This window comes from Microlunatus endophyticus (assembly GCF_014646195.1).
GTDB lineage: Bacteria > Actinomycetota > Actinomycetes > Propionibacteriales > Propionibacteriaceae > Microlunatus > Microlunatus endophyticus.
Genome location: NZ_BMMZ01000002.1, coordinates 57,672 through 115,083, shown reverse-complemented (window position 1 = coordinate 115,083; position 57,412 = coordinate 57,672). Strand labels below are relative to the sequence as shown.

General features: G+C 68.2%; 52 protein-coding genes, 5 tRNA genes and 1 pseudogene (2 of these 58 only partly in view). 23 read left to right on the top strand and 35 right to left on the bottom strand.

Features of this window, described 5'->3' with window-relative positions:
- A protein-coding gene (gene glf / locus IEY07_RS04235; RefSeq protein ID WP_188893940.1) for a UDP-galactopyranose mutase crosses the window boundary here: on the bottom strand, nt 1–188 show its beginning. Its footprint begins 967 nt before the window's first position; the window shows 188 of its 1,155 coding nt (coding positions 1–188); its start codon is at nt 186–188; its stop codon lies off the left edge, out of view.
- Nucleotides 149–1,240 (bottom strand): hypothetical protein, encoded by a 1,092-nt coding sequence (locus tag IEY07_RS04230; RefSeq protein WP_229669706.1) that lies wholly within the window; start codon nt 1,238–1,240, stop codon nt 149–151. The genes glf and IEY07_RS04230 overlap by 40 nt, the downstream gene beginning before the upstream one ends.
- A gap of 93 nt (nt 1,241–1,333) precedes the next feature.
- Between IEY07_RS04230 and IEY07_RS04225 the strand changes: the two genes are divergently transcribed.
- Complete coding sequence (locus IEY07_RS04225; protein WP_188893938.1) at nt 1,334–2,383, top strand: hypothetical protein; 1,050 nt, start codon at nt 1,334–1,336, stop codon at nt 2,381–2,383.
- 18 nt (nt 2,384–2,401) lie between these two features.
- On the opposite strand, the gene IEY07_RS04220 is transcribed toward IEY07_RS04225, so the two are convergent.
- Nucleotides 2,402–4,843, bottom strand: a complete 2,442-nt coding sequence (locus tag IEY07_RS04220) for a glycosyltransferase (protein WP_188893937.1) — start codon at nt 4,841–4,843, stop codon at nt 2,402–2,404.
- A 217-nt stretch (nt 4,844–5,060) separates the two neighbouring features.
- On the opposite strand from IEY07_RS04220, the gene IEY07_RS04215 reads away from it, so the two are divergent.
- Nucleotides 5,061–6,035, top strand: a complete 975-nt coding sequence (locus tag IEY07_RS04215) for an NAD(P)-dependent oxidoreductase (protein WP_188893936.1) — start codon at nt 5,061–5,063, stop codon at nt 6,033–6,035.
- On the opposite strand, the gene IEY07_RS04210 is transcribed toward IEY07_RS04215, so the two are convergent.
- Genes IEY07_RS04210 through IEY07_RS04200 form a run of 3 tightly spaced genes read right to left on the bottom strand, consistent with a single transcriptional unit; the run spans nt 5,995 to nt 9,123 of the window.
- Nucleotides 5,995–6,630 carry an arsenate reductase/protein-tyrosine-phosphatase family protein gene (locus IEY07_RS04210; RefSeq protein ID WP_188893935.1) on the bottom strand — a complete coding sequence of 212 codons (636 nt, stop codon included), beginning with the start codon at nt 6,628–6,630 and terminating at the stop codon, nt 5,995–5,997. The two genes, IEY07_RS04215 and IEY07_RS04210, sit on opposite strands and share 41 nt — an antisense overlap.
- Nucleotides 6,631–6,667: 37 nt before the next feature.
- Entirely contained in the window at nt 6,668–7,891 is a 1,224-nt protein-coding gene (locus IEY07_RS04205) for a Dyp-type peroxidase (RefSeq protein WP_188893934.1), read from the bottom strand.
- Between the two features lie 2 nt (nt 7,892–7,893).
- The gene (locus IEY07_RS04200; protein WP_188893933.1) at nt 7,894–9,123 is read right to left on the bottom strand and encodes an EfeM/EfeO family lipoprotein; all 1,230 of its coding nucleotides are present in this window, start codon (nt 9,121–9,123) and stop codon (nt 7,894–7,896) included.
- Between the two features lie 158 nt (nt 9,124–9,281).
- Here IEY07_RS04200 and IEY07_RS04195 point away from each other — a divergent pair, with 158 nt between their 5' ends.
- Nucleotides 9,282–11,219, top strand: a complete 1,938-nt coding sequence (locus IEY07_RS04195; protein WP_229669705.1) for a phospholipase C — start codon at nt 9,282–9,284, stop codon at nt 11,217–11,219.
- Between the two features lie 99 nt (nt 11,220–11,318).
- On the opposite strand, the gene IEY07_RS04190 is transcribed toward IEY07_RS04195, so the two are convergent.
- Genes IEY07_RS04190 through IEY07_RS04180 form a run of 3 tightly spaced genes read right to left on the bottom strand, consistent with a single transcriptional unit; the run spans nt 11,319 to nt 16,145 of the window.
- Nucleotides 11,319–12,377: a trypsin-like serine peptidase gene (locus tag IEY07_RS04190; RefSeq protein WP_229669704.1), complete on the bottom strand. Its 1,059-nt coding sequence runs from the start codon at nt 12,375–12,377 to the stop codon at nt 11,319–11,321.
- Nucleotides 12,374–15,172, bottom strand: coding sequence for a UxaA family hydrolase (locus tag IEY07_RS04185; RefSeq protein ID WP_188893932.1), 2,799 nt, complete (start codon nt 15,170–15,172; stop codon nt 12,374–12,376). Before IEY07_RS04185 ends, IEY07_RS04190 begins: the two co-directional genes overlap by 4 nt.
- A 52-nt stretch (nt 15,173–15,224) precedes the next feature.
- Nucleotides 15,225–16,145, bottom strand: a complete 921-nt coding sequence (locus IEY07_RS04180; protein WP_229669703.1) for a dihydrodipicolinate synthase family protein — start codon at nt 16,143–16,145, stop codon at nt 15,225–15,227.
- Nucleotides 16,146–16,217: 72 nt separating this feature from the next.
- Between IEY07_RS04180 and IEY07_RS04175 the strand changes: the two genes are divergently transcribed.
- On the top strand, nt 16,218–16,637 hold the full coding sequence (locus IEY07_RS04175) for a pyridoxamine 5'-phosphate oxidase family protein (RefSeq protein ID WP_229669702.1): 420 nt from the start codon (nt 16,218–16,220) through the stop codon (nt 16,635–16,637).
- Between the two features lie 133 nt (nt 16,638–16,770).
- Here IEY07_RS04175 and IEY07_RS04170 read toward each other — a convergent pair whose 3' ends face one another.
- Nucleotides 16,771–17,595, bottom strand: a complete 825-nt coding sequence (locus IEY07_RS04170) for a helix-turn-helix domain-containing protein (protein WP_229669701.1) — start codon at nt 17,593–17,595, stop codon at nt 16,771–16,773.
- Between the two features lie 49 nt (nt 17,596–17,644).
- On the opposite strand from IEY07_RS04170, the gene IEY07_RS04165 reads away from it, so the two are divergent.
- Nucleotides 17,645–18,490, top strand: coding sequence for a phytanoyl-CoA dioxygenase family protein (locus IEY07_RS04165; RefSeq protein WP_188893931.1), 846 nt, complete (start codon nt 17,645–17,647; stop codon nt 18,488–18,490).
- A gap of 15 nt (nt 18,491–18,505) precedes the next feature.
- On the opposite strand, the gene IEY07_RS04160 is transcribed toward IEY07_RS04165, so the two are convergent.
- On the bottom strand, nt 18,506–19,135 hold the full coding sequence (locus IEY07_RS04160; protein WP_229669700.1) for a DUF1345 domain-containing protein: 630 nt from the start codon (nt 19,133–19,135) through the stop codon (nt 18,506–18,508).
- Nucleotides 19,136–19,254: 119 nt separating this feature from the next.
- Between IEY07_RS04160 and IEY07_RS04155 the strand changes: the two genes are divergently transcribed.
- The 5 genes from IEY07_RS04155 (at nt 19,255) to IEY07_RS04135 (ending at nt 22,980) form a co-directional block, all read left to right on the top strand.
- The gene (locus tag IEY07_RS04155; RefSeq protein ID WP_229669699.1) at nt 19,255–19,695 is read left to right on the top strand and encodes a phage holin family protein; all 441 of its coding nucleotides are present in this window, start codon (nt 19,255–19,257) and stop codon (nt 19,693–19,695) included.
- Nucleotides 19,692–20,000, top strand: a complete 309-nt coding sequence (locus tag IEY07_RS04150; RefSeq protein WP_188893930.1) for a DUF3618 domain-containing protein — start codon at nt 19,692–19,694, stop codon at nt 19,998–20,000. Before IEY07_RS04155 ends, IEY07_RS04150 begins: the two co-directional genes overlap by 4 nt.
- A gap of 189 nt (nt 20,001–20,189) precedes the next feature.
- Nucleotides 20,190–21,476 carry a glycosyltransferase family 2 protein gene (locus IEY07_RS04145; protein ID WP_229669698.1) on the top strand — a complete coding sequence of 429 codons (1,287 nt, stop codon included), beginning with the start codon at nt 20,190–20,192 and terminating at the stop codon, nt 21,474–21,476.
- Nucleotides 21,477–21,490: 14 nt separating this feature from the next.
- Nucleotides 21,491–22,012, top strand: a complete 522-nt coding sequence (locus tag IEY07_RS04140) for a hypothetical protein (protein ID WP_188893929.1) — start codon at nt 21,491–21,493, stop codon at nt 22,010–22,012.
- Nucleotides 22,012–22,980, top strand: a complete 969-nt coding sequence (locus IEY07_RS04135) for a pyridoxamine 5'-phosphate oxidase family protein (RefSeq protein WP_188893928.1) — start codon at nt 22,012–22,014, stop codon at nt 22,978–22,980. The genes IEY07_RS04140 and IEY07_RS04135 overlap by 1 nt, the downstream gene beginning before the upstream one ends.
- 93 nt (nt 22,981–23,073) lie before the next feature.
- Here IEY07_RS04135 and IEY07_RS04130 read toward each other — a convergent pair.
- From IEY07_RS04130 to IEY07_RS04120, 3 genes are all read right to left on the bottom strand, one after another.
- Nucleotides 23,074–23,149 (bottom strand) — tRNA-Val (locus IEY07_RS04130).
- 1 nt (nt 23,150) lies between these two features.
- Nucleotides 23,151–23,221 (bottom strand) — tRNA-Cys (locus IEY07_RS04125).
- A gap of 46 nt (nt 23,222–23,267) precedes the next feature.
- Nucleotides 23,268–23,340, bottom strand: a tRNA-Gly gene (locus tag IEY07_RS04120).
- Nucleotides 23,341–23,592: 252 nt separating this feature from the next.
- On the opposite strand from IEY07_RS04120, the gene IEY07_RS04115 reads away from it, so the two are divergent.
- From IEY07_RS04115 to IEY07_RS04100, 4 genes are all read left to right on the top strand, one after another.
- A tRNA-Val gene (locus IEY07_RS04115) sits at nt 23,593–23,665 on the top strand.
- Between the two features lie 189 nt (nt 23,666–23,854).
- Complete coding sequence (locus IEY07_RS04110) at nt 23,855–24,247, top strand: ArsR/SmtB family transcription factor (protein ID WP_188893927.1); 393 nt, start codon at nt 23,855–23,857, stop codon at nt 24,245–24,247.
- Entirely contained in the window at nt 24,244–26,169 is a 1,926-nt protein-coding gene (locus IEY07_RS04105; protein ID WP_229669697.1) for a heavy metal translocating P-type ATPase, read from the top strand. Before IEY07_RS04110 ends, IEY07_RS04105 begins: the two co-directional genes overlap by 4 nt.
- Nucleotides 26,170–26,182: 13 nt before the next feature.
- Nucleotides 26,183–27,070, top strand: a complete 888-nt coding sequence (locus IEY07_RS04100) for a cation diffusion facilitator family transporter (protein ID WP_229669696.1) — start codon at nt 26,183–26,185, stop codon at nt 27,068–27,070.
- A gap of 5 nt (nt 27,071–27,075) precedes the next feature.
- On the opposite strand, the gene IEY07_RS04095 is transcribed toward IEY07_RS04100, so the two are convergent.
- The 3 genes from IEY07_RS04095 to IEY07_RS04085 all read right to left on the bottom strand — a co-directional run bounded on the left by IEY07_RS04095 (nt 27,076) and on the right by IEY07_RS04085 (nt 31,956).
- Nucleotides 27,076–28,965, bottom strand: coding sequence for a DUF2207 domain-containing protein (locus tag IEY07_RS04095; protein ID WP_188893925.1), 1,890 nt, complete (start codon nt 28,963–28,965; stop codon nt 27,076–27,078).
- Nucleotides 28,966–29,007: 42 nt separating this feature from the next.
- Nucleotides 29,008–30,051, bottom strand: a complete 1,044-nt coding sequence (locus tag IEY07_RS04090; protein ID WP_188893924.1) for a calcium:cation antiporter family protein — start codon at nt 30,049–30,051, stop codon at nt 29,008–29,010.
- A gap of 129 nt (nt 30,052–30,180) precedes the next feature.
- A complete protein-coding gene (locus IEY07_RS04085; RefSeq protein WP_188893923.1) occupies nt 30,181–31,956 on the bottom strand; it encodes an ABC transporter ATP-binding protein in 1,776 nt (591 codons plus the stop codon).
- A 203-nt stretch (nt 31,957–32,159) separates the two neighbouring features.
- Here IEY07_RS04085 and IEY07_RS04080 point away from each other — a divergent pair, with 203 nt between their 5' ends.
- Nucleotides 32,160–32,813: a DoxX family protein gene (locus tag IEY07_RS04080; RefSeq protein WP_229669695.1), complete on the top strand. Its 654-nt coding sequence runs from the start codon at nt 32,160–32,162 to the stop codon at nt 32,811–32,813.
- 51 nt (nt 32,814–32,864) lie between these two features.
- On the opposite strand, the gene IEY07_RS04075 is transcribed toward IEY07_RS04080, so the two are convergent.
- From IEY07_RS04075 to IEY07_RS04065, 3 genes are read right to left on the bottom strand one after another with little or no spacing between them, the layout of a single operon-like run.
- Entirely contained in the window at nt 32,865–33,536 is a 672-nt protein-coding gene (locus IEY07_RS04075; RefSeq protein WP_188893921.1) for a response regulator, read from the bottom strand.
- Nucleotides 33,533–35,239: a sensor histidine kinase gene (locus tag IEY07_RS04070; RefSeq protein WP_188893920.1), complete on the bottom strand. Its 1,707-nt coding sequence runs from the start codon at nt 35,237–35,239 to the stop codon at nt 33,533–33,535. Before IEY07_RS04070 ends, IEY07_RS04075 begins: the two co-directional genes overlap by 4 nt.
- A 32-nt stretch (nt 35,240–35,271) precedes the next feature.
- Nucleotides 35,272–36,180: a nitroreductase family protein gene (locus tag IEY07_RS04065; RefSeq protein ID WP_188893919.1), complete on the bottom strand. Its 909-nt coding sequence runs from the start codon at nt 36,178–36,180 to the stop codon at nt 35,272–35,274.
- A 196-nt stretch (nt 36,181–36,376) separates the two neighbouring features.
- Here IEY07_RS04065 and IEY07_RS04060 point away from each other — a divergent pair, with 196 nt between their 5' ends.
- Entirely contained in the window at nt 36,377–37,501 is a 1,125-nt protein-coding gene (locus IEY07_RS04060) for a baeRF2 domain-containing protein (RefSeq protein WP_188893918.1), read from the top strand.
- Between the two features lie 28 nt (nt 37,502–37,529).
- On the opposite strand, the gene IEY07_RS04055 is transcribed toward IEY07_RS04060, so the two are convergent.
- The 3 genes from IEY07_RS04055 to IEY07_RS04045 all read right to left on the bottom strand — a co-directional run bounded on the left by IEY07_RS04055 (nt 37,530) and on the right by IEY07_RS04045 (nt 40,784).
- On the bottom strand, nt 37,530–39,341 hold the full coding sequence (locus IEY07_RS04055; RefSeq protein ID WP_188893917.1) for a selenocysteine-specific translation elongation factor: 1,812 nt from the start codon (nt 39,339–39,341) through the stop codon (nt 37,530–37,532).
- Nucleotides 39,342–39,343: 2 nt separating this feature from the next.
- Nucleotides 39,344–40,654 carry an L-seryl-tRNA(Sec) selenium transferase gene (gene selA, locus IEY07_RS04050; protein ID WP_229669694.1) on the bottom strand — a complete coding sequence of 437 codons (1,311 nt, stop codon included), beginning with the start codon at nt 40,652–40,654 and terminating at the stop codon, nt 39,344–39,346.
- A 34-nt stretch (nt 40,655–40,688) separates the two neighbouring features.
- Nucleotides 40,689–40,784 (bottom strand) — tRNA-Sec (locus IEY07_RS04045).
- 39 nt (nt 40,785–40,823) lie between these two features.
- On the opposite strand from IEY07_RS04045, the gene selD reads away from it, so the two are divergent.
- The 5 genes from selD to IEY07_RS04020 all read left to right on the top strand — a co-directional run bounded on the left by selD (nt 40,824) and on the right by IEY07_RS04020 (nt 45,373).
- Nucleotides 40,824–41,831, top strand: a complete 1,008-nt coding sequence (selD, locus tag IEY07_RS04040) for a selenide, water dikinase SelD (protein ID WP_188893915.1) — start codon at nt 40,824–40,826, stop codon at nt 41,829–41,831.
- Between the two features lie 57 nt (nt 41,832–41,888).
- Nucleotides 41,889–42,059, top strand: coding sequence for a hypothetical protein (locus tag IEY07_RS04035; RefSeq protein ID WP_188893914.1), 171 nt, complete (start codon nt 41,889–41,891; stop codon nt 42,057–42,059).
- A gap of 141 nt (nt 42,060–42,200) precedes the next feature.
- Entirely contained in the window at nt 42,201–43,202 is a 1,002-nt protein-coding gene (locus IEY07_RS04030; protein WP_188893913.1) for an SDR family oxidoreductase, read from the top strand.
- The gene (locus IEY07_RS04025; protein ID WP_188893912.1) at nt 43,199–43,555 is read left to right on the top strand and encodes a hypothetical protein; all 357 of its coding nucleotides are present in this window, start codon (nt 43,199–43,201) and stop codon (nt 43,553–43,555) included. Before IEY07_RS04030 ends, IEY07_RS04025 begins: the two co-directional genes overlap by 4 nt.
- Before the next feature lie 57 nt (nt 43,556–43,612).
- Entirely contained in the window at nt 43,613–45,373 is a 1,761-nt protein-coding gene (locus IEY07_RS04020) for a glycoside hydrolase family 15 protein (protein ID WP_229669693.1), read from the top strand.
- A 12-nt stretch (nt 45,374–45,385) separates the two neighbouring features.
- Here the strand turns inward: IEY07_RS04020 and nrfD are convergent, their stop codons facing one another.
- The 5 genes and pseudogenes from nrfD to IEY07_RS03995 form a co-directional block, all read right to left on the bottom strand.
- Entirely contained in the window at nt 45,386–46,477 is a 1,092-nt protein-coding gene (gene nrfD / locus IEY07_RS04015; protein ID WP_188893911.1) for an NrfD/PsrC family molybdoenzyme membrane anchor subunit, read from the bottom strand.
- Nucleotides 46,474–47,415, bottom strand: coding sequence for a 4Fe-4S dicluster domain-containing protein (locus tag IEY07_RS04010; protein ID WP_229669692.1), 942 nt, complete (start codon nt 47,413–47,415; stop codon nt 46,474–46,476). The genes nrfD and IEY07_RS04010 overlap by 4 nt, the downstream gene beginning before the upstream one ends.
- Nucleotides 47,415–50,219 (bottom strand): annotated as a pseudogene (gene fdh / locus IEY07_RS04005) (formate dehydrogenase); the annotation flags it as partial. The pseudogene fdh and the gene IEY07_RS04010, both read right to left, overlap by 1 nt.
- Nucleotides 50,220–50,231: 12 nt before the next feature.
- Nucleotides 50,232–50,801 carry a molybdopterin-binding domain-containing protein gene (locus IEY07_RS24920; protein WP_188893910.1) on the bottom strand — a complete coding sequence of 190 codons (570 nt, stop codon included), beginning with the start codon at nt 50,799–50,801 and terminating at the stop codon, nt 50,232–50,234.
- Between the two features lie 116 nt (nt 50,802–50,917).
- Nucleotides 50,918–51,136 (bottom strand): hypothetical protein, encoded by a 219-nt coding sequence (locus tag IEY07_RS03995; protein WP_188893909.1) that lies wholly within the window; start codon nt 51,134–51,136, stop codon nt 50,918–50,920.
- Nucleotides 51,137–51,306: 170 nt separating this feature from the next.
- Between IEY07_RS03995 and IEY07_RS03990 the strand changes: the two genes are divergently transcribed.
- Nucleotides 51,307–52,449: a type III polyketide synthase gene (locus tag IEY07_RS03990; RefSeq protein ID WP_188893908.1), complete on the top strand. Its 1,143-nt coding sequence runs from the start codon at nt 51,307–51,309 to the stop codon at nt 52,447–52,449.
- A 3-nt stretch (nt 52,450–52,452) separates the two neighbouring features.
- Nucleotides 52,453–52,977: an isoprenylcysteine carboxyl methyltransferase family protein gene (locus IEY07_RS03985; protein WP_229669690.1), complete on the top strand. Its 525-nt coding sequence runs from the start codon at nt 52,453–52,455 to the stop codon at nt 52,975–52,977.
- 277 nt (nt 52,978–53,254) lie between these two features.
- Here the strand turns inward: IEY07_RS03985 and IEY07_RS03980 are convergent, their stop codons facing one another.
- The 7 genes from IEY07_RS03980 to IEY07_RS03950 all read right to left on the bottom strand — a co-directional run.
- On the bottom strand, nt 53,255–53,470 hold the full coding sequence (locus tag IEY07_RS03980; RefSeq protein ID WP_188893907.1) for a hypothetical protein: 216 nt from the start codon (nt 53,468–53,470) through the stop codon (nt 53,255–53,257).
- Between the two features lie 87 nt (nt 53,471–53,557).
- Nucleotides 53,558–55,417: a complex I subunit 5 family protein gene (locus IEY07_RS03975; protein WP_188893906.1), complete on the bottom strand. Its 1,860-nt coding sequence runs from the start codon at nt 55,415–55,417 to the stop codon at nt 53,558–53,560.
- A gap of 4 nt (nt 55,418–55,421) precedes the next feature.
- Nucleotides 55,422–55,787 carry a sodium:proton antiporter gene (locus tag IEY07_RS03970; RefSeq protein WP_188893905.1) on the bottom strand — a complete coding sequence of 122 codons (366 nt, stop codon included), beginning with the start codon at nt 55,785–55,787 and terminating at the stop codon, nt 55,422–55,424.
- Nucleotides 55,784–56,551 (bottom strand): MnhB domain-containing protein, encoded by a 768-nt coding sequence (locus tag IEY07_RS03965; RefSeq protein ID WP_188893904.1) that lies wholly within the window; start codon nt 56,549–56,551, stop codon nt 55,784–55,786. Before IEY07_RS03965 ends, IEY07_RS03970 begins: the two co-directional genes overlap by 4 nt.
- The gene (locus IEY07_RS03960) at nt 56,548–56,805 is read right to left on the bottom strand and encodes a Na(+)/H(+) antiporter subunit B (protein WP_188893903.1); all 258 of its coding nucleotides are present in this window, start codon (nt 56,803–56,805) and stop codon (nt 56,548–56,550) included. The genes IEY07_RS03965 and IEY07_RS03960 overlap by 4 nt, the downstream gene beginning before the upstream one ends.
- Nucleotides 56,802–57,143: a monovalent cation/H(+) antiporter subunit G gene (locus IEY07_RS03955; protein WP_188893902.1), complete on the bottom strand. Its 342-nt coding sequence runs from the start codon at nt 57,141–57,143 to the stop codon at nt 56,802–56,804. The genes IEY07_RS03960 and IEY07_RS03955 overlap by 4 nt, the downstream gene beginning before the upstream one ends.
- On the bottom strand, nt 57,140–57,412 hold the 3' portion of the coding sequence (locus tag IEY07_RS03950; protein ID WP_188893901.1) for a monovalent cation/H+ antiporter complex subunit F. 33 nt of this gene lie beyond the right edge of the window; 273 of the gene's 306 nt are visible here — the last part of the coding sequence; its start codon lies beyond the right edge, outside the window; it ends in the stop codon at nt 57,140–57,142. Before IEY07_RS03950 ends, IEY07_RS03955 begins: the two co-directional genes overlap by 4 nt.

Here is a 57,412-nt window from a genome sequence, read left to right as displayed (position 1 = left end):
TTCGACGTGTGGAACAGATGCGCGCCGTAGCGGTGCACCTCGATCCCGGTCTCGGGTTCCGGCTCGCTGTAGGCGTTCCCGCCGAGGTGGTCGCGGCGTTCGATCACCGTGACCGTACGCCCGGACTGGGCAGCCCGCTCCGCGATCGTCAAGCCGAAGAATCCCGATCCGACGACAAGAAGGTCCACGCTCCAGAAGGTAGGGAGCCCGGGTGACGGGAAGGTGTCTCCTGGTGTCCGAGAAGGTGTCCGAGCAGGGTGTCCGGGAGGGTGTCCTCACCGGCGAGCACAGCCTGGCCATCCGTCCGTACGCGCTCGGCCGCCCGGTGGAACACGGTCGCGTACTGCTCGGCGACCGTCTCCGGATCCCGCCCGTCGAGGTCGGGACGCGGGGTGCGCACCTGCTCACGGACCGTCCGGATCGTGGCGTCGAGCAGCTCGGCGGTGACCGGGCCGGGAAGGCAGGTGACCCATCCGGGCCCGACCTGGTCGGCGAGCAGACTCGCCGTCGTGCTCCGGGGGACGACGACCGGGCGATCCAGAGACAGTGCCATGAAGAGTGCGGTCAGGTCTGCGAACGTGTTGATGCCGGGCAGCATCACCAGCTCGGCCGCCGACAGCTCGCGTACCAACTCCGCATCGGAAAGATGCTCGACCGCCGCCGACACGGAGTCGGGATTCCTGCGGACCGCACGAGGGATCAGCTCGTCCAGGTCGGGGTCGGCATCGCCGACGACGCGCAGTGAGACTCCCGGGGTGTCCATCACGGAGAAGACCTTGAGCGGTCCCGCCGCTGCTCGCGACAGACCGGTCCGGGACAGGCACAACAGCCGGCCGGGCACCTGGGTGGTCACCGGGAAGCCGAGGAAACGGTCGCGGTAGTGCACGTGCGGGATCACCGTCGTACGACCCGGGTCGGGAGTCACGGTGGTCTCGTCGAGGGTGATGAACACCGTCGTGGCCCGGTCCAGGATCCGATGGCTCTCGTCCCTGCGGTCCAGGGCGTAACCGGCCACGGGAAGGACCGTCTGGACCAGGGCGATCCGATGCTCGGCCAGCGTGGCGACCAGCGCGTGGGCGGCGGCCCGCCGCTGTGCGCCGGTGCGACCCTTGCGCAACACCTGGGCCGCATCCAGCAGGTGCACCACGTCGACGTCGAAGCGCTTGAACAATCCGCCGAAGAACTGGAAATCGATATCGCCGTGATTCTCGCCGATGACCTGGTCGACATAACGGGTCACCGGGGCTGGTGGACGGTGGCCGATAATGACACGGAGCCGGTCCGGGTCATGCGAAGAGACGCGCACGCGAAGACTATATAGACTTATCCGACGATGAATGAGGACGGCATCCAGGATGTGTTTGCTCATTTGAGCGGACAGGACGACAATCTCGGCGATTCCGCGCTGCGGGCTGGTTATTTTCTGGCCGCTCAAGGGGATGGGCGACGCTTCCATCTGCATTTCGGGGTGCAGTCCGACGACTATCTCTCCGGCCTGCCGCTGACGCCGGCTCACCGGGTCTATGCCGATCCCGTCGACTGGCTCGAGGCCGGCGCGACGGCCTTCCGCCCGGTTCTGCTGCTCAACACCGGCGAGATCAATCCGCTGCCTGGTGCGTACCCGCGCAAGGAGCCGGCGCTGCAGCTGCAGCGGGTCCTTGGCCGGGGAGGGATCGTGATCCTGGCCGGTGCCGGTCTGCGGCAACCGTCGGTCGCCGATCAGGTCTGCTTCCATCCGGCGCTGCGCGAGGCCGCCCTGGTGTCCTGGCGCGACACCGTCTCGCGGGACGCCGCGGGTTTCGGCGACGTCGCCCCGGACTGGGGCTACGCGCTCGGCTCCCCGACCGCCCAGTGGCCCTCAGCCGACTCGCGCCCACTCCTTGCCGTCACTCTGCGCTACGACCGGCCGTGGCCCGGCGACGGCTGGATCGCGGCCGTCCGCAGCCTCGCCGCCCGCACCGGGACCAGGATCGTCACGCTGGCGCAGGTGGCCCGGGACGCGCCGCGCGCCGTTCGGCTCGCCGCGGCGCTGGGCGGCGAGTATCGCACCCCACCGAGCATGCGGCACCCGGATCTCGACGCCCACGTCCGGGCGATCTACCGGCAGTCCCTCGCCGTGGTCAGCGACCGCGCCCACGGACTGATCATCGGGGCGACCGAGGGCGCCTTTCCCGTCGGGTCGGCGGACGACCCGCAGAAGATCGCCCGGCTGCTCGCCGTGGCCGGGCTCGCCGATCTGGTCGGTCGGCACGATCAGCTTGCCGAGGTCGCGCCGCTGCTGGAGTCCAAGCTGGCCGGGCTCGTGCCCGCGATCGACTCCGCCCGGGAGTCGATCGCGACACTCACGCTGCGGATGCACCAAGCGATGAGGTCTGTCGCCTGACTCGTCGAACTCTGCTGGTCAACGCCCCGGTCGGGCGGTACGGCTGTTGCCGAGCACGGTGCCCGGCAACAGCAGCTTCAAACGCCGGCCGGCCGGCCGCAGTCCGGGCGCCACCCGGTAGAGCCGACGGGCGATCGGCAGCGCCGCCCGGACGACCCGGGAGTCGGTTCCGGACAATTGGCTGGACAGCTGGTCGGCCGGGCTCGACCGCTTCGCTGCCACCGGCGCTCCGGTTCGCTCGGCCTGCTTGACGGCTTCGGCGTTGCGTTCGACGAAGAACACCATCAGATCCAGCAGCCGCCGCGCACCGGCCAGAGTGGGCTGGGGCGAGAACTCTTCCGGCAACATTCCCGAGACAAGCTGTTGATACAGCTTGGAGAAGTCGTGGGACAGCGCCTGCCGGGCGGCACCGATCGATGCCCGGGAAAGCCGCTGGTAGAGGTCGGGATCGTCGGCGATCCCGGCGATCCGCCGGGCCAGCTCGGCCGCGTCGCCCTGCGGCGTGGCGACGAGTCCGGCATTGTCCTCGGCGATGGCCAGCCAGGGCAGGTCGTACATGACGACCGGCAGTCCCCTGGCCTGAGCCTCCGTCAGCGTCAGCGGGTAGCCCTCGATGATGCTGGTGCCGACGAACAGGTCCGCCGTGTCGATCGCCTCGACCAGGTCCTGCCCGTGCAGCGGGCCCACTACCTCCACCTGATCGGCGACCCCTCGTCGCCGCGCCTCGGCCCGCAACTGGGTCGCGGTCAGATCGGTCCAGTCCGGGCCGACGATCCGCAGCCGGAAGTCGACGCCGAGCCGGCGGAGTTCCGCGGCCACCGCGACCAGCTGACGCGGTTGCTTGGTGTGTTGCTCCAGCCGGCCCCACCAGATGAGCTCGAGCCGGCGGCCGTACGGGGCGGGTTTGGAGGCTCCGTCATCGGCGGACTCGGCCAGCAGCGGCGACGGCGGGTTGGGCAGGTAGACCGCGTGCTCGACACCGCGCAGCTTCCAGAACTCGACATCGAGCGGCGACAGTGTGACCAGGGTGGACAGCGTGGTGGCGTGATCACAGATGTAGGACAGCAGGTCCTTGAGATCGTAGACCGGGCGCATCGCGAAGTTGTGGATCCAGCCGATCGTGGCGGCGCCCTCGGCGCGCGACATCAGGGCGAAGGCCGGCCACTCCCGGCTGTAGAGGATCCGATGGTCGATGACCACGTCGACGGCGTTGCTGCGGCAGATCTGGGCCCACTCGGCCAGCCGGTCCGACAGCCCGCTCCCGGTCAGCCGTACGAAGGTCACGCCAGCGGGCAGGCCGTCCAGGATGTTGTCGTCACGATGCGCCACCACCGTGACCCGGTAGCCCGCCTCGACCAGATGCCGCGCCTGGGCCAGCAGCACGCCGGACACGCCGCCGGTAGTGATCGCGCGGGTGGTGAGAAGGACACTGTGCACTCTACGGTCGCCCGGGCCGGCGCTCGATCCGATCGCCGCGTCGTGACGGGCCAGGAAGCCGAGCGCCTCGGGTGCGTACAAGGTGGCGGCCAGGACGATGTCGGGTGCGGAGGCCTTCTGGTGCAGCAGGACCAGGCAGGATTCATACAGGTCGCTGCGTACGCTCTTGACCAGATAGCTGAGCACATTGCCGATGATCGACAACCGGGCCGTCCGGTAGCCGTCGATGAGCGGCTGCGGATCGGTGCTCCTCCGGGCCAGGGTGCGGACCGCCTGCTCGATGCTGGTGACGGAGTCGATCCCGCCTGCGTAGAAGGCGAACTGCGCCAACTCCTCCACCAGTTGCCCGCTGCCGCCGCGGCGGAAGCGGTATTCGTACAGCCGGTCCGGGATCGACACGTACCGCCGTGCTCCGGCCGCCGCGAGGAAGGTGACCGGCAGGTCGTTGATGCGGTTCAGGACCAGTTGCTCGGGAAGCAGCGCGTACGTGGTGCGCAGCAACTCGGTACGGAAGAGGTAGCGCCAGATCTGTCCCTGCGCCGGCTTGTCGGCGGGGAACAGGCCGGGCAGGACGTCCTGGTCCTCGAGCACCTTGTGCACCGGACTCAGCCGGGTCTGGTAGCCGCCGACCACGCCGCCGGTCGGGCCGAGGACTGCGACACCGAAACCGACCAGATCGGCGTCGGTTGCCTGAGCCTTCGCCAGTGCCTTCGCCGCCGCTCGCGGATCGAGCTCGTCGTCACCGTCGAGGAAGAGGACGTGGTCGGCAGCGGCCGCCAGGATCCCGTCCCGGCGGCACTGGAACGCCGAACGGTTCTGCTCGTGCCGGATGACCCGGATGCGCTCGTCGCGCTTGCGCTGCTCCTCGATGATCTCCGGGCTGCGATCGGTCGAGGCGTCATCGACGCAGATGATCTCGACCCGCTCCAGCGTCTGGCGGCACGCGCTCCGCAGCGCCGCCTCGAGCCATTCCTCGTCGTTGAAGACCGGGATCACGATCGAGACGAGCGGGGGCTCTTGCATCAACTCTCCATGCCGTGCGGGAATCAGGAAGCGGGATTCGGCAGCTGTCGACGGGATCCTAGATCCGGTGCTGACGGGTTTCCGGCCGTCCAGGGCCATCGGTCGGCTGAGGTTCGGCAACTGTTCAGGCGGCCGTAACCGACGGGCTCCTCAACGGCGCGTCCGGTCGGCCGACCACTAGTCTCCTGGTTCTGAACGCCATTGCTGAAGGAGTCGCATGCGCATCTTGGTCGCACACCCCTGGTCGGACCCGAACGCCTCGTGGGACATCGCGGTCGAACACCTGCCGGGCTGGGACGTGCGGGTCTGCCGGGGCGACGACATCCTGGCCAACCTCAACGGTGTCGACGTGCTGGTCCCGATGCCCAATGCCGTCACCGCGGAGATCATCGAGGCAGGCAGCTTCGGCCTGATCCAGCAGTACGGTGTCGGACTGGAAAGGGTGGACGTCGAAGCGGCGACAGCGAACGGGGTGTGGGTCGCCCGGCTCCCGGCCGGATTGACGGGCAACGCCGACAGCGTCGCGGAGATGGCGGTCGCGCAGATCCTGATGGCGATCCGCAGGATGGACGAATCCCGCGCCGCGGTCGCGACCGGCTGGTGGCAGCCGATCAGCGCCTCGTTGCTGGGCAGCACGGTCGCCATCGTCGGACTCGGGGCGATCGGCACGGCCGTCGCCCAGCGGCTCGCGGGATTCGGCTGCCGGATGATCGCTGTCCGCGCCCACCCGGAGGCCGGCGCACCGCCGAGCGTCGACCGGGTCGCCGGTCCCGACGAGCTGTACGACGTGCTCGGCCAGGCCGACGTGGTCATCTGCTCCGCGATGGCCAGCGCCGCCACCCGACACCTGTTCGACGCGGCCGCCTTCGCCGCCTGCAAGCCGGGGGCGATCTTCGTCAACGTCGCCCGAGGTGTGATGGTCGACGATCCCGCGCTGCTGGCGGCGCTGGATTCCGGCCGGATCTCCTTGGCCGGTCTCGACGTCTTCCAGCAGGAACCCGTCGGCCCGGACCACCCGTTCGCCCGTCACCCGCGGGTCATCGCGACCCCGCACATCGGCGGCCTGACCCATTCGATGCTGGCCAAGAGTTCGGAGCTTTTCGGCGCCAACGTGGCGCGCTGGTCCCGGGGCCAGGAGCCGTTGTGGGCCGTCAACTCACCGCAGCATCCCCGGCAGATTCCTCCGCGCTGACCGCGCCCCGCAGCGCCGCCTCGACCGGGCCGAGCAGCTCCTCGATCTGTCGCACCATCCGCGCGACCGTGCGGTCCGACCGCCGGTAGGGATCGATGATCCCCGCCGCGCCGGCAGCCAGCGGGCTGACCGTGGCCCGGACCAGGGGCACCAGGCCGACCAGCCGGGCCACGGCCGACGTCGGCCCACCCGCCGGAGCAACCGCAGCCTGCGCGGGCAGCCTCTGGATCGCGGTGGCGAGCTGGGCAAAATCGGCCAGCGCGAAGGTGCGCTGCAGGACCGCCGGCTCCATCCGTACCACGGCCGCACGATGCTCCCGGCTCGCGCACAGGATCAGATCGGCTTGCCCCACCAGCTGGGGTGTCAGCTGCCGCGCGACGAAACCGTCGGCCTGTCCGCCCGCCTCGACGACCCGGCGGGCGACCCGTGGTTCCATCGCCGACCCGACCAGGGCGCCGATGCCGGCACTGGTCACCCGGATGCGGGTCCCGGCCAGTCGAGCGGCCAGCACCCTCTCGATATACGGCGAACGGCACACGTTGCCGGTGCACACCGCGAGAACGCTCCCGGGGGTGCGGTCGGCGGCAGGGTCCATGATCCGAGCTTAGTGTCGGACCGGCACCCGCTTCAGGTCAGGACAACAGCGCCTTGGCGTAGGTGTCGTTCCTGTCGGCCAGCCCGGGCAGCACGGAGAAGTAGCCGCCGCCGACGGGTGAGATGTAGTCGGTCAGCGGCTCGTCGATCAACCGGGTCTGGACCGCCTCGAACTGCCGCTCGATGTCTTGTTGGTAGCAGGTGAACAACGTGCCCTGGTTGAGCTGGCCGTTGCTGTCCAGGCCCAGATCGTAGTTCCAGCTCCGGCGCAGGATCCGGGTCGCCTCGGTCCGCGGCGTCCGCGGGTTGGCGAGCCGGATGTGGGCATCGGTCGGGATGATCAGGCCCTGCGGGTCGCGGGCGTAATCCGGTGCTGTCAGTTCGCCATCGGCATCCAGCGGGCTGCCGTCGTCGCGCCGCCGGCCGATCATCAGCTCCTGCTCCTGCAACGAGACCCGATCCCAGAATTCGACCAGGTTGCGGATGATCCTGACCACCTGGAAGCTGCCGCCGTCCTTGGTCCAGATCAGCCGGTCGAGGGTTCCGGTGTCGGTGGTCGAGGGATTGGAGGTGCCGTCCTTGAAGCCGAGCAGGTTGCGCGGCGCACCGTCCGGTCGGGGCGGTGATGTGAAGCCGTCGACGCGCCAGCGAGGCTGCATCGCACCACGGGTGTGCTTGGTCAGATCGCGCAGCGCGTGGGTGACGACGTCCGGAGTGGCCGCAGTGAACTGCACGCTCAGGTCGCCGTGGCAGATCGCCGGGTCGAGATTGTCGTTGGGAAAGGTGCGCATCGGCTTCAGTCCGACCGGCTTCCTGGCCGCCAGTCCGAAGCGGTGATCGAACAGCGACGCGCCGACACCGATCAGCACGCCGACCTGGTTGCCGGCGAACGACGGCCCCAGCACACCGTTGTCGGCCGGCGGCCTGGACGGATCGGAGACAGCGACCGACTCCCCCGCCGCCAGCACCTTGACCCGGTCACTGATCACCGCGAACAGGTCGGACAGCTGCTTGCGGCCGGTTGCGATCACGTCGAAGCTGATCATCGCGGTCGCCCTCGACGGCTCGTTCAGCAGCACCCGCTGGTTGGGCCCGTACGGGGACAGCTCGGCGGCCAGCACCCCGCCCATCTCCTGGCTGGTGTCGTCAGCGACGGCCATCCGGCGACCGGCTGCGATCACCGCCGCCGCGCCGGCTGTCGCACCGCCGAGCAGGAAACCACGACGCGATGATCCCTGCGGCGTCAGTGGCGTCTCGTCCATGATCAACTGTTGTCCTGGGTGAGGAGGACCTCGAGTTCGGTGGGGATCGGATCGAGTGATTCCAGGGTGCCGGAAAGTGTCCCGTCCAAGCGCTCCTGTTGGGTCCTCGACAACGCCCGCAACGCCGGGTAGCCGCCCCTGCGGTGCAGCGAGGTCACCACGGCGTCGAGTTGATCAAGGGAATGCTCGGCCGATGCCAGCAATGCCGGATCGTTCTGCTGCAGCAGCGGCGTCAGCGCCTTCAGCGTCATCCGGGTGCCGTCGATGTTGGCGGCGGTGGTCGCCAGGCCGCTGTGACTTCCCAGATCATCCTGGCCGGTCAGCGTGAGCTGCATGGTGTTCTCCAGAATCTCGTGGGTCCGCAGCGGGACGTCGTTGGGTGCGGTCTCCTGGTGCGGGAAGGCCTTCACCAGCCCGTGTACGTCCCGGTCGAGCAGGCGGGTCGCCGCCCGGATTTGATCATCGGAACCGTTGTGCCACAGCAGATATTCGATCTTGTGGAAACCGGTGAAGGCAGGATCCTGCACTCCGCGCGGTAGGCCGGACGGCAGCCCGTTGATCTTGTCCGCATAGTCACCGAAGGTGTCGTAGACCCCGCCGAGTTGTTCGTAGTCGAGATAGGCGGTCAGCCAGCGCTTCTTGATCATCGCCCGGTCCTGTCCGTCGGTTGCGGCCTGCAGCGCGTCGGTATCGGAAGCCAGCTGCTTCAGCCCGGCGGTGACCGAGGTCCGGTAGTTCGTCACCGCATTGCCGAGGTCGGTCAGCGTTGCCGGGATCCAGCGGTGCACGCCACCGACGGCCGGCCCGGTGACCTGGAACGGGTCGGAGTAGCCGATCGTGCCGTCGTCGGCCTCGCAGGAGGCGCCGAAGCGACCGGGCGGCAGGACGACGATCAACTCACGGGTCGTGCCGGGTGCGACCAGCTCCAGGTCGGCGTAGTCGTAGGTGTGCGTGTCGTCCAGGATCTGCACCTCTTCGGGGCTGTTCCCGGTGTTGCGGATCCGCAGCGTGCTGCGGCCGGATCGCAGATCCGTGATGCCCGGCAGGCAGCCGCGGCTGCTGACCGCCAGCGGTCCCGGGTCCGGCGACCGGGCCACCGCCGAGCTCGCAGCTGTCGGACTGCGGCCCGGGGCGGCGTACAGACCTGCCAGCACTGCCAGCCCGATCAGGCAGATGATCACGATCATCGCCGGAATCGCGGCCCGGCGCCGTCCAGTCCCCGGCTCCCCCACGACTGATATGTCAGCAGCGCGCCATGTCGGCCAGGCAACCGTCAGGTGAACGAACAGTGCTTTGCCGGGCCTGAGATTTGGAAGTTGTTCACCAATGGACATCAGTCATTCACGCGGCGGTCAACCCGTTGGCACGCGTGAGCGGAAGGTTCTGCACTGTGACTGATCATCAGAATTCGTCGCGCCCCCACGGACGCCACCGCACCAGGATCATCACAGCGGCCGCAGTCGGGTTGCTGGCCTCAACGACTCTCGCCCTGCAGGCATGCGGGACCCAGGTCGTGCCGGAGCATGCTCCCGCTCCTCAGCCGGATCACCACACCTCACCGGTGGTCCGGACCAGCACACCGATCAAGCACGTCGTGGTGATCTTCGGAGAGAACATCAGCTTCGACCACTACTTCGGCACCTACCCCTACGCAACGAACACCAATGGAACACCGTTCCATGCGAAGCCGGGTACGCCCAAGGTCAACGGCCTGAACACCAAGGTCAAGGGCGGCGGCACGCTGCTGACGAACAATCCGAACGGTGCCGATCCGCAGCGGCTCTCGCCCACCGATCCCAACCAGGTGCTGACCTGCGACCAGAACCACGACTACACGCCGGAACAGGCGGCGTACGACAAGGGGAAGATGGACGCCTTCCCGAACAACGTCGGTAACGCCTCGGGCAAGACTCCGGGCGGGCAGGCCTGCGCCGCGACCGACGACCTCGACTACTACGACGGCAACTCGGTCACCGCACTGTGGAACTACGCGCAGCAGTACGCGATGAGCGACAACTCCTACAGTGACGTGTTCGGACCGTCCACCCCGGGCGCGCTGAGCGTGATCGCCGGCAGCACGGGCGGCATCGACACCACCGCCGGCTCGCTCAAGTACGCGACCACCGCCGCCAACGCGGGCGCCGCCAGCCTGGTCGCCGACGGCAAGGGCAAGTATTCCCAGATCTCCGACAACGATCCCTACTGGGACGACTGCAGTGCGGGCGGCCTGACCGGCGTCAGTGGCAGCGGTCACACCGTGGGCGACCTGCTCAACAAGAAGGGCATCAGCTGGGGCTGGTTCGAGGGCGGATTCGCTCCGACCACCAAATACACCGGCCCGTCGCAGACCGGATCGACCTACGGTCCGACCAACGTGACCGGCCGTGCCGTCTGTGGCGCGACCAGCAACGTCGGCACGGCGATCGGCGGCACCGGCCAGTACGGCACCAAGGCCGACTACATCCCGCACCACGAGCCGTTCCAGTACTACGAGTCGACCGCGAATCCACATCACCTCGCGCCGACCTCGCTGTCGGTCGTCGGCAAGGACACCCAGCACTACACGAACGGCAAGCCGGACTTCGACACCGCCAACCACCAGTACGACATGAGCACCTTCGACAACCTGGTGTCGGCGATCTCGGCGGGCACGATGAGCCCCGACTCGTTGCCGGCGGTCAGCTACCTGAAGGCGCCGGGCTACCAGGACGCGCACGCCTCCTACTCCGACCCGCTGGACGAGCAGCAGTTCGTCGCCAAGGAGATCAACGCCCTGGAGAAGTCCCCTGACTGGAGCTCGACCGCGATCGTGCTCGCCTACGACGACTCCGACGGCTGGTACGACCACCAGTCCGCCGAGATCAGCAACCCGTCCTCGACTGTCGCCGATGTGCTGAACGGTCAGAACGAGTGCCAGGTCGGTGACCCGTCCCACCCGAGCAGCCAGTCCCAGCACGGCAAGACCACCCAGCACGGCAAGACTGCCCGGCACGGCAGGACCGCCCAGCCGCTGGCCGGCGAGGAAGGCCGTTGTGGCCCCGGCCCGCGTCAGCCGCTGCTGGTGATCTCGCCGTACGCCAAGTCGAACTACGTGGCACACAACCAGACCCAGCAGAGCTCGATCGTGAAGTTCATCGAGGACAACTGGGGCCTCGGCCGGATCAAGGGCTCGACCGACTCGATCGCCGGATCGATCGACCCGCTGTTCGACTTCAGCTCCCACAAGCTGAACGCAAAGCTGATCCTCAACCCGACTACCGGGGCGAAGGTCTCCTCCACCCCGGCAGGCGGGCATCATCCGAAGCCGCCGGTGAAGCATCACCACTGAGCGGTCGACCGACAGTCGAAGACGAAGCCGGGCCCCGGGATCGCTCCCGGGGCCCGTTCTCCTACGATCCCGTTCTCGTACGATCCGGTCAGGTCGCGGTCAGTCGACCTGCTCGTTCTGCAACTGGTTGTAGGTGTTCTGGATCACCGAGCCGAAATACGGGCCGTAGAGCACGTTGGGCTGGCTCGTGTAGCCGAACGAGTTCACCGAGACCTGGGTGCCGGTCCCGGTCGACTCGTCGAAGCCCTGGAACCACGGGCCGCCGGAGCAGCCGCCGGTGAGGTTGGTCTTCAGCGACAGGTCGTCACTGCCGCCGAGGGTGTCGTTGCCGGTCACGCCGGAGGCGTAGTCCAGGGTCTGGCCGTTGTACGGCGATCCGGCCGGGTATCCGAAGGCGTACGCCTGCTGACCGCGGGCCTGGTTGAAGCCGATGTTCTGGCTGCCGACCGCGTCGGTCAGATAGGTGCCGTTGAGCGGCGCGACGACGGCGAAGCCGACGTCGTAGTTGAAGTCACCCTGCTGGGCCCACTGCTGGGTGGTGCCGACCTCGGCCGCGCTCCACTCGCCGTACGGCGCCTGCCCGTTGCTGTAGCCGGGGACGAATTCGAAATTCGTCACGAAATCGCCGGGACCCTCGTTGACGCAGTGTCCGGCGGTCGTGACCAGACTCTTGTTGGCGGCCGGAACGACACTTCCGGAGCAGACGTAGTCGACGCCGTCGAGGGTCATGAAGACCTTGCCGGTGGTCTGGACGACCTTGCCGCCGCCGCTCCACGGGCCGCCCAGGCTGCTGGCCGACTTCGGGCTCTTCTTGTGGGCGGCGCTGCCCTTGATCACGGTGGCCTTACCGGTGGCGACCTTCGTGGGACGCCAACTGCTGCCGGGTGCGTCGGTGAGCGGCTTCGCGTGCTCCATCCGCTGGGGCGTCCAGTAGTCCCGCACCTTCGCCCGGGCCTGTTGGGTGGTCGCCAGCTGGTGGGCGACCGGATTCTGATGCGGTGCGGGCGCTGCTGTCGCCTGCGGACCGGCCAACAGTCCGGCGGCGGTCACCAAGCCGCCCACGGCAGCGGCGATGGGTACGGCGAAACGGCTTCCGGTCTTGGACAGCGGCTCCGCTGGGTGTTCGCCCAGAGCGATAGCCGGGCGGCCCGGGCTCACATCGAGGCGCCGAGCAGCCCCCGGGTCAGCTGGAAACCGACGTTGCCGGACTGGTCGGCCTTCGGCCGGATCCGCCCCGAAGCCGCCGCGACGAGGGCGCGCAGCCCGTCGGCTGCTGCATCGTCGACCGACGGATCGAGGATCGCATCCAGGTCGGCGTCGTGGGCCGCCACGGTGTCCTGATCGGCGCTCACCTGCAGGACCGGAAGGAACCGGTGGCCGCCCAGCGTGCCGCCGATGACGTGCACCAGCGCGAGCTGCGCGCCGGTCGCACCGAGGCCCGTCGCCGTCTCCAGCCAATCTGTCGTCGGCATCCGCATGATGTGCCAGCCCGCCTGTTTCGGTCGCTGTCCGTGCGCCAGTGTCGGCTCCCGACGATCGATCCCGGCGGCTGCCTTGAACCCCGCGTTGGCGAGCAGGCCGCTGGTTGCGGGGACGACGACGGTCCCGCCGGCCCGGACGATCCAGCCGCCGATCCTCCCGAAGGCCGCGCCGACGACATCCGACACCGGGCCCCGTGCGTCGAGCGCGATGAACAGGTCTGCGAGGCTCCGCTCGACCCGGTCGGGGACGTCGAGGGTCAGGGCGCGATCGGCGAACCAGTCCTTGACCCGTTGCCCGGACGCCTCGATCCCGCCGTCCAACTGGATGCTGGCCCAGCCGAACCGGTCCGGATCCAGGCCGGCTTCGACCAGCTCGTGCCGGAAGAAGTCGTTGTGGGTCTTCTCGCAGCCGTGTTCCAGCAGCAGCGCCAGCCGGACGTCCGAATGGGCCAGGTAGCCGACCAGAGTGCGGGTGAAGGTGACCACGTTGGCCCCGCCGGAAACCCCGCAACCCTCGGTGTGCGGCAGCGCGACGGCTCTGGTCGTACGTCCGGCGGTCCAGTCCTCCGCCTGGGCGCGGTCGGCCAGCCGGGCCGCGATCTGTCCCGAGCACAGTGAGGTCGGCAGCACCAGCGCCAGTTGTTCGGAGGCGTAGTCGCGCTCGGCCGGGAACAGCTCGACGGTCCGCACCGGCGGCTCGCCCAGCGCCGCGAGTCGAGCCTGGTCGACCGGCAGCGACAGGCCCGGCAGCAACGCGTCGCTCTCGTCGGCGGGCAGTTCGTCGAGCCGGCGACTCAGTCGGCCGTCGATGGTGATCGAGATGCCCTGCCGCGGACCGGTCTGCTTCCAGTTGCGCCAGATCGACACCTGGCTGTGGCCTGCCTGCTCGCCCGCGGTGCGCTCACCGGAGGCGACCCTGATGGTCTGCTCGAAGGTCTCGGAGGTCAGCGCGTCGAAGTCCTCACCGTCCAGGTAGCGTCCGGCATTGACGTCCATCTCGTGGCTGAGCAGCCGGTAGCGCTCACTGGTGGTGACGAACTTCATCGTCGGCACGAACGGGAAGTTGGTGATCGACCCATTGCCGGTCGTGAAGAAGATCAGATTCGAGCCGCTGGCGACCTGGCCGGCCACCGATTCAAGATCGTTTCCGGGACTGTCCATGAAGATGTAGCCCGGCCGTGGATAGAGGTCGCCGTAGTTGATCACTTCGTCCAGACGGACCTCGCGGGGAAGCTTCCTGGCGGCTCCCAACGACTTCAGCGAGATGTTGACCAGACCACGGTAGATATTGCCGCCGGAGGGATTCCCTTCGGCGGTGTGGCCGTGCCAGGCGACCCGCTCCTTGAAACTCTGCACGGCTGCCAGGAACCTCCGGGCGACGTCCGGACTGCGGACGTTCTTCAGCACATAGCCCTCAGCGGCGATCAGTTCGTCGGTCTCGGCCAGACAGGCGATGCCGCCGCTCTTGATCACTTCGGCGCCGACCGCGCCGGCCAGCGGATTGGCGCTCAGACCGGAGAAAGCGTCCGATCCCCCGCACTGCAGGCCGATCTTGAGCTCGGCCAGCGGCTGCTCTGTCCGTACGGCCGAGGTCACCTCGGGCAGCCAGCGCTCGACCACCTCGGCCGCCTCGGCAAGATCGGCTTCGAAGCCGCCGTGCCGGTTGAAGGTCGCGCAGGGCGCGACCACGGCCGGATAGTGACGCGCCTGCATGAAGAGGTTGACGTCCTTGCTGGTGAGCACCGCGTCCGGCTCGTCGACCAGCAGGACTGCACCCACGTTCGGATGCACCAGAGTGCCGGCCAGCACCGCCAGGACGAAGTCGGCGTTGTTGGGCCGAGTGTCCTCCCCCGCCTCGGTATGGGCGACGGCGACAACGCCGTCGAAGGTATCGGTGGCCGGGTGCCGCTCGGCCAATCGCTTGGCCAGTTCGGTCGCGAATCCGCCGGAGCGGGAAGTGACGCCGACAATCACCACGTGGTTGCGGGTGCCCACCCGGCCGTTGCTGCGGGCGAAGCCGGAGAACGTCCGCGGTGTCCGGGCCTGCGGCACCTGATCGCCGATGATCAAGGTCGTCTCGTCCAGCTCGTACGGGTCGAGCATCACGTTCTGCGCCGACGGCTCGGTCGGCAGTCCGGGCACGTCCCGTACCGCCAGGGCGTCGAGCACGGGCTGGGTGCACACGTAGTCACCGGGCGCAAGATCACGAAGGGCGGTCGCGAACGGCGTGTTCCAGCTCAGCAACGCAGCTCCCGCGGCGACCGGAATGATCACGAACCGGTGGCCCTCCATCACCCGATGGCCCAGCTGGTACTGCCGGTCGCCGTGGATGATCACTGTGTCGGCCTCGAGCGTCCGGGACGCCACCGCACAGTTGTCACCTGGTTCGGGGATGACGGCGACTTCGCCGAAGTCGATGGTCGACCCACTGGCCGACCCACCGGTCGACAGGGTGGTCTGCTGCGAGGTCATCCGATTCCTGTTCGTGAAGCTGCCTGGGGTGACGGCGTCGCGGACGCCGGAGTCATGCCGCCCACCGAAGGGCGAAGAGGTCCCGCTTCCGGGCCATGCTGATCAGGGTGTCCCGGGTCGCGGGCGCCAGTTGCGGATACGGTGTCCGGGTCCGTCCGTCGGCGATCACCCCACCAGCCGCCAAGACTGCCTTGGCCGCGGCGAGACCGCATTGCCGGTTCTCGTAATGCAACAACGGAAGCAATGCCTCCCACTCCTGCTCGGCCCGGTCCTGACCACCGGCGGTCCAGTGCGCCATGATCGAGGTCAGCTCCCTGACAGCCAGCACGCTGCTCATGGTGCCGACCGCTCCGGACTGCAGGTCCGGGATCAGGGTGACCGCCTCCTCGCCGTCGAAGATCCCGGGCAGCACGTCGGGGTAGCGGCTCAGCGCGGCGATCTTGGCAGCCGTCTGCGGCACCTCGATCTTGGCGTATCGGATGCCGGCGATCTTGGTCGCCAGTTCGACGATCAGCTCGGCCGGAAGCGCCGTGGGACTCATCGGCGCATCCTGGATCATGATCGGGATCTGCAGTCCGTCGGCGACTCGTTCGAAGTAGTCGATCACCCCCGGAGCGCCGACCCGCAGCGACGCCCCGAAGAACGGCGGCATCATCATCACCAGATCGGCACCGCGCTCGGCCGCCTCCCGGCAGCGATCGGCAGCCATGCGAGCGCTGAAGTGGCTGGTCGTGACACAGACCGGGACCCTGCCGGCGACCTGCTCCATCGTCGTCTGGAGCACTGCCCGCCGTTCCTCGTCGCTGAGCGAGAACTGTTCCGAATAGTTCGCCAGGATGCAGATCCCCGCGACCCCCGCGTCGACCAGGTAGTCGCAGACCCGGCGCAGACCCGGCAGGTCGAGTTCCTCGTCCGCGGTGAAGATCGTCGGCGCGACCGGGAGCACCCCGGTGAGCAGCTCGGATCGGATCACACCAAGAGAGCCTACTGCGCTATTCGTCGCCCGTTGGTTGCAGCCCGAGCCGGTGCGCGCCACGATGACCCTGTGAGTGAAGCGACCGAAGGACTGCCCGGCAACATCAGCACCCTCACCGAAGAGGAGTGCTGGGAACTCGTCGACGCTGCCACCGTCGGCCGGTTCGGCCTGGTGGTCGACGGCACAGTCCTGATCATCCCCGTCAACTATCTGGTGGACGTCGACCTGATCATTCGTACGCTGCCCGACGGCATCATCGCCCGGCACGTGGGGACCCGGGTGACCTTCGAGGTGGACTACCACTCCCACGAGGGCGTCGGCTGGAGCGTACTGATGCACGGTGACCTGAAGGTGCTGCCCGACGACGAAGCGGAGCTGGTCGGCCGCTGGAACCGGGTGCTGCCCTGGGCCGGCGGAGCACGGAGCTTGTTCATGAGCTTCCACCCGGACGCGATCAGCGGCCGCCGGGTCGTCCGGCACCGCAACTGATCTCGTACGCCCTCGCTTCACTTCCTACGACGCTCGCTTCCCCTCCATGCCGGCGCTTCCGTTGCCCGCGAAGCGAGCGCGTGGCGGGGAAGCGAGGATCATGGCCGGGCACTTGTTGGAGCGAGGGCGCCGGTCAGCGCAGCCGGCGGTCCCGGTAGCCGCGCGGACTGACCCCGTACCACCGGCGGAACCGGGTCGAGAAGTAGATCGGGTCGGTGAAGCCGACCTCCGCCGCGATGGTGCCGATCGGCCGGTCGTCCAGATCCAGCAGTCGGGCCGCGGACTCCAGTCGACGCCGTTCGACGAACTGCTGCGGACTGACGCCGAGCTGGGACCGGAACAGATGCGCGAACCGGGACGCCGAGAGCCCGGCTGCGGCTGCCAGCCTGGCGACGTCGAGATCGCCGGCCAGCCGGTCAGCGATCAGCTTCAGTGCTGCCTGGACCCGCTCGTCGACGGCCGGCAGGACCGGGTGCTGGGTGTCGCAGAGCAGCAGCGCCGCCTCCAGGGCATTCATCGCCGACAGCTCCCGGTTGCGCTCGGTCCCGGTGTCGTGGCGTACGCAGTCCCGCAGCGCGGTGCAGATCTGGCCTGCCACCTCGAGGTCGGGCCGGATCTGCCCGATCCCGACGGCGGCCTCCGGCCAGACCAGCAGCGGGTCCCAATCCGGTCGCGGGTGGAAATGGACGTAGAGGAAGTGCCAGTGCTGCAAGGTCTGCTCGACCCCGTAGTCGTGCCGGGTCGCGGGCCGGACCAGTGTGGTGGTGTCGGGCAGCGCGCGGACGTCCGGACCGTCGGTGCCGAGCCGACCCTCGCCTGCGAGCGTGTGGATCAGCAGCCAGTCCGTGGTGCCGCGGCTGCGGTAGGTCGCGTAGCCGACGCCGACGTCGAACTCCCCCGCGACCAGCCGGGCCACCGTCGGGGTGAACGATTCGGTAGCAGGATCTCGAAGGTTCACAGACACATAGGCTATAGCTCTCCATGATCATCCGGGTCAGGCTTGTGCCATGACAACCTTCGCGACCAGCGCCCGCACCCCGGGCATCACGGTCGGCAACCCGCAGGATGCGGACCTCCCAGCCGGCTACCACCATGACGGGATCGTGCAGCTCCCCGGTCTGCTCGGTCCGGACGAGGTGGCGACGATCCGGGCCGCCTTCATGGACCAGGTGACCAGGGATCACTCCTGGGCGATCGACGACGGCGTACCCGACGACGATGTGCTGGCCCGCTATCCCCGTTTCGTGCATCCGCACCGCCACCCCGATCTCGAAGTGGGCAAGCTGGCACTGGACTACATGCTCGACCCACGGATCTTCGACGTCGTGACCAGCCTGATCGGCCCCGCGCTCGGCGCCCAGTCGATGTTCTACTTCAAACCGCCGACGGCCCGCGGGCAGGCGATGCATCAGGACAACACCTTCCTGCGCGCGCATCCGGAGACCTGCCTCGCGGCCTGGATCGCGATCGACGACGTCGACGCCGAGAACGGCGGCCTGGCCGTCGTGCCCGGATCCCACGAGACCGAGCTGGTCTGCCCCGAGCCTGCGGATCTCGAGCAGTCGTTCACCGATGCCGAGGTGCCCATCCCGGAGGGCATGTCGAAGGTCCAGACGATCATGAAGGCCGGCGACGTGCTGTTCTTCCACGGCAGCGTCGTGCACGGATCACTGCCGAACACCAGTACCGATCGTTTCCGACGCTCGTTGATCTTCCACTACATCCCGGCCTCCAGCGTCGAGATCGCCAGCTTCTACCACCCGTTGGTCGATCCCGCGCGCCGTGACGTCTTCATCGCCGAAGCCACCGGCGGCGGTCCGTGCGGCGATCTGATCGCCGGCATGGACGCCTAGGTCCCTGAGGGGTCGTCAGCTCAGCATCCCGAACACCAGGTTGATCGTGGTCGCCAGGATGACCACGCCGAAGACGTAGGACAAGAGCGCGTGCCGGAGCACGACCGCCCTGATCGCACGGCTGGAGACCGCTGTGTCGGAGACCTGGTAGGTCATCCCGAGGTTGTAGCTGAAGTAGAAGAAGTCGGAGTAGCTGGGGTCGACATCGTTGTTGAAGTCGATCCCGCCCCCGCTCCCGTAGAAGACGTAGGCGTAGCGCACGGCGTACATCAGGTGCAGCGTTGCCCAGCTCATGAAGACGCCGGTCAGCGCGACAGCCGCGACCACGACGCGATTCGCCGAACTCCCGACCGTCAGCAGCAGCACGATCGCGGCCAGACCGCCGAGCGTGACGCAGACGATCACCACCTCGTCGATGACCGGACGGAAATCCTCCCGTCCAGCGTGGGCTCTGGTCTGGTCGGCATCCATCGACCACAACGCCAGCCAGCCTGACCCGACGAACGAGAGCTCTCCGACGGCGATCCCGGACAGTACGCCGAGCGGCGCTCCACTGGATGCGCCGACGACGAAGCCGACGACGAGCCCGATCAGAACGGCTCCGAACAAGCGCAACAGCGCCGAGCCTCGCAGGCGACGACCCACGTCAGCAGCCTGGTCCGATCACCCGCAGATCGTAGCGTGATCGTTCATCCGGCAGAACGCGACCGAAGCCGCGACAGATGGGTATACGCCACTCGTGATCGTCGAGCCGAGGAGGAACGGTGTCTGAACAGTCGTCCCAGCTGAACCAGGGGCCTCCAGCGGGCCGGGTCGATCCCGCCGAGGCGTCGGTGGCTCAACTCGTCCGGCAGATGTCGGAAGACTCCAGCCGCTTGATCCGCTCCGAGATCAGGCTGGCGCAGGCCGAGATGTCGGCCAAGGCCAAGGACGTCGGGGTCGGCATCGGGGGCTTCAGCGCCGCCGGGCTGTTGGCGTTCTTCGGTATCGGCGTCCTGCTCGCAGCCGCGGTGCTCGGGCTCGCGACCTTGCTGCCGGCCTGGTTGGCCGCCGTGATCGTCGGCGTCGCTCTGCTGGTGATCGCCGGCATCGTCGCGCTGGTCGCCCGCCGCAAGATCACCGAGGCGACGCCACCGGTCCCGGAACGCACGGTGGAGACGGTCAAGACCGATGTCCGGGAGATCAAGGAGAGCGCACGATCATGAACGAGCCCGATGAGCCGCGCAACAACCCGAGTGCCGAGGATCTCGAGGCAGATATCGCCGACGCCCGGGAGCGACTGGCTGATGACGTCGCGGCGCTGGCCGACAAGGCCGACATTCCCAAACAGGTCAGGGCGAGGATCGACCAGACCCGCGACAACCTCGGCGGCACCGCCCGGAAGGCCCAGCACCAGGCCCAGGCGACCACACGATCGCTTCCCGGGCCGGTGCGGGTCGCCATCCCTGCCGCCGCGGCCCTTGCGGTCGTTCTGATCATCGTCGGACGCCGGCACCGTCCGCGGCACTGAGGCCGGCCCGATCCGCACATCAGCTACGGCGCAATCCTGGGCTGGTGGCTCCGGCGCAGCGCCGAACGCTGCTGACACTGGACAGATATCGGTACGATCGAGAGGCACGGTGATTCGGCCACTACTGGCTCATCCCTAACGGCGACCCGACGCCGGAAGGAGGTCGCAGGTGCCAACCACGGCTGGTGAGTGGCTCGCCCAGATCCTGGTATTCGTCCTGGTCGGATACCCGATCGTCGGAGGACTCGCCTTCATCGTTTCGAGCATCTACTACTTCGCGTTCCTGGAGAAGCGGGACCGGCCGCGCTATCTGGAGCACGGCGAGCCCTTCGTGACGATCTTCGTCCCCGCCCACAACGAGAGCGCTCGATCGCGAGCACGATCGAATATCTGCGGAACTCGCTCAACTATCCGCGCGACCAGTACGAGATCCTCGTCATCAACGACGCCTCCACCGACCGCACCGGCGAGATCCTGGAGGGCCTGCAGCAGCGATATCCCGATCTGCGGGTGATCACGATCGTGCAGAACCGTGGCAAGGCGCACGGCTTCAACGTGGCGTTGGCCTATGCCAAAGGCGACTTCATCCTGTCCAATGACGCGGACACCAAACCGAATCCCGACGCGCTCTGGCAATACCTGAGCTACTTCGAGCGCGAGGGCGGCCACAATGTCGGTGCTGTCACCGGCAACATGCTCCCGGCCAATCGCACCACCATCCCGGCCGAGGCCCAGCAGAACGAGCTGAATTCGATCATCGGGCTGATCAAGCGGTCGCAGATGTCGTACGGAGCCCTGTTCGCCTTCTCCGGCGCCAACACGATGTATCGTAAACAGGCCGTGCTGGACGTCGGCGGCTGGCATGCCGAACAACCGACCGAGGACATCGCGATCGCCTGGGAGATGCAGGTCGCCAGTTGGAGTGCAGTGTTCGCCCCGCACATCAGATTCTTCCTGGACGTTCCCGAACGAACCCCCGCCCTGGTCAAGCAGCGACGCCGCTGGTCGTCGGGCGGCATCTACGTGATGCTGACCAAGGCGCCCAAACTGCTCAGCCGGCCGAGACGGAACTTCGCCATGGTGCCGGTGGTCATCGACTACGGCCTGAGCATCGTCTGGAGCTTCTCCTACTGGGTCAGCATGGCCCTGTTCCTGCTGCTGCAGATCTACTACGCCGCGAGCCAGAACTGGGAACACTTCCTGCACGGCTGGTACATGGTCGCCATCTACGTGTGCATCCAGATGATCGTCGGATTCGTCCAGCTGACACTGGCCTCGTTCTTCAACGACCGTGGCCGGACGCTGAAATACATCCTTTTCGCGCCCTGGTACCTGTTGATCTACTGGATGGTCAACACGTTCACCATCGTCTACGAATTCATCCCGACGGTGCGCAAGGTGTGGCGGCACCGCGACGGCGGCGCCTGGATATCGCCCGAACGTTCCACCAGTCTGCAGAGCACCCATCCCGAGTAGCGAGGCACTTGATCATGGAAGGAACGCAACCCGGCCGGCCGGCCTACATCGTCAACACAGTGGACGAGAATGAGGTCACCGTCGACTGGTTCTTCGGGCCGGGACACCACGGCAAAACGGCTGTGCAAGGCGCGCTGATCGTCGTCGGTTGGTTCTTCGACATCCTGCCCATCGTGATCACCGTCCATGCGATCACCTACCGCTATCACGAGACGCGGGGCTGGTGGAGCTACGAAGAGGGCTTTCTGATGTGGGACATCACGCTGCTGATCCTGGCTGTCCTGGTGATCGTCTTCATCGTCGGCTTCCTGTTGCTGCATTACCGCAATCGCGCTATCGCCCGGCAGCGTCTGGCGATGGCCGGCTATCACGAGGAGCACCTGGCGCAGCGACTCGAAGTCGCCCAGGCTTTGTATGCAAGGAAATTCGGTCCGGCCGACCTCCGCCTGCACCAGAATAAGATCCGGATCGAGCCGTACAGCGATCTTGAGACCTACGAGTTACGCGACCAGTACCGCGCCTACGGAGTCGAGTAGTGGGATCCACGACGACCGACCAGGATCTGATCGCGCGGATGAAGCAGCGAGCGCTTCATCTGAAAGCCCGGCAGCGTGCGACCAACACGATCGCGTACGAGATCCGCCGCTCCCGCAAGACCTTCGTCGCCGTCATGGCGGTGATCGGCGCGATCGTCGTGGACGGAGCGTTCGTCGCGGTGGAGCGTGCCTTGATCGGGGACTTCGGCGTCTGGCGCGGAACGTTCGCCGTTTTCGTCTTCGGCGGCATCTTCGGCGGGCTGCTCGGACACTTCCTGTTGTCGACGGCGCCCGGACGCCGGCGGCTCGCCTCCAGAGAAGCCCGCCTGGCTCTCAAGTACGGCGCCGACCTGTCGGCCGGCCGGCGCTGGCTTGAGTTCTACTTCGAAGACGAGGACATCTCCCCCTACATCCCCGAGATCCTGCACTCCATCGAGAACGAGCACCGCTTCGATTCCGTCCGTGCCGCCCTCGAGGCCGTGAAGCAGTGGCACTACCAGCTCGACAACGCGCGGTCCAGGGCACGAGCGCTGGAGGTCTTCCGGGAAGCCGCCGGCCAGACGAAAGTGGTCACGGTCGCCAGTGTGGACGCTGAGGGCCGGCCCTCGGCCAGGGTCATGAACTTCGTCACCTCCGACCAGGACGACCTGTGGTACCTGACCACGGCTCCGGACAGTCCGAAGGTCGCAGAACTGGACCGCGGCGGGATCGCGCTGGTGACGGCGCAGACCAGGTCCGGCGCGACGATCAGCAGTAATCAGCTCCAGCTCAACCGCTCGGACCGCCGGTTCCTCTCGGTCGCCCAGCTGTATCGAGACCAGGTGCCGGGATATGTCGAGCACATGTCCGACGACGAACGACAGCACGAGCTCGTCTACGAACTGCGGTTGTACTCGGCGAAGATCGAGACCTGGACGGAGCGCAACGTCCTCGTCTTCTCCGAGCCCGACGAGTCGCCTCCCAGCTGAGGCCCACACCACCGTCCCGGATTGGTGTCGTCCGCAGACAGGGAAGAGGCACTCCCGGGATGCTCCGGAAGTGCCTCTGACTAACCGACCTGCTGGTGGGCGATGGCAGATTTGAACTGCCGACCCCTTCCGTGTCAGGGAAGTGCGCTAACCGCTGCGCCAATCGCCCGAGGTGGAGATGGGATTTGAACCCACGTAGACGGATTTGCAGTCCGTTGCCTCGCCTCTCGGCCACTCCACCACAGGGACTCAACCCTGCTACGGGGTAGTGGGACAGGCCCCCTCCGAGCGGACGACGGGATTCGAACCCGCGACCCTCACCTTGGCAAGGTGATGCTCTACCAACTGAGCCACGTCCGCATGTTTCGCACTGCATCGTATCGGAGTTTTCCGGCTCCGATTCGCTACTGGGCGCGAGCAGAAACAATAGCGGAGCCGACGCAGGAGACCAAACCGGGCCCCTGGATCCGGCCCGGCGCGAACTCGACCGCGTCGGCCGACCGACAGCGGCGAGCTGCCGGGTCGGCGGACCGCTCGCGTCGGTTCACGAATGCCATGCCCGATGCGCTACAGTTGGCAACCGCCTCACCGCCAGGTGAGCGCAACTCTGACGGGCGATTGGCGCAGCGGTTAGCGCACTTCGTTCACACCGAAGGGGTCCCCGGTTCGATCCCGGGATCGCCCACCCAAAGAGGCTCGTGCAACAGCGGTCCACATTGCCTGGCCGACCCGGTCCCCATGTAGGCCCGCCACAGCGCCACCACCAAGATCACGTACGCCAACAGCGACCCTGCCGCGACGCCCGCGACCACGTGCCACCACATGGCGACCAGCCTTCTATCGCCGCCCGCTCGATAACAGGTAATATATGCGTATGCGCGAAGATATGCAGGATTGCATGTTCGGTGTCAACAGTGAGTACGTCGATCTTGCCGCCGAGGTGTTCACCCTGCTGTCCGACCCGACCAGGATCCGGATCATCCTGGCGCTCCGCGACGGCGAACTGGCCGTCGGCGAGTTGGCCGAGCGGGTCGCCAAGCCGCCGACCGCGGTCTCCCAGCATCTGGCGAAGTTGCGCTGGGCACGAGTCGTCGCCTCCCGCCAGGACGGCACGCGCTCCTATTACCGGCTCGTCGATGATCACGCTCGCGAGCTCGTTCAGCAAGCCGTCTTCCACGCCGAGCACGCCGTCGACGAGCACCCGCGTCACCATGGCACCGGGCACCCGTCGGTCGAGGAACTGAGCGACAGAAGAAGTCGCCGGTGACCGAGACGCACGCGGCGGCCGATCTGCTCAGCGACCACGCCGACCCCCCACACCAGCCCGACAGCCTCTGGACGCGGATCGACCGGTGGGATCTCGCCAGGACCACCGTCGTCGCAGGTTTCGCCGCCCTGGTTGCGATCCTGGGCACGGTCGGACTGCCATGGCCGGTCGTCGGTGCGATCGCGGTGGTCGGATTGCTGCTGGGCTGCTGGCCCATCCTGACCGAGGCCTGGAACGACGCCCGGGAACGCCGGATGAGCATGGAGTTGTCCATGCTCGTCGCCATCGCCGCAGCAGCCACGATCGGCGCGTGGACAACGGCTCTGGTGATCACCGTCTTCGTGTTGGCCGCCGAGATCCTGAAGGACCTCTCCCTGGACCGGGGCCGAGACGCACTGTCCGACCTGGTGGCGTTCCTCCCCGCAACCGTCCGGATCCGGGACGGCGCGGCCGTGACGCCGATTCCGCTGTCCTCGGTGCGGCCGGGCCAGGTCGTCGTGGTCCCGCCGGGCGCCGGCGTTCCGGTCGACGGCCAAGTCGTTGCCGGGCGGTCGAGCCTGGACCAGTCCCGCATCACCGGTGAGTCACTGCCGGTCGAGGTCAGCGTCGGCGCGACGGCCTATGCCGGATCGGTCAACCAGATCGGTGCCCTGGAGATCCGCGCGGACCGGGTCGGACCCGATTCCTCGTACGGACAGATCGTCGAGACCGTCCGTGCGGCCCAGTCCTCCCAGACACCGGCGCAGAAGCTCGCCGACCGACTGGCAGCGTGGCTGGTCTACCTGGCACTGGCAGCAGCTCTGGTGACCTTCCTGATCACCCGCGACCTCCGGTCGACGATCTCGGTGGTCGTCGTCGCGGGCGCCTGCGGAATCGCAGCCGGTACGCCCTTGGCCGCCCTCGCCGCGATCGGCCGCGCGGCCCGCTCCGGCGCCTACATCAAGGCCGGCAGCTACCTGGAACAGCTCTCCACGGTCGACACGATCGTCTTCGACAAGACCGGGACGCTGACCGCAGGCACCCTGCGCGTCACCGATGTCCGGCCGGCAGACCGCAGCGAGGACGAGCTGATCACGGCTGCTGCCGCGGCGGAGTGGTATTCGGAGCACCCGATCGGCCAGGCCGTCCGGGACCACGCCGCCGCGCGCGGACTGACGGTCGATCCGGGAATCGACTTCGGCTACGCTCCCGGCTTCGGCGTCACCGCCCGCGTCGACCTGCACCAGGTTCGCGTCGGAACCACCCGACTGGTTCCCGAGGCGCACGCCGAACAGACCGGTGAGACGGGCGCGGTCCACGTCGCCATCGACGACGACTACGCCGGGTCGATCACGGTCGTCGACACCGTACGTCCGTCGGCCCGCCAATGCGTCACCGATCTCGTCCGACTCGGAATCCGGGTCGTGATGATCACCGGGGACAACGCGACAACGGCACGGACGATCGGGCGGGAGCTGGGAATCGACGAGGTCCAGGCCGAGCTGCTGCCGTCGGACAAGGTCTCCGCGGTCGACGCGCTGACGCGGGCCGGCCACCGGGTCGCGATGATCGGAGACGGCGTCAACGACGCCCCAGCCCTCGCCAGGGCGGCGGTCGGGATCGCCATGGGATCCGGCACCCACATCGCGCGGGAGACCTCTGACGTCATCCTGATCAGCTCCGACCTGGCTGATCTGACCACCATGATCAGAATCGCGCGCCGGGCCCGCCGAATCGTCATGGTCAACTTCGTCGGGACCCTCGTCGTCGATCTGTCCGGCATGGTGCTGGCCGCCTTCGGTCTCCTCGGACCGGTCCTGGCTGCGGTGGTCCACGTCGGCAGCGAGTCGGCGTTCATCCTCAACTCGGCGCGCCTGATCCCAGGTCGGCGTGACCGAAGGAATGTCAAGCAGGACGGGAGGGATCACCGTGGACGGCCATGATCACGGGGGCGGAATGGAAGTGAACCGCCGGCGGCTGCTGGTGGCCTTCTCGATCAGCGCCACATTGCTGTTGATCGAGATCATCGGCGCGGCGATCACCGGATCGCTGGCCCTGATCGTCGACGTCGGCCACCTGCTCACCGACGTCGGTGGACTGGCCATCGCCTTGCTGGCCGCCGGTCTGATGATGCGTCCCGCGACCGACCGACGGACCTGGGGCTACGCGCGGGCCGAGGTGATCGCAGCCAGCGCCCAGGCTGCGGTGCTCTTCTCGGTCGGCCTGTTCGTCCTCGTCGAGGGAATCCGTCGACTGCTGTCGCCACCGGATGTGCCGTCGGACAGCCTGCTGGTCTTCGGGATCATCGGTCTTCTCGGCAACCTGATCTCGATCATCGTCCTCGCCGGGGGCAGGTCGGCCAATCTCAATCTGCGAGCGGCATTCCTGGAAGTGGTCAACGACGGCCTCGGATCACTCGGTGTGATCGTCGCGGCGATCGTGATCGCGTTCACCGGGTGGCAACGGGCCGATTCCGTTGCCGGCTTGATCATCGGCGTGTTGATCATGCCCCGGGCCGTACGGCTGCTGCGGGAGGCGATCGGCGTCCTGATGGAGTCGACCCCGCCCGGCCTGGATCTGGACGCGGTCCGGCGGCATCTGCTCGATGTCGATCATGTGCACGAGGTGCATGATCTGCATGCTTCGCAGATCTCGACCGGACTGCCGGTGTTGACTGCTCACATCACCCTGGACGCGCAGTGCTTCTCCGACGGGCACACGCCACAGATCCTCGATCAGCTGCAGGCCTGCGTCGCCGACCACTTCGCGATCAGCATCGAACACTCGACCTTCCAGTTGGAGCCCTCGACGCACCGCGAGCACGAGCACGTGCCGCACACCTGACGGGGCTACCAGCTGCCGCCGCCGCCACCGCCGCCACCGCCACCGGAGAAGCCACCTCCGCCGGAGAATGACGAGCCGCCGCTGAAGCTGCTACCGGATGACCCGCCGCTCGAACTGCTGGTCCGGATCGGCTGGACGGAGCTGAGCACGGATCCGGTGATGAGTCCGGAGTCGAAGGAGGAGATACTGAACCCGCCTCCGTACCAGTCCGGCGACACGTCCGGGATCCGACCCAGCTCGACAAGACGGGCGCACACCTTGGTCCACCGGTCGGTCAGATCGAAGGCGATCGCCCACGGCAGATAGGCCGAGAAGACGTCCTCGCCCTCCTCGAACTGCAACTGCTCCGCCTCGGCGGTGGCCAGGTAGCTGCGGAAACCGTCCACCTGGTCGCAGATCGCCCGGCCGTCCGGGGTGCGTACGCCCCGCTTGCCGATCCGGGACTGCACGACGAGGAGCGTGACCACGACCGGAAGCAAAGGCACGATCACCATCAGCAGGATCTGACTCACCCTGCCGGATGCCATGGCGTTGCCGATCAGTGCGGAAGCCGCGATGCCCAGGCAGAGGATCCCGACGATCCCCCAGGTGAGATTCTGCCGCCGAGACGACTCCCCGACCCGATCGGGCACCTTGACGAACCACTTGTGCTTGCCGACCGCACGCGCCGCCGCCTTGGCGGCCCGGTCGTCGGCCTTGGTGAGGCTGCCGCGCTGCCCGAGCCGCTTGCGTGACCGGCCCCGCTTGTCGCTGCCCTTCTTGGTCCCGAACATCGCCTCGAGCAGTGCGCTTTCATGGGGCGCGGTGGCCTTACTGCGGTCCAGCAGCACAACCTCGACATCATCCTTCGCGCCGTCGAGCCGGACCGCGCCGCGCACGGCGAGGTCGACGAGGGTGGCGGCGGTGTCGCGATGCTGGAACTGCCCGTCGACCAGCAGCCCGGCCTCGCCGACCGGGATCGGTGGCGGCGTGAAGCGGACCGGGATCTCGATCTTGGGGGTCGGACCGGTGCGGGCCTGCTGACCCGATGCCGGAACGGTCCCCGGCGGCAGGTCGAGGTAGCGCTGATCCCGTCCTCGCGAGCGGTAGTAGAGCACACCCCCGATCACCGATCCGATCAGCGTGATCACGGTGGCGATGCCGCCGATGAGCAGCATCAGCAGGCCGGTGTGGAGCACGATGTGCGGTTTGTTGTCCGACACCAGCCCGGACTTGATCTTGACGCCCATCGTCAGTTCGTCGTACGCGCCGACGCCGTCCTGGCTGATCACGGCTTTGCCACCGCTCACCTGGGCAGACGTGCAGCTGTCGGTTGACCCGATGTCGCCGGCGTAGCACCGCAGGTCCTGTACGCCTCCGGGGACGCTCACGGTGATCTTGACCTTCTTGAACGGGGCACCGTCCCAATCGGTGCCCAGCGTGTCCCAGTAGAGCTCGTCGTAGCCGGGAGAACTGCGCAGCGCACCCTTGACCGTATAAACGATCTTGTACGTCTCGTCCTGGTGATCCACGTACCGGTCCGGGCTGCCGATCTGGAGCTTGAGTTCCTTGGATCCGTCCCAGAGAGTCTCGGTCGACGTGTCGTGATCGGCCGGTGCACCGGTCGGGCTGCTCACCGACTCGATGTGGTAGTCGTACTTCACGTCGTGGTAGCGATCATGGAAAACCCGGGTGTAGAACTCCCGATAGATGCCATGCCGATCGGTGTCGCCGAAATGGTAGTTGATCGTCTCGGTGACGGTCAGCTTGCCCGAGGAGTCGAGCACGTAATTGGCGTCGAATTCGTTGATCCGGTCGCCCTCGTCGGCATGCGCCGGTGAGGCCCCGCCGCAGGTGACGACCACGACGCCGACGGCGAGCAGGAGCGCGAAGAGCAGGCGGCTGCGTACGGGCACGGGCCTCATGATGACCGAGTCCCGGGTCAAACCGAGCATCGGCTACCGGCCGGCCACGAAGAAGACCACGCCGATGACCGCGTACGCGGCGACCAGGACGATGCCCCGGCCCCGACTGGCCCGGCCGCGCCCGAGCAGGATTGCCGGCAGTGCGACGGCGGCCGCATAGCCGACGAATTCGACCGGGCGGAAGATCATCGGCAGCGGCTGAAGGGCGAGCGAGATCAACGCGACCGCCGGGATCACGAAGGTCGCCACCTGGGCGGCCGAGCTGAGGCCGATCTCGGTTGCCAGCGCGACGTTGCCGCGGGCAGCGACGACCACCGCGCCACCGTGCTCGGCCGCATTGCCGACGATCGCGACGATGATCGCCGCCGTGAAGAACTGGCCGAGCCCGGTGTGCTCGGCGAAGGTCTCGATGGTGCCGGTCAGCAACTCGCTGACGACCGCTGTCGCGACGGTCGCGAGTGCCAGGATGACCAGCCCGCGGGTCATTGACCAAGCACCTTCGGCCGGGCCGTCGTTCTCCTCGCGGTTGAGCCGGATCGCCCGGCGGATGTGCAGCGTCGTGACCACCAGATAGAGCACCAGCAGCACCGCCGCGACCACGATGGCGTAGGGCGCCAGCCCGGTCCCGGAGGCGCCATCGGTGTGCTGGACGGTCGGCAGTACCGAGGTGACGCCGAAGAACACGGCTGCGACGGCGACCTGACCGAGGTTGGCGAAGATGGACCGCCGGGCCACCCTGGCCGTCCGACCGAAGATCAGCGCTGTGCCCAGCACCAGCAGCAGGTTGCTCACCACCGAGCCGGTCAACGATGCCCGGACGACGGTGAACAGGCCCTCGTGCACCGCGAAGAGACTGATCAGCAGCTCCGGCGCGTTGCCGAAGCTGGCATTCAACAGCCCGGCGACCACTGGGCCGGTGTGCTCGCCGACATTGTCGGTCGCCTCACCGATGGCGAAGGCCAACGGGACCAGGGACAGTGCGCTCACGATGAACAGCACCGTGCCGTGGACGCCCAGGATCGCGAGCACGACATCGATCGGCACCAGGATGGTCGCGCCCCACAGGATCCGCCTCACGCCTGGTTGCTCTCCTTCGTACCCGATTCGTTCCCGGTCATTTCCGGATCGCGCTGCCGGGCAAACTCTACGGATCCCGATCCCGGCGCCTGTCACCGCATTGACTGAGAGCAGGCTGAGCAGCCGAGCTTAGCCGACCTGTTCGGCGAAGATCTCGGCGAACCTGCCGCCGCGGGACAACAGCTCGTCGTAGCAGCCGTGGTCGACGATCCGTCCCTCATCGAAGACGTAGATGTGGTCCATCCCGCGCAGTGTCCAGGCCCTGTGTGAGACGACGATGGTGATCCGGCCGGCCTTGGTGCGCTGCAACTCGGCGAAGATCTGCTGCTCGGCCTCGGCGTCGATCGCGGAGGTCGGCTCGTCCAGGATCCAGATCGGCGCATCCCGCAGATAGACCCGAGCCAGTGACAGTCGCTGCCACTGGCCCCCGGACAGCCCGACGCCCCCGAACTGCGGCCCGAGCTGGGTGTCCAGGCCGTCCGGCATTTTCTCGATGAAGTCCTTCGCGTGTGCCGCGGCCAGCGCCCGCCAGATCTCGTCGTCATCGGCCCGACCGTCGGCACGACCGATCCGGACCACATCGCGGACCGTGAATTCATACCGGCCGAATTCCTGGGTCAGCAGCCCGAACAGATCCAGCCGCTGCCGGCTGGACAGGGTGGCAAGATCGACGCCGCCAACGGTAATCATGCCCTCGGCGAGATCGAGCAGTCCCATGATCGCGTTGACGGTCGTGGTCTTGCCGGCACCGTTCACACCGACCAGCGCGATGATCATCCCCGGGCCGGCCGAGAGCGAGACCTCCGACACTGCCGGATGCGTCGCGCCGGGATAGCCCACGGTGATCCCGGTCACCGCGATCCCCCGCTCGGGGTTGATCTTGACCCGATCATGATCATCGCCCGGCACGGAGCCGATCAACCGCCGATAGGCCGCTACCTTCGGGCCGTAAGCGATCAGGTCACCGAAGGAGAACCCAGCCGACCGCGTCGCGTCCAGCCCAGCGAGCACGGCGACGATCCCGGCCGCGATCCCGGCGCCACCGGCCCCTCCGACCACGATCCCGGCCAGCGCACCGCCCAACATCACCGCGGTGCCGACCGCGCCGACCAGATCAGCCCGGATCAGGAGGGCCAGGATCCTGTCCATGATCGAATCCGCCCGCGCCCGGTGGGCGTCGGCGATGCCGGCAACGACCGCTCCGGACCCGAGCGTCGTCAACTCGGTGGCAGTGCGCTGGCCGACGAGCTGCTCAACGGCGTAGTTCGATCGGCGCTCTGCGAATCCGTGCCGCGTGAATGCCTCGTCCTGCATCTTCGACTCCCACGCGAAGACCAGCAGGAACGGGACCAACGCGGCGACAACGAGTACGCCGGCAACCGGCGAGATCACCCAGACCGTGACGCCCAGGGTCACGGCGGTGACCAGGGCCGCGATCGAGGCGAGCACCGATCCGACCAAGTGCCCGATGTCGAAGAGAGCGCCGCGGACCGCCTCGATCAGCGCGGTGGTCGCCGGCCGCGCCAGCTCCTGCGGTGGCAACGCCGCGACCGTACGCATCAGCTCGTCCTGGTAGTGCCGGCGCATCCGGGTCCGGACCCGTTGCTGGGTCAGATTCGAAGCGTTGCTGATCACCTGGCCGACGGCAACCAGTCCGACAAGCACCAGCAACGGCGGCAGGAATCCCCGTGCGCTGCCGCCGGACGATCGCACCAGCCAGGCCACCGCAAGCACCTGCGCCGAGGGCGTCAAGGCCATCACCGAGTTGGCCGCGACCAGCCGGACCAGCCAGCCCGGCGCGTACCGCCAGGTCTGCCGGACGGTGAACGCTGCCGAACTCGCGGCCGCGCCCAGTGCTGAGAGCAACGTCAACCTCGCGACGTCGTCGGGCGCGGGATCAGGCACGACGCAGCATGTTCGCAGCCGTGAAGCCCAGGGGCAAGCCATATTCCGTCGTTCGGCCGGCCCGACATGACGAAGGTCCCATCAGGTCACGCCTTTCGGCAGATTCCGGTCCGCCGCCGCCGTACCAAGATCAGAAACGAAGAGAACACCACAACAACCCCGGGATCCGCAGCAACGGATCACCAATGAGGGAAGGAAAGATCATGAGCGTTCAGCACGGAACGCACACCGTGGGCAGCGGGGTCGCCCGCAGCACCACAGTCACCGAACCCGTGGCCACCAAGGCACCCGGCAACACTGCCGTGGCGTCCGCAGAGAACGCCGGTCGGGCAGGCCTCAGTGTCGTCACCCGACGAATCCTCGCCGTGCTCCGCTTCGCCACCGGCTTCATCTTCCTATGGGCCTTCCTCGACAAGACCTTCGGCCTCGGCTACTCCACCACCACAGCCAAATCCTGGATCAACGGCGGCTCACCCACCAAGGGCTTCCTCGCCTCCGCCGACGTCGGACCCTTCACCGGCATCGCCCACGCGATCGCCGGCACCTGGTGGGCCGACTGGCTCTTCATGCTCGGCATGCTCGCCGTCGGCGTCGCCGTCATGGCCGGCATCGCACTCCGACCCGCCGCCATCGCCGGCTCGCTGATCCTGCTGATGATGTGGGCCACCGAATTCCCGATCGCCCGATTCACCACCACCGGAGACCCGAGCGGCTCCACCAACCCGATCGTCGACTACCACATCATCTACGCGCTGGCCCTGATCGTGCTGGCAGCAACCTCCGCGGGTATCACCTGGGGCCTCGGCCGCTACTTCAACCGGCTCCCCTACATCCGCAACCACGCCTGGACCCACTGAGTATCCCCCGCTCTCGCGGATCCAGCCACCGTTCGGCGCCGACTGCGAAAGTCACTTCTTCCGCAGCTCGGCGCCGAACACTGCTGCCTGGCTGCGCCGCTCGAGACCGAGCTTGGCAAACAGGCTGGAGGCGTAGTTCTTGACCGTCTTCTCGGTCAGGAACAGCTGCTCGCCGATCTGCCGGTTGGTCAGCCCGTCGGCGATCAGGTCGAGCACCTCGCGCTCCCGTTCGGTGAGCGCGGCCAGCCGCGGATCGGTCTGGGTCGCCTGCTGGACCTTGGTCATCACCTGACTGATCACCGACGGGTCGATCAGCGACCGGCCCAGCGCCACCTGCCGGATCGCGTCAACGAGGCCGGCGGTCCGGACCTCCTTCAACACATAGCCCGAGGCGCCAGCCATCACCGAGGACAGCACCGCATCCTGGTCGTCGTAGGAGGTCAGGATCAGGCAGTACGTCTCCGGCAGCTCGGAGCGGATGTCGCGGCAGACGTCGATCCCACTGCCGTCCGGCAGCCGCATGTCCAGGATCGCGACATCGGGACGGCAGGCCCGTACCCGCGGTAGCGCCTCGGCCACCGTGCCCGCCTCACCCACCACCTCGAACCCGTCGACGTCACCGAGGAGCTCGGCTATCCCCCGCCGGACCACCTCATGGTCGTCGAGCAGGAAGATCCTGATCTTCCCTGAGCCTGTCGAAGGGTCATGATCATGGTCACTCATCGGGTTCTCACTCTCCAGATAGCCACTGTCCCCCCGCCGGGTCCGGCGGTCAGCACGAACGAACCGTGATGGTGACCGGCCCGGGTGCGCAGATTCGCGACCCCGCTCGCCGTGCTCGGGTCGCCGACCCCGACGCCGTTGTCCGCGACATTGATCGTCAACTCGTCCCCGGCCAGCTCGACGTCGACCGAGACGGACGTTGCGTGCGCATGTTTGGCGACGTTGGTCAGCGTCTCCCGTACGGCTGCGATCACGTCCTGGGTCAGCATCTCCGGCAGCTGCAGATCCAGCAGGCCGGCGAAGCTGACGCTCGGGGGAAAGCCGAGTGCCGGCGTCACGTCGCTGATCACTTCGAGGATGCTCAGCCGCAGGCCCTCCTGGCTGACCGCGAGATTGCCGCGCAGCTCGAAGATGCTGGTCCGGATCCGGCGGATCGCCCGGTCCAGATCCTCGACCCGGTTGCGCAGCCGGTCGGCCAGCGCCGGGATGGACTGCAACTGCCCGGCAACACCCTCGATGCTGAGGCCGATCGCGAACAGCTCCTGGATGACGTGATCATGGAGGTCGCGGGCGATCCGGTCCCGGTCCTCGAGCATGATCATCTTCTGCTCGGCGGCGCGGACGTCGGCCAGCTCCAGTGCCACGCTGGCGTGCGAGGCGAAGCCGGCGGCCATCGCCACCTCCGTCTCGGTGAAGTCCCGGCGCCCGCGCTTGCGGGCCAGTGTGAGCAGGCCGCGGGGTTCCTCGTTGCCGCGCAGCGGCAGCGATATCAGCGGGCCGACCTCGATCACGGTCGCCACATGGGTGGACGGCACCTGCGGGTCGCCGGCGATCGCGGTCACGTACGGCTCACCGCCGGCGATCACTCGTTCACCGATCGTGCCGGTCAGCGGAAATCGTCGGGCGACCAGCTCCTCGGCCCGCTCGCCGAAGGCGAATTCGATCACGAAGCCGTCCCGATCCGGTGTCAGCAGGCCGACCGTGACCAGGTCGGCGTCGGCGATCTCGATGGAGCGCCGGGCGATGGTCCGCAGCGGGTCCTCGCCGGAAGTGCTGAGCAGCTGCTCCTGAACCTCCGCCGACGCCTCCAGCCACCGCTGTCGCAACTCGGCCTCGCGGTAGAGCCGGGCATTGCTGATCGCGGTGCCGGCGGCCAGCGCCAGCGCGACCACCAACTCCTCGTCGTCGGCGCTGAATTCGCCGTTCTCGCTGTTGGCCAAATAGAGGTTCCCGTACACCTCGTCGCGGACGTGCACCGGGACACCGAGGAACGACTCCATCTGCGGATGCCCGGCCGGGAAGCCGGTCGACCGGCTGTCGTCGGTCATGTGCCGCAACCGGATCGGTCGCGGATCGGTGATCAGCGCACCGAGCAGGCCCTTGCCCTCCGGCAGGTGCCCGATCCGCTTCGCGATCTCGTCGTCGACGCCGATATGGATGAACTGCTCCAGACCGCTGTCGTGCCCGATCACGCCCAGGGCGCCGTACTGCGCACCGACGAGCTCACAAGCAGACTCGACAATCCGCCGCAGCACTCGCTCCAACGACAGGTCGCCGGTGACCGATTCGATGCTCTGCAACAGCGCCCAAACCCGGCCGCGGGCCCGCTTGATCTCGTCGGCCCGCTCCAGGAACTGGTCGACGAGCTCGTCGATCTCGAGTTTGGGCACGTCGGCACGGCGAGTTGGCGGGACCCCTTCCACAGCGCACACGGTAACGCCTCGGTCCTCGGCCATCAGGCTTCGGGCGTGATCAGCTCGCCCAGCCGACGGCGTCGCGTTGCCGGCGACGCCGGTGCCACGCCGATCCGCAGCAGCACGTGCGGGAAACCGTCCATATGCAGTACCCGGCGCACCCGGGTGCGCACCGACGGGACTTCGGCGATCTGACTCGACAATCCGACCGCATAACCGGATCTGGCTATCTCGAGCAGCACCCGTTCCAGCGCCTCACCGGCCCGCAGCCAGTCGCCGGGTTGATCGTGTTCGGTGACCAGCAGTGCCCAGCGCTCGGCGCCGGGGTCGCGCGCCATCGAGTCCTCGCCGGCCGCCCCCTCCGGCTCGGGATCAGCCCGCCACGCCCGGAGTTCGGCTCGATAGGCCGGGTCGAGCTGCATCACCGTCAAGGCCTGCCGCACCTGCGAGGCCGCGAACAGCGCGTCGACCCCCGACAGCTGGAGCAGTGTCGCTCCCTCCAGACCGGCCGCCTCACGTGCCTGTTCGAGCACATCGTCGGGAACCGGATCGGCGGTGAAGGGTCGGGTGTTCGTACGGCGCGACTCGGCGGCCTTGTCGAGCAGGGCCATCGTCCCGTCGTCGACAACCGGCCCGCCGCCGGTCGCGATCTCGGCACACGCCAGACCGGCTCCCACCCCAGCCGGGAAACGATCGACGGTGATCGAAACGCCGTCGGCCGCCAGCGACGCCCGGGCGTTGAACAGCGCACAGCCGCAGCTGATCACCAACTGCCGGCCGGCCGGATCGTGCACCGACAGTTGCCGGGCGCGGTCCGGGTAGAGACGGAGCCGGGACGGCCCGAGCCGGAGCCGCCAGGGCTGGGTGTTGTATACCGACGGCGCCAGCGTCGCCCGGACGGCGGCGCGCCGGAATGCGTCGGCCGTTCGCACCGGATCCAGACTCGTCATCAGATCGTTTCCTGCCAGCTTGAGGATTCTCTCCATGCTGCCGCCGGCCGGTGCCGCCGGTGTAGGGACTTTCGCCACTGACTCCCGGGCCCATCGGCGTGAATGCACACACTGCGTCTGGGTCGGCCGTGTCGGTCCGGACCGACCGGGTATCGCGAAGGTCAACGAGACCCCGAGATGCTGAGGAGAGAACCTGATGCCCAGCGACACACCGTCCGCCACGACGCGGGCCCGGCACGCGGCCGTCCGGCTGTACGACGACCCGGGCCCGTTCGCCAGTGTCTACCTCGACGTCACCCGCAATACCGAGGACGGCGAGCACATCGTCGAGATCCGCGCCAGGGACGCGATGGACGACCTGCGCGCCCAGGGCGCACCGGGCACGGTGATCGAACCGATCCGTGAGTTGTTGACGGCCAACACCCACCTGGCCGCTCCCGTCAGCCGGATGGTGGTCGCCAGCGAACGCGGCGTGCTGCTGGACGACGTCATCCGCGTGCCGATCAGCCGTCCGACCACGAGCTGGTCCGGGCTGCCGGATCTGAGCGCCTGGCTCAGCGACACCGACGCCGGCGACTTCGTGCTGGCCCTGGTCGATCATGAGGGCGGCGACGTGGCCGGCTTCAGCCCGGTCACGATGCAGCCCGACCACCAGGCATCCGTCGGTGAGAAATCACCGTGGGAACACAAGATCAAGGGCGGTGCCTGGAACCAGTTGAATTTCCAGCGTTCCACCGAGACCGTGTGGGGCCGCAACGCCGACGAGGTGGTCGCCGAGATCGACCGGCAGCTGCGACCCGGCGTCGAATACGTGGTCGTCGGCGGAGACCAGGACGCCCGCGCCCGGGTGCTGGACAAGCTCCGGCAGCACGAGCGCGGCGGTCAGGTCGAGATCGTCGAGTTGACCGAGGGCAGCCGCGAGGCCGACGGCAGCGAGGATGCGATCATCTCCGAGCTCCGGCAGGTCGTCGCGGCCCGCTCGGTTGCCCATCGGCTGGGGGCGGTCCATCTGCTGCGGGATCGCCTCGGCCAGGGCCACGGCGCGACCACCGGGGTGTCCGACACCGTGGATGCCCTGATCCAGGGCAGCGTCGAGACGCTGCTGCTCGATCCGGAGGCGCTCTCGGATCCGGATGCCGGAGTACAGGAGGTCGACCCCGCTGATCACCCGGGCCTCGCGCTCGGCGCAGTACCGGCGGACCGGCCGCAGCGTGCCGAACTCGTCCTGCTGGCGATGGCCCTGCTGACCCAGGCGGAACCGGTCATCACCCGTTCCTCGACGATGGCCGGTGCGCCTGCCGGGGCGGTTCTTCGCTGGTAGCCCGCCCGATCCGGAAACCGGCTGCCGGCTAGTCGGCGCGGCTGGTACCGCCGGTACGGACGCGGCGGTGATCGGCGTCGACCCGAATCGTCCAGCCGCGCCGATCGAGACTCTCCAACAGCGGAATGATCACCCGGCGGGTGCTGCCGAGCGCCTGCCGGGCGGCGCTGGTGGTGAAGGGCTGCGGCAGCGCGGCGAGTGTCCGCATCGCCAGCGCCGGACCGGTCGGCAACAGCACGATGTCCTCGGCCAGCCGGACGATCCGCCCCGCACGTTCGGCGGCGGCCAGCTCCCGCATCCCCAGCCCCCACTCGTCGAGCTGAGGGCGCTCGGGCGCAGCGTACGGGGCCGCCGTGAGGTGCTCGGTGAGTGTCCGCAGTCCCGGCTCGGCCGCGCCGAGATCGTCTCCGGTCTGCGGCCGCTCCACGGATCCGTCGACGATCACCAGACCGGCGGCCGCCGCCACCGGGGCGACCAGTCGGCGGTCGGGCAGTCCGGCGGCGCGCCGGGCACCCTCGATGCTCAGCCGCGGGTCCAATGGCGCGGCATTCGCGCGGTCGTCGACCGCCGCTGCCAATGCCCGACCTCGATCGCCGAAGGTCTGCGGATCGATCAGCCAGTCGTCGATGCTCACCAGGTCCGCCCGGCCGTCGATGCCGATTCCGCGGACCTGAAGATCGGAGCGCCGGACGGGTCCGCGTCGCCGGACCTCGTCGGCCAGGATCTCGGTGACCGAGACGTGTTCCCGGCGGACCAGGTCGGCGGCCCGCTGTCGGGCTGCGCCGCGACGACGCAACTCGGGCGGATCGACGTCCAGCACGATCGCCCCGGCAGCGACCGCATGCCGACCGGGATCGCGGAGCACCAGTCGGTCGCCGGGCGTCAGCGGTACCGCCCGGGAGAGGGTCAACCGCACCATCGGGCCGCCGAGCGGTCGCAGCCGGACCGGGATCGCGGCGGTGCCGAGGTGCGCAACCAGTTGGGCCGGGAGATCGTCGACACTGCGGCCGACAGGTCGCACCCGTACATCGGCCACTGCGGCGGAGTACCAGGCGTCCGGGGTGATCAATGCGTTACCGCGACCGATGTCGTCCGGTCCGACACCCCGCAGGTTGACCGCGACCCGGGCCACGGCGCTGACCTGATCATGGTCCCGGCCAAGTGCCTGCAGGCCGCGAATCCGCGTCCTTCGGTCGTCCAGTTGCAGCTCGTCGCCGATGCCGAGGGTGCCGGCGCCGAGAGTGCCGGTGATCACCGTGCCCGCGCCGCGGATGGTGAACGAGCGGTCGACCCAGAGCCGGATCCGGCCGTCAGTCACCGGGTCAGGCAGGGTGCGGACAAGATCAGCCAAGGCCTGGCGCAGTCGGGGCAACCCGTCTCCGGTCAACCCGGACACCGCGATGGCAGGTACCTGACCAAGGCTCGAATCCGCCAATCTGGCAACGGCTTCAATGGTGGCCGGGCCGGGATCGGCGCGATCGCTGCGGGTGACGACCAGGATGCCGTGCGTCAGCCCGAGGGCGTCGACGGCGGCCAGGTGTTCGGTCGACTGCTGCCGCCAGCCCTCGTCCGCGGCGACCACGAACATCACCGCGGGTGACGGGCCGAGTCCGGCCAGCATGGTGGCGATGAACCGTTCGTGACCGGGCACGTCGACGAAGGCGAGCACCGGATCCGCGGGTGCGTCCGGACCGGGCAGTGTCGTCCAGGCGTAGCCGAGCTCGATGGTCAGCCCGCGTCGTTTCTCCTCGGCGAACCGGTCCGGCTCCATCCCGGTCAGCGCCCTGACCAGAGTCGACTTTCCATGATCGACATGTCCCGCGGTGGCGATCACGTGCACGGTCAGACGCTCCGGAGGATTCCACCGATGATCAGCTGGTCCTGGTCGGCCGGCACGCAGCGCAGGTCGAGCAGGCACCGGCCGCGTTCGATCCGGCCGACGATCGCCGGTTCCCCGATGCGCAACCGGATCGCGTACGCCTCCGGCAGCGCGATCGCCCACCCCGGCAGGCTGACACCCGGCGCGCCGCCACCACCGACCGCGCCGTCGGAGCCGACCACGGTCGCTTCGACGTGATCACGAACGGCTGCAGCGATGGCGGCGGCGCGGGCACGCAAATCCTCGGGATCGGCGCGCAATGCCTGCCAGGTCGGCGTCAGCGGCCCGACCAAGGTCGCCTCCAGAGCAGCGAGCGTCAGTTTGTCAACCCGCAGCGCCCGTGCCAGCGGGTGCCGGCGCAGCCGCTCGATGATCGACTTCTCACCCAGCAGCAACCCGGCCTGCGGACCGCCGAGCAACTTGTCCCCGCTGGCCGTCACCAAACTCGCACCGGCCCGCAGCGTGCTGTCCGCGTCCGGCTCGTCCGGCAGCAACGGATCCGGTGCCAGCAGTCCGCTGCCGATATCGACGACCACCGGCACACCGAGCCCGGCGAGCTTGTCGACGGCCACGCTGGAGGTGAATCCTCGCACCTGGAAATTGCTGGGATGCACCTTGAGAATGCAGCCGGTGTCCGGTCCGACCGCGTCGGTGTAGTCGGTGATCTTGGTCCGGTTCGTGGTGCCGACCTCGCGCAGCCGGGCGCCGGTCGACATGATCAACTCCGGCAACCGGAAGCCGTCCCCGATCTCCACCATCTCGCCACGGCTGATGATCACGTCCCGGCCGGCTGCCAGGGCCGTGGTGGCCAGGATGAGCGCCGCTGCGCCGTTGTTGACCACGGCAACATCCCCGCCCGCAGGCACCGCGGCCCGGAGCGCGGACAGGGTGCCACGACCGCGTTGGGCCCGCTGCCCTGAGGCAAGATCGAATTCGACGTCGGTAGGGCCGGCCGCCCGGGTCAGCGCCTCGACGGCGGCCGCGGACAAACTGGCTCGGCCGAGGTTGGTGTGCAGCACGACTCCGGTGGCGTTGATCACCGGTCGGGTGCTGGCCGCGGCCTCCGGCAGTGACGCGACGGCCTCGTCGGCGACGGCACCGGGTGCGATGACGCCGTCCCGGGCCTGTTGCTGGGCGGTGATCACCGCCTGTTTCACCAGCGCCGGGCCGAGGCGTACGGCAGCCGCACGAAGCCGCTCGTCGGCGAGCACCCGATCGGTGCGCGGCACCTGGCGCCGATGATCCACCGATCCCTCCTCCTGCCGAGGGGTCACATATCCCCTCATCCGTGCGGCGTGTCGAGCACTGTGGCGGAGACGGACGGGAATCGAACCCGCCAAGCCGAGCTGCTCGGCTTCACCGGTTTTGAAGACCGGGAGGGCCACCAGGCACCTGTACGCCTCCGCCCGCCACCCTACGGCCAATCACTCCTAGGGTGGACGAGTGACCACTGACGCCAATCTCGATCTTCGCAGCAGCTTTCGGCTGACCCAGTACGCCCACGGCGGCGGTTGTGCATGCAAGATCCCGCCGGGTGAATTGGAAGACGTCGTCGCCGGTCTGGTGCCGTGGACCTCACCCGAGCTGCTGGTCGGGTTGGAGACCGGGGACGACGCCGCCGTGGTCAGTATCGAGGAGGACCGGGCGGTCGTCGCGACCACCGACTTCTTCACCGCGGTCGTCGACGACGCGTACGACTTCGGCCGGATCGCCGCTGCCAATGCGCTGTCCGACATCTACGCCATGGGTGCGGTCCCGCTGGTCGGGCTCAACCTGGTCGGCTGGCCGCGGGATGTGCTGCCGATGGAATTGCTGGCCGAGGTGCTGCGGGGCGGTGCCGACATCGCCCGGCAGGCACGGATGCATCTGGCCGGTGGCCAGAGCATCGACGATCCGGAGCCAAAATACGGAATGGCGATCACCGGCCTGGCCGATCCGGAGCGGCTGCTGCGCAACGACGCCGCGCGACCGGGATTGCCGCTGACACTGACGAAACCGCTCGGTATCGGGGTGCTCAACAACCGGCACAAAGCGACCGGACAGGTCTTCGCGGAGGCGATCGAATCGATGGCGGCGCTCAATGCGGAGGCCTCCCGTGCCGCCCTGGCGACCGGCGTGCAGGCCGCGACCGACATCACCGGCTTCGGCCTGCTGGGACACGCGTACAAAATGGCCCGAGCCTCCGACGTCTCCATGATCATCGATGCCGCCGCAGTGCCCTACCTGGACGGCGCCCGGAAGGCGTTGGAGGACGGATACGTCAGTGGGAGCACCCGGCGCAATCTCGCCTGGGTGCAGCCGCAGGTGGACGCGTCCGTCGGCGAAGACGAGTTGATCCTGCTTGCGGACGCGCAAACCAGCGGCGGCTTGTTGATCGTCGGCGAGGTCCCCGGCCACCCGGTGATCGGGGAGGTCGTCGCGCCCGGTGATCACCGGTTGATCATCCGCTGACTCTTCCGCGCGGCGGCCCGCGGTGCAGCAAGATCAGCGTGGCCGCGGGGTGCGACGGTGCCTGAAGATCGTGATCGCCTCGAATACGCCGATGGCCACGAAGAGGACCAAGCAGACGATCGCGAACCACCAGATCTGCTCGGCGAACCCGATGATCGCTGCCGCAACCAGCGCGAAGCCTGCGACCCGGGCGAAGACATGGGCGGCGTGGTGTTCCGTAACACATAGGTACCGCAGCGGCGGTCGGTTGTCACGGGTACAGGCTGCTCGGCCGCTTGTTCAGACCTTGTTCGACCTGCTGAGGACGGTGATTCGACAACGCACTCGTGGGCACAGAACCACTACCGACCGCCGAAACCGAGGGGAAGCATGTCCGTTGTCGTCGTAACCGGTGCCTCGGGTGGCATCGGCCGGAGCTGCGCCCGGGCGTTCGCCGAACGCGGGGCCGCAATCGCGCTGATCGCACGCGGTGAGAAGGGACTACAGGCGGCAGCCGAGGACGTTCGGCTGCGCGGCGGGACACCGCTGGTGGTGCCGACCGACGTCGCCGATGCCGAAGCGGTCGAGGCAGCTGTCGAGCAGATCGAGCGGGAACTCGGCCCGATCGACATCTGGGTGAATGCTGCGTTCAGCTCGGTCTTCTCACCGGTCTGGAAACTCGCCGCCGACGAATTCCGCCGGACCACCGAGGTCAGCTATCTGGGCTTCGTGCACTGCACCTTGTCGGTGCTGAAGCCGATGATGGCGCGCAACCGGGGAACGATCGTGCAGGTCGGGTCCGCCTTGGCCTACCGCGCCATTCCCTTGCAGTCGGCCTATTGCGGTGCCAAACATGGCATCCGCGCCTTCACCGAGTCGTTGCGGGTGGAGCTGTTGCACGAGAAGAGCGATGTCCACGTGACGATGGTGCACATGCCCGGGGTGAATACTCCGCAGTTCCGCTGGTTGTTGTCCCGGATGCCCCGCCAGGCGCAGCCGGTGCCGCCGATCTATCAGCCCGAGGTCGCGGCCGCGGCGATCCTGTACGCCGCCGACCATCCCCGTCAGCGCGAATACTGGGTCGGCGCCAGCACCGTGCTGACCATCCTGGGCAACAAGGTCGCTCCGGGCCTGTTGGACCGCTATCTGGCCAGGACCGGCTTCAAGAGCCAGCAGACCTCCGAGCGGCGACCCGCCGATGCGCCGGTCAACCTGTGGGAGCCCGCGGACGGTCCGGACGGCAAGGACTTCGGTGCCCACGGCGCCTTCGACGACCGGGCGAAGTCGCGGGCACCGCAGCTGTGGCTGGCCCACAACAAGTACAAGCTCGCTGGTGTCGGCGCCGCAGTCGTCGCCGCCACCGCCGCAGTGGTCGGCAGGGCCAGGCGGTGAGCGCCCGCAGGCCCGGACCTGGTCGGTCGCTGCGCCCGCTCGGTGTGGCCGGGATGATCTGGGGCGCCACGCTGCTGCTCGCCGGGCCGGAGCTCTTCCGCCGTCTCGAGGGCCGCGTCCCGGACCAGGCCGAACAGCTGGGCATCGGTGTCCTCGGTGCCCGCTATCTCACCCAGGGTGGGCTGGAGGCGCTTGCGCCCGGTCGGTTCGCGCGGCTGCATACCGTCGTCGAAATGGTCCACGCGAGCAGCATGCTGCTGCTGGCCGTACGCCAACCCTCCCGTCGGCGGATCGCCGTGGTCAGTGGTGCCCAGGCCGCCCTGGCCGGATGGCGGGCCTGGCGGTGCCGGTGACGACCGGTGCCACGGCGGGGTGACCGGGATGAGCGGGAGTAAGGCAGGAGCCAGATTGTGCGCGGGAGTGCGATGAACGACCGGCTCGCCGCGGACTATCCGCTGCAGGGCCTGCGGGATTACGCGCTGCTCGCCGACGGGTCGCGGGGTGCGGTGGTCGGCCCACGAGGTGAGATCGGCTGGCTCTGCGCGCCACACTGGGAGTCGGCCGCCGTGATCTCCCACCTCGTCGGCGGCCCGGGCATCTATGCGGTGACGCCGACGACCCCGTTCGTCTGGGGCGGAAGCTACGAACGCGGCAGCCTGATCTGGAACAACCGGTGGATCAGCCAGGATGACACCATCATCGGCTGCCGGGACGCGCTGGCGTCCCCCGGCGACCCGCATCGGCTGGTCCTGCTCCGCCGGATCACGGCCGACCACGACAGCCGGGTGAGTGTTGACCTGCAACTGTCCGGCGACTTCGGCGGGACCCGTGCCACCGAGCTGCGCCGCGACGGCGCCGGTGCCTGGACGGCACGGCTGGGTCCGTTGACCCTCCGTTGGTCCGGTGCTCCGGACGGCCACTGGGACAGCGACATGTTCCGCGGTGAACTCGCCATCGGCCCCGGACGCCGGCACGACCTGGTCCTGGAGATCAGTGACCGGCCGCTGCCGGACCGACCGGATGCGGACCGGCTGTGGCGGGACACGTCCGGGCATTGGCAGTCGGACCGGCCGGACCTGTCCAACACCGCGGCGCCTCGGGACGCGCTGCACGCCTACGCAGTGCTGCGCGGGCTGACCAGTCCCGGCAACGGGATGGTCGCCGCCGCCACCCTGGGGCTGCCGGAACGAGCCGAACGCGGCCGCAACTACGACTACCGCTACGTGTGGATCCGCGACCAGGCGTATGCGGGCCCGGCCGGCGCGGTCGGCCAACCACTGCGGCTGTTGGACGACGCCCTCGCCTTCACCACCGCCAGACTGCTGGAGGACGGCGACCGGCTGGCACCCGCCTATCGCACGGACGGCGGCCCGGTGCCGGACGAGGAATCAGCCGACGACCTGCCCGGCTACCCCGGCGGTCGGATCAAGATCGGCAACCGGGCCAACAAGCAGTTCCAGCTGGATGCGTTCGGTGAGGTCCTGCAGCTGCTGGCCGCCGGCGCCCGGTTGGACCGCCTCGGACCGGACCACCACCGGGCGATCGAGGTCGCCGTCGCTGCGATCGAGAACCGCTGGACCGAACCCGAGGCAGGTATCTGGGAGCTCGACGACGCCTGGTGGACCCACTCCAGACTGGCCGTCGTCGCAGGCCTGCGTTCCGTGGCGCGGCAGGCTCCGCCCGCCGCCGCCGATCGTTACCGCAGCCTTGCCGAGACGATCCTGGCCGAGACGACGCGTCGCAGTCTCGATCCCGTCGGCTACTGGCGCCGCAGCCCGGACCATCCGGGCGTCGACGCCTCACTGGTGCTGCCGCCGGTGCGCGGAGCGCTGCCCCCGGACGACCCGCGGACGGTCGCCACCCTGCGGCAGGTCGAGGCCGATCTGCTGGCTGACGGCCACGCCTACCGGTTCCGCCCCGACGAGCGTCCCCTGGGCGAGGCCGAGGGCTCGTTCACCCTCTGTGGATTCATGCTGAGCCTCGCCCATCTCCAACAGGGGAACCAGCTGGCGGCCTACCGCTACTTCGACATCCAGCGGACGGTCTGCGGACCGCCCGGCATCCTGTCCGAGGAATTCGACGTCACCCAGCGACAACTGCGCGGCAATCTGCCCCAGGCATTCGTGCACGCACTGCTGCTGGACTGCGCCCAGCAACTGGCCTCTGGCTGAGGTGCCGCCGGATCACGGCCGCCGGGGGCCGGTCGAGCCGCCACCCTCCATCCGCTCACGCTGCGGAACGACCGTGTATCTCGGGTCCAGCGCGGACGCCTGGCCGGCGTGGAAGATGCCGAATTTCGTACCCGCCGAGCCGGCCAACAGCGCCGCGCCGGAGGCGATCGCGGCCACCCGGCTGCGACGTCCCAGGACCAGTACGCCGAGAGCGCCGCCAAGAGTCAGCACCTTGCTCGCCCTCATCAGCCGGCCGGCGCTGCCCTCTCTGAGCGTCTGCGACACGATGCCCATCGACGTTTCCATCCGATACTCGGCGACCAGGTCGGCAGCCGCTCCGATCATCCCCATCCGGCGTGCCGGCCCGGCCTCGGCGACCGGTGCGGTGATCATCCCCAGACCGGCCGCCGCAGTCGCGGCCGATGCGGCGAAGACGTACGGCAACTCCCGCCGGCCCTCGTGCCAGGCCGGCGTCGCGGTGTCGGCGATCAGCACGCCGGTGTAGGTCCCGACCATCGGCGCGACCGCCGCGGCCAGCAAACCGCTGGGCCTGGCGGCCACAGCCAGCAGCCGGGCAGTCCAGCGCAGCCTGGGCGGCAGCCGCCGCTCCAGCGCCGGAGCAACTTCCGCCACCGCGGCGACCCCTGCCAACGGACCGAACGCAGTCAGCGACCAGGTGCCCATCGACATCGGCGAGGTCGGCTTGATCACCCGGAGCATGTTCAACGCCCGCGCCGGCCGGCCGAGGTCGTGCACCAGCGTATAGAGACTGACCCCGACCGAGCCGAGGGCGGCGATCCGGGTTGCGCGGCGCAGCCCCGGCCGTCCGGTCAGGTCAGCCCCCGCGGCCAGCAACGACGACCCAGCGGCCAGTCCGCCGGCGAAGAAGTACGTCGGGATGTCGGCCTTCCACGGCGAGGCCCTGACCACGGGCCGGCCGTAGTAGGAGACGAAGTTCGCGTCCGGTACGACCGGCTGCTCGCGCCGGCCACCGCCACGACGGCCCCTACCGCGACCGGGGCCACCGCGGCGGTTGCCGCGATCCTGCTCGCCCCCTTGACCGCCGGAGACCGGACCGACCCCGGCCGGCCGATCCGCGCTCATCGCCGGCTCCCGGCGAAGGAGGCCACCGCCACCGCGGCCAGGCCGGCGGCCGCGATCGCGGCCCGCTTCCACATCGCCGGCAGGTCCCGGGTGGTGACCACCGGATCCGGCGGCAGGCCGTACACCTCCGGCTCGTCCAGCAACAGGAAGAAGGCTCCGGCACCGCCAACGCCGTCGTGCGGGTCGGCGCCGTACAGCCGGGCATCGGTCACGCCCTGCTCGTGCAGCTTCCGGATCCGCTGCGCGGCCCGCTCCCGCAACTCGACGACGTCGCCGAACTGGATCGACTCGGTCGGACAGGCCTGCGCGCAGGCCGGCGTCTTGCCCGCGCCGAGCCGGTCGTAGCAGAGCGTGCACTTCTGGGCGATGCCGACGTTCTTGGTTCCCTCAGGACCGTTGCGGCGTTCGATCACGCCGTACGGACAGGCGGGCACGCAATAGCCGCAGCCGTTGCAGATGTCGTCCTGGACGACGACGGTGCCGAATTCGGTCCGGAACAGCGATCCGGTCGGGCAGACGTCAAGGCAGGCGGCGTTGGTGCAGTGTTTGCAGACGTCGGAACTCATCAACCATCGGAAGTCCCCCGTCTCCTGATCTCGAGCCTGGTGATCATGCTTCTCGCCGGGTCGGTCGAAGGACGGCATCCCAAGATCAACTGGTGCTGATCGTGGCACCCGTTGCTCGATGAAGGCGACGTGCCGCCAGGTGCTGGCTCCTAGTGCCCCGGTGTTGTCGTAGGAGCTGCCGAGGAGTTCGTAGATGCCGTCCTGCGGCACCCCGTTCCACTCCTTGCAGGCGACTTCGCAGGCCTTGCAGCCGATGCAGATCGAGGTGTCGGTGAAGAATCCCTTGCGATCCGGCGCGTCCTGCCAGCCCGCGTCGGCAGCGGGTCCCTCGGGTCCGGCCGCGAACGGGAGGTCGAACGGGAGTTTCATCATCAACCCTCCCTGTTTTCCGGTCGGCGCCCGTCCACCCGCGTTCCGGCGTTCGCGCTGTCGTCGGGCGTGCGGCGGAGCTGGCCGGTGTCGATCGAGATGCCGGCCCGCTGCCGGTAGTCGGCGACCAGGTCCAGCAGCGCCGGACCGCGGGGGCGGCGCCCCGGACGAATGTCACACGAGGCCACTTTGCTCTCCTGGATGTGCACGTTGGGATCCAGGGTCACCCCGAACAAGTCGTTGGCCGCGTCCCCGCTGATCAGAGCGCTGCTGCCCTGGCCCCAGTGGTACGGCAGGCCGACCTGGTGCACCGTACGGCCGGCCACCTGCAGCGGCACCATCCGTTCGGTGACCAGCACCCGGGCCTCGATCGCGGTCCGCGGACTGACGATCGTCGCCCAGCCGAGATGTTCCAGTCCGCGTTCGGCGGCGAGCTGCGGCGACACCTCGCAGAAGAACTCCGGCTGCAGTTCGGACAGGTATGGCTGGAAGCGGCTCATCCCGCCGGCGGTGTGGTGTTCGGTCAGCCGGTAGGTGGTGAAGACGTACGGGAACACCTCGGCGCCCGGCTCGTCGCCGGACGGTGCCTGCAGGTTGTCGGGCCGCGGGAACACCTCCCGGGTCGGATTCGCCTGCTGACGGTAGAAGGCGTTGCTGACCGGCGACTCCTGCGGTTCGTAGTGTGATGGCAACGGCCCGTCGAGCAGCCCTGACGGTGCGTACAACCAGCCCTTGCCGTCGGCCTGCATGATGAACGGGTCGTCGCCGGCGAGGGCCTCAGGTCCGGTGGCGCCCTCATCCGGTCGGTAGGACGGCGCCTTGGTCGGCTCGAAGTCCGGGATGTCCGGGCCGGTCCACTGCTGTTGGTCTTCGTCCCAGGTCAGGTACGACTTCCGCTCGCTCCACGGCTTGCCCTCCGGATCGGCCGAGGCGCGGTTGTAGAGGATGCGCCGGTTGGCCGGCCAGGCCCAGCCCCACTCGGGTGCGACCCAGGACTGTTCGCGGCCGGGCTTGCGGCGGGCGGCCTGGTTGACCTCGTCGGCGTACACACCGGTATAGATCCAGCAGCCGCCGGAGGTCGACCCGTCGTCGGCCATCTGCAGGTAGCTGCCGAGTGTCTCGCCCTGGTGATCACCGGAGACGAATTCGCCGTTGATCTCCCGCAGCACCGCATCGGCCGACACCTCCCCGGACTCCTCCAGCGGATAATCCCAGGTCAGGTCGAGGATCGGCCGATCGCGATCATCGGTCGAGCCGGCCAGCCGCTCTCTGATCTTCTGGCCCAGCTTGTAGGTGAAATCAAGATCACTGGAGCAGTCCTCCGGTGGTTCGACGGCCTTGTGATGCCATTGCAGCATCCGCTGGGTCTGGGTGAAGGAACCCGACTTCTCGGTGTGCGCTGCGGCCGGCAGGAAGAACACTTCGGTGTCGATGTCGGTGGTCTTCAGCTCCCCGGTCTCGATCTCCGGTGAGTCCTTCCAGAAGGTGGCCGATTCGATCATGTTCAGGTCACGAACGACCAGCCACTTCAGCTTTGCCAGTGCCTTGCGCTGCATTGTCCCGTGCGCCGACCCGACCGCCGGATTCTGGCCGAAGAGGAAGTAGCCGTCGATCTTGTCGTCGAGCATGTCCATCACGGTCGCGTAGGTCCCATGATCACCGGTCAGAGTGGGCAGATAATCGAAGCAGTACTGGTTTTCCTCCGTGGCCGCATCACCCCACCAGGCCTTGAGCAGGTTGACGATGTAGGTCCGTGCGTTGGTCCAGTAGCCCTTCTGGTCAGGGCTCGCGATGGATTCGACATAGGCGTCCAGCGAGTGGTGCTGACCGGCCATCGGCATCGGCAGATAACCGGGCAACAGGTTGAACAGGGTCGGGATGTCGGTCGAACCCTGGATGCTCGCGTGACCCCGCAGGGCCATGATGCCGCCGCCGGGCCGGCCGATATTCCCCAGCAGCAGCTGGATGATGCAGGCGCTGCGGATGTACTGGATGCCGACCGTGTGGTGGGTCCAGCCGACCGAATAGACCCACGCGGTCGTACGATCCCGGCCGCTGTTGGCGGTCACCGCCTCGCACACCTCGAGCAGCTGCTCGGGGCTGACCCCGCACACCTCCTGCACCATTTCCGGTGTGTAGCGCGCGAAATGGCGGCGCATGATCTGGAAGACGCAGTGCGGATCCTGCAGTGTCTCGTCGGTGCGGATGCCGGTCGAATCCATCGGCGCGCCGTGGCCGCCGAGCTCGTGTGCCGCCGCGCGGCTCGACGCCGAGGCCGGGTGCTCACCACCCTGATCCTGGCCGTCCTGATCCTGGCCGTTCTGCTCTTCGTCGGCGTGCGACGTCGGTCCTCCGCTGGCGGCATGTTCGGTCAGATCCGCATAGGACCAGCTGTCCGGATCGTAGGTGCCGGTCTCGGGATCGTAGCCGGAGAAGACGCCATCAAGATCGTCGACGTCGCGGAAGTCGTCGTCGATGATGTGCGAGGCATTGGTGTAGGTCAGCACGTACTCCACGAAGTACTTCTCGTTGCTGAGGATGTAGTTGATCACCGCCCCGAGGAAGGCGATGTCACTCCCGGCCCGGATCGGCACGTGGGCATCGGCCAGCGCCGAGGTCCTGGTGAACCGCGGGTCGACGTGGAAGACCTTGGCGCCGTGCTTCTTCGCCTCAGTCACCCACTGGAACCCGACCGGGTGGCACTCGGCCATATTGGACCCTTGGATGACGATGCAGTCCGAATTGGCCAGATCCTGCAGGAAGCCGGTGGCACCGCCCCGGCCGAACGAGGCTCCCAAACTGGGAACCGTCGCACTGTGTCAAATACGGGCCTGGTTCTCGATCTGGATCGCGCCGAGAGCTGTGAAGAGCTTCTTGATCAGATAGTTCTCTTCGTTGTCCAGGGTCGCGCCGCCGAGCGCTGCGATGCCCATCGTCCGGCGGAGCGGTTGACCCTTTTCGTCGGTGTCCTGCCACCAGCGCGGGCGGGACTCGACGACCCGGTCGGCGATCATGTCCAGCGCCTGCTCGGCCTCGATCCGTTCCCAATCGGTGCCGCCCGGGCGGCGGTAGAGCACGTGCTTGATCCGGTTCGGCGCGTTCACCAGCTGTTCGCTGGCCGACCCCTTGGGACACAACCGGCCGCGCGAGACGGGCGAATCGGGATCGCCCTCGATCTGGACGACCCTGCCGTCCTTCACGTAGACGTTCTGGCCGCAGCCGACCGCGCAATAGGGGCAGACGCTCTTGACCACCGCGTCGGCGGTCTCGGTCCGCGCGGTCCAAGATCGGGTGCGCTTCGACTCCGCGGCAGCTCCCCGACCCAACGGATCGTTTCCGGTCAGCTGACGCACCACAGGCCAGCCGAGGAACGCCTTGCTCAGACCCATGGCCCGCAGCCCATCCCCGAACCGCAGCCCATCAACGAACCTCCGTCTCGTCCGATCCGTGCCATCCACGATAACGGCGGCCGCGGCCAAAGGACCAGACCCACCGCCTCGTGTCGTCAGCCCTTGGTGTCTCCGCCGGCCTCGAGTTGGCTGAGGAACTGGTCCACCTCGTTCAGGTCGGCGGCAACGAGCTCCGGTACCGCATTCGGCGGCGTTCCGGCGGCGCGGAGTTCGTACGCCCGCCCGACCTGGCTCAGTACCCGCCCGAGATCATCGGCCCGCTTGCCCAGCTCCAGCCGGTATTCCTCGCTGTCAACCACGCCGTCCTCGCTCATCGGAGCCCCCTCCGCCTTTCGTCGATCGTGTCGAGAAGGATCATGTCCTGCATGGGTGGTGCCGTACCCAGCGAACCGGCAGCGCAACGGTCGATCCGCAAACCTGCGCCTATGCTGGGGACGCAGGGCGGACACCGGCGGTTGCCGGCCGCCGGGAGGGGTAGCCACTGATGGTGGAGCAACTCATCACCGAGACACGGCCCGGCGATCGGACAGCCGCTGTGCATCCGCAGATCCTGGCAACGCGCGGCGTGCTGCCCCCGTACGGCTATCCGCAGCAACAGCTGACCGAGGCGTTCGCCGAGTTCGTCGGCCTCGAGGGCCCGCGGCGCAAGCTGTTGGAGAGGGTGCACGGCAATGCCGGAGTCCGGACCAGACGGCTTGCGTTGCCGATCGAGGAGTACGCCGGACTGACCGATTTCGGCGCCACCAACGACGCCTTCCTCCGGGCCGGTACGCAACTGGCCGAGCAGGCGATCCGCGAGGCTCTCGCGGCCGCTCGGGTCAGCCCGCGCGAGGTCGACGTGATCATCGCCGCGTCGAGCACCGGGGTCTCGGTGCCGTCGCTGGACGCCAGGATCGCTGTCGGGCTGGGGCTGCGCCCCGATGTCGTACGGCTTCCGGTGGTGGGGCTCGGCTGCGCAGCCGGCGCCGGCGGTGTGGCGCGACTGCGCGACTTCCTGCTCGGCCGGCCGGGCCGGATCGGGGTCCTGGTGACGGTCGAGCTGTGCTCCTTGACCCTGCAGCGCGGTGACACGTCGACAGCCAATCTGATTGCCAGCGGTCTGTTCGGCGACGGTGCCGCCGCCGTCGTAATGCGCGGCCCGGATCCGGATGCCGGGTTCGCCGACGTCCCGGACGAAGCTGATGATCATCAGGGCCCGGTCGTGGTCGGCACCAGGAGCCGGCTCTACCCGCACACCGAACGCGCGATGGGCTGGGACGTCAGCAGTTCGGGGCTGCAGATCGTGCTGGGCGCGGAGATCCCGGAACTCGTCCGCAGCTATCTGGCCGACGACGTCGACGGTTTCCTGTCCGAGCAGGGGTTGTCCCGCGACGCGATCGGCTGGTGGGTCTGCCATCCCGGTGGGCCGAAAGTGATCGAGGCGATCGAGGAGACGCTGAAGCTGACCGATGGAGAGCTGGCGATGACCTGGGATTCGCTGTCCCGGATCGGCAACATCTCCTCCTCGTCGGTGCTGCACGTGCTGACCGACACGCTGGACCAGCGCAGGCCGGAACCTGGGTCGTACGGGCTGATGATGGCGATGGGCCCGGGCTTCGCCCTCGAGCAGGTCTTGCTCCGGGCGTGAACGGTGGCATCGCTGCTGTGGTTCACGATCCTGGTCCTCGCCGTCGGCTGTGAACGGCTCGCTGAACTCGTCGTCGCGACCCGTAACCGGCGTTGGGCTCTCGATCATGGTGGGATCGAGTACGGCCGCCGGCACTATCCCCTGATCGTCGCCCTGCACATCGGTCTGCTGGCCGGCTGCCTGGTCGAGACCTGGGTACGAAGGCCGGAATTCGTCGCCGGGTTGGGTATTCCGATGTTCGTACTGGTGCTGGCCGGAGAGGCCTTGCGGTGGTGGTGCATCACGACCCTCGGCAGCCGGTGGAACACTCGTGTCATCGTGTTCCCCGGTCTGGCCCTGGTCCGGCGCGGTCCGTACCGGATCCTGTCCCATCCGAACTATCTGGCAGTCGTGATCGAGGGCGCAGCTCTTCCGCTGGTGCACACCGCCTGGATCACCGCCTTGGCCTTCACCGTCCTGAACGGCGCGGCCCTGACCCTTCGGATCCGGGTCGAGAACCGCGCCCTCGCGCAGGCGAGAGCTGCCTGATCGACATCAGTCGCGGATCGCTGAGACCGCGGCGCGAGCCTTGTCGATCAGCGCGGCGAACTGGCCGACCGTCCACTGTCTGACCGGCGAACCGGCCGCGCTGGGATGGGGTCGAACCGGAGCGACTCGTTCGACGGCCTCCATCCTGCGCCCCATCCGCTGTCGCTGATCGAGATCACAGTGCTCGAGAACGGCCGGGAACTCCGCGCGCTCCTCGTTCTCGGCATGCTCATCGACGCTGCTCTTGAGCTCCGCGAACTGATCGTAGGTGGAACGCTCAGCGGTCCTCTTCGAGCCGTAACGCGGTTCCGAAGGCGAACAGCGTCGGTGCCCAGGTGGCGATGAAGATGCCCCACCGGTCGGCCTGCGCCTTGTCCGAGCCCTTCTTCGCCCGGCTTGTCAAATAGCTGACATAGGTCAGCCCGACCGAAGCGAGTGCGCCGGCGTAGGCGTAATCGCTCTTGAGTCCGAGTTCGTGCAACTTCTTGATCATGATCGGGGTTCCTTTCCTCGGCGTTGCGTGCCTCTCGGCGTACCCGCCACGGACCAGACCTATCACCGGCACATCGGGTTAACCGGATCACCAGGTGACGAGGACTGCAGCGGAGGCGCTGACGCCGATCAACAGCCAGACCACGTAGTCGCCGACCCGCCCGGAATGGATCCGGTGCAGCAACGCAGCGGCCGCCCTGACACCTGGCGGCGTCCGCACGCCGGCGGGCAGGCGTCGTCTCAGCACCGCTGCCGTGGCGACCAGACACGCGGACAACACCGTCAGCCCGGACAGCAGCACCCCGTGCAGATCCCAGCCCGCCGGCGTGGCGCCACTCACCGCGGGGTAGCCGAGCCTGCCGTCCAGGACGGCACCGCTGTAGGCCGCCGGATCGGCGAAACGCTGAGCGGCAGTGGTCGCTCCGGCGACGAGTCCGGGCACTGCGCCGGCCAGTCCGCCGATGATCACCAGCGCACCGGCGGAGATGATCATGCGGTTCGGGATGTCGTCCCCGACATCGACCTCCATCAGCTCCTGGTCGCCGCTCATCCCCTCGGCGTCGACATCCGTCGGCCTGCTGCCGACCCCGATCATCACCCGGAGCCACACCCTCAGCACCGCTCCCCCAGTCAGCGCCGAGATGACGATCATGAATACCGGGCCCCAGTGCGCGCCGGCATCCGACATGGCCGTCTCCGCGGCCGCCTTCCCCAGTCCCGCAGCGAAGGGTGGCAGGCCGGCCAGCCCGAGGGCTGCGACCAGGAAGATCGTCCGGACGGCCACCCCGTCGGCGCCATGGAGCCGACGGCCGACACCCCAGAGAGTGATCTCGTCGACACTGCCGAAGCGATCGAGCAGAATTCCCGCACACAGGAACAACGCACCTTTGACGGCCGCATGGCCGATCACGTAGACCGCAATGCCGCCGAGCGAGGCCGAACCTCCGACCGACAGCACGACCAGGAACATCCCCATGTGGGCGATGGTCGAGTAGGCCAGCAGCCGCTTGAGGTGCCGCTGCAGCAGGCACATCACCGCACCGAGTGCGGCGGTGAGAATCCCCAGCACCAGGAACAGCCGCTCGAAGCCGCCGGCGACCGCTGTCGCGGAGAAGCCGATCTTGTACACCCGCAGCACGCCGTACAGACCCAACTCGACCATCGCACCGGAGAACAGCACGCAGACCGGAGTCGGCGCGACCGCGTGGGCGTCGTCCAGCCAGAAGTGGAACGGCACGATCGCCGCCTTGACCAGGAACCCGGTGGACAGCAGGACGAAGCCGATCACCACGACCAGGCTGTGATCGCCCGTCAGGCTGCGGGACAGGTCGGCCAGGTTGAGCTCGCCGGTGTGGGCGTAGATGATCCCCACCCCGATCAGCGAGAAGTAGGCCGCGACCGAGTTGACGATGCCGAAGTTGATCGCTCCCTGGACAGCCGACGGGTCCTCGATCTTGAGGCCGGTGAGGGCGTATGCCGCAACCCCCATCAGCTCGAAGAAGACGAACATGGTGAAGATGTCGCCGGCCAGGACGAACCCGGTCATCCCGGCCAGGAAGAACAGCATCAGCGCGTGATAGTGACTGCCCGGCGCCTCGAAGTAGTGCCAGGAGAACACCAGTGCGCCGATCATCAGCGCCGCGACCAGCAGACCGAGACCGGCACTGATCTGGTCCGCCTGAAGGGCGATGCCGACACCGGTACCGCTGTGGCCCGTTCCCTCCTTGCCGGGCCGCCATCCGCCCAGCCAGCTCACGATCCTCCGGCTCCGGGCAGTGATCAACAGCGCGACATCGCCGCAGCCGACCATGGCCACCAGCGCGAGGGTGCCGGCTCCGACCAGCGGGCCGGGCAGCCGGCGTCCGACGCCGATCAGCACCGCGGCGCCGAGGATCGGAATGACCACCAGCAGCGGCAGCAGCTGCCCGGCCGGATCGCCTACGGGCATCCGGTCAGCCCTCCAGCGACCGGAGCTCGTCCGGATCGACGGTCCGGCGGCGTTTCGCGATCTGGATCACCAGGGCCAGCAGCATCGACGTCACTGCGGCCGAAACCACGATGTCGGTCAGACTCAGCGCCTGGACGACCGGGTCGACGACCGGCGTGGACCGATGCACCGTAGCGCCGAAGATCGGCGCCAGGCCGCCGTACTGGTAGCCGACGGCAAGCAGGAAGACGTAGGTCCCGGACTGACAGACCGAGAGGCAGACGACGGCGTGCACAAGATCACGGCTGATGGCGATGCCGATCACGCCGAGCAGCACGATGGCCCCGGCCACACCGTAGGGGTAGTAGTGCGCGAAGCCGGCCGCACTCATCGGGCGGCCTCGTCGTCCGAGTGGTCGGCGTCGGGAACCTCGACCAGGGCCAGCGCCTGGTCGAGGAAGCCGGCCAGCAGCACGACCACACTGCTCACCACGGCCATCCCGACGGCACAACTGAGCAGCACCACGGTCCCCGACGACACCAGCTGCCCCAGGTCGCCGTACGGAATCACGTTCCGGAACAGCTCTCCGGTCAGGGCGAGGCCGGCGAGGCCGATCGCAATGAAGATCACCAGACCCGCGCCCTCGGTGATCTCGAAGAACCGGACCGGTCGCATCCGCTCGAGCAACCGGTAGCGCCCGCCGACGTAGAGCAGGTGCAGTCCGGTGGCCAGCACGACGCCGCCCTGGAAGCCGCCGCCCGGGGTGATTGCGCCGTGGGCGACGACGTCGATCCCGACGAGCACCGTGATCGGGAAGAAGATCACCGTCAGCAGCCGCGTCGACTCCAGAACCGGCACTCCCGGACGCACCCGGCGGCGGCGCTCGGAACGGACCGGCCGCAGCAGCGCGGCGACCCCGGCAACCGAGGCGACCAGGATCGTCTCCTCCCCGAAGGTGTCCAGCGCCCGCTGGTCGAAGTTGATCGAAGAGACCACATTGGCAGTCGCTCGCTGGAAAGCTGCTGCGACGGCAAGATCACGGTAGGGATGCTGGTCACCGCCGAACCCGGGCATTCCTGCCACTGCTGCACCGAAAACCACGGCAGTGCCCAGCACGCCTACGACCAGCATGATCATGCGGACCCGGTGGATCATCGGTCGTCTCCTCCCGAATCCCGGTGTGCGGCGATCTTGCGGACCGCGAGCATCACCATCAGGGGGACGACGGCCGTGCCCACCGCGAGTTGGCTGAGCGCGACGTCGGGCGCCTGCAGGGCGACGAACAACAGGGTCAGCAGCAGTCCGTATACCGACAGCGTGACGGCCTGCTTGGCCGGAGCCCGGGTGAAGATCACGACGGCGGCGCCGATCAGCACCACCGTGGACAGCACCGTGATCACGATGGTCATCGGACCGACCTAGAGGCCGGGCGGTCGGCGTCCTCTGCCGCGACCAGCCGCGCGATCGAGGTGGTGAGCACCGGGGACGACAACGCGCCGGCGACGACCGTCAGGACGATCGCCGCACTGCCGAGGCCCAGTCCCTGTTCGATCACCGCCGCGGCGCCGAAGCAGGGCAGCGCCAGAGTGCTCGCCGGCGCGAGGAAGTGCAGGCGGGTGACAGGATCGTGAGCCAACACCAGGCCGACGGCGGCGATCGTGATCACCAGCAGCGCCAGGATCACCAGGACGTCCACCATCCCGGCACGCAGTGCGCCGAGGGCCAGTCCCGTCAGCAGACCAGTCATGGTTGTCCTGGACGATCGTCCTCAGGCGGGTCCGCTGCCCGCTCACCCTCCATCTCGGTGGCAAGCAACCGGGTGAAGACCAACAGTCCAGCCGCCGAGAGCAATGCCAGGACGACCGCGACGATCAGGTACGACGACTGGCCGACGGCCATGGACAGCGCGATGATGATCATCAGGGCGGCGACGCTGGCGAACTGCAGCCCGACCAGGCGTTGCGGTCCGGTCCCGGTCGCGGCCCGATGAATCGCGGGCAGCAGCCCGACGACCGC

Bases quoted from the DNA above. Each gene is read 5' to 3' on its own strand.
- IEY07_RS03955 (WP_188893902.1), bottom strand. From the start codon at position 57,143: ATGACTGGTCTGCTGACGGGACTGGCCCTCGGCGCACTGCGTGCCGGG.
- IEY07_RS03975 (WP_188893906.1), bottom strand. From the start codon at position 55,417: ATGCCCGTAGGCGATCCGGCCGGGCAGCTGCTGCCGCTGCTGGTGGTC.
- IEY07_RS04075 (WP_188893921.1), bottom strand. From the start codon at position 33,536: ATGAGTGACCATGATCATGACCCTTCGACAGGCTCAGGGAAGATCAGG.
- IEY07_RS04010 (WP_229669692.1), bottom strand. From the start codon at position 47,415: ATGATGAAACTCCCGTTCGACCTCCCGTTCGCGGCCGGACCCGAGGGA.
- IEY07_RS04030 (WP_188893913.1), top strand. From the start codon at position 42,201: ATGTCCGTTGTCGTCGTAACCGGTGCCTCGGGTGGCATCGGCCGGAGC.
- IEY07_RS04065 (WP_188893919.1), bottom strand. From the start codon at position 36,180: ATGACGAGTCTGGATCCGGTGCGAACGGCCGACGCATTCCGGCGCGCC.
- IEY07_RS04100 (WP_229669696.1), top strand. From the start codon at position 26,183: ATGGAAGTGAACCGCCGGCGGCTGCTGGTGGCCTTCTCGATCAGCGCC.
- IEY07_RS04165 (WP_188893931.1), top strand. From the start codon at position 17,645: ATGACAACCTTCGCGACCAGCGCCCGCACCCCGGGCATCACGGTCGGC.
- IEY07_RS04210 (WP_188893935.1), bottom strand. From the start codon at position 6,630: ATGGACCCTGCCGCCGACCGCACCCCCGGGAGCGTTCTCGCGGTGTGC.
- nrfD (WP_188893911.1), bottom strand. From the start codon at position 46,477: ATGAGCGCGGATCGGCCGGCCGGGGTCGGTCCGGTCTCCGGCGGTCAA.
- IEY07_RS04150 (WP_188893930.1), top strand. From the start codon at position 19,692: ATGAACGAGCCCGATGAGCCGCGCAACAACCCGAGTGCCGAGGATCTC.
- IEY07_RS04110 (WP_188893927.1), top strand. From the start codon at position 23,855: ATGCGCGAAGATATGCAGGATTGCATGTTCGGTGTCAACAGTGAGTAC.
- IEY07_RS04220 (WP_188893937.1), bottom strand. From the start codon at position 4,843: ATGCAAGAGCCCCCGCTCGTCTCGATCGTGATCCCGGTCTTCAACGAC.
- IEY07_RS04215 (WP_188893936.1), top strand. From the start codon at position 5,061: ATGCGCATCTTGGTCGCACACCCCTGGTCGGACCCGAACGCCTCGTGG.
- IEY07_RS04205 (WP_188893934.1), bottom strand. From the start codon at position 7,891: ATGGACGAGACGCCACTGACGCCGCAGGGATCATCGCGTCGTGGTTTC.
- IEY07_RS03995 (WP_188893909.1), bottom strand. From the start codon at position 51,136: ATGAGCGAGGACGGCGTGGTTGACAGCGAGGAATACCGGCTGGAGCTG.
- IEY07_RS04185 (WP_188893932.1), bottom strand. From the start codon at position 15,172: ATGACCTCGCAGCAGACCACCCTGTCGACCGGTGGGTCGGCCAGTGGG.
- IEY07_RS24920 (WP_188893910.1), bottom strand. From the start codon at position 50,801: ATGGGTCTGAGCAAGGCGTTCCTCGGCTGGCCTGTGGTGCGTCAGCTG.
- IEY07_RS03960 (WP_188893903.1), bottom strand. From the start codon at position 56,805: ATGACCATCGTGATCACGGTGCTGTCCACGGTGGTGCTGATCGGCGCC.
- IEY07_RS03980 (WP_188893907.1), bottom strand. From the start codon at position 53,470: ATGATCAAGAAGTTGCACGAACTCGGACTCAAGAGCGATTACGCCTAC.
- IEY07_RS04225 (WP_188893938.1), top strand. From the start codon at position 1,334: ATGAATGAGGACGGCATCCAGGATGTGTTTGCTCATTTGAGCGGACAG.
- IEY07_RS04140 (WP_188893929.1), top strand. From the start codon at position 21,491: ATGGAAGGAACGCAACCCGGCCGGCCGGCCTACATCGTCAACACAGTG.
- IEY07_RS03990 (WP_188893908.1), top strand. From the start codon at position 51,307: ATGGTGGAGCAACTCATCACCGAGACACGGCCCGGCGATCGGACAGCC.
- IEY07_RS04060 (WP_188893918.1), top strand. From the start codon at position 36,377: ATGCCCAGCGACACACCGTCCGCCACGACGCGGGCCCGGCACGCGGCC.
- IEY07_RS04080 (WP_229669695.1), top strand. From the start codon at position 32,160: ATGAGCGTTCAGCACGGAACGCACACCGTGGGCAGCGGGGTCGCCCGC.
- IEY07_RS03965 (WP_188893904.1), bottom strand. From the start codon at position 56,551: ATGATCCACCGGGTCCGCATGATCATGCTGGTCGTAGGCGTGCTGGGC.
- IEY07_RS03970 (WP_188893905.1), bottom strand. From the start codon at position 55,787: ATGAGTGCGGCCGGCTTCGCGCACTACTACCCCTACGGTGTGGCCGGG.